44 protein-coding genes and 6 pseudogenes (1 of these 50 cut by a window edge) are annotated in these 57,671 nt (G+C 41.9%); 19 read left to right on the top strand and 31 right to left on the bottom strand.

Annotated features, from left to right (window positions below):
- Positions 1 to 251: 251 nt before the first annotated feature.
- Both NSQ61_RS16475 and NSQ61_RS16470 read left to right on the top strand, forming a co-directional pair.
- Positions 252 to 779, top strand: coding sequence for a YceI family protein (locus NSQ61_RS16475; RefSeq protein ID WP_066251402.1), 528 nt, complete (start codon positions 252 to 254; stop codon positions 777 to 779).
- 188 nt (positions 780 to 967) lie between these two features.
- On the top strand, positions 968 to 2,080 hold the full coding sequence (locus NSQ61_RS16470; protein ID WP_063389091.1) for a cobalamin-independent methionine synthase II family protein: 1,113 nt from the start codon (positions 968 to 970) through the stop codon (positions 2,078 to 2,080).
- A gap of 600 nt (positions 2,081 to 2,680) precedes the next feature.
- On the opposite strand, the gene NSQ61_RS16465 is transcribed toward NSQ61_RS16470, so the two are convergent.
- From NSQ61_RS16465 to NSQ61_RS16400, 14 genes and pseudogenes are all read right to left on the bottom strand, one after another.
- Positions 2,681 to 3,373, bottom strand: a complete 693-nt coding sequence (locus tag NSQ61_RS16465; RefSeq protein ID WP_063389093.1) for an ABC transporter ATP-binding protein — start codon at positions 3,371 to 3,373, stop codon at positions 2,681 to 2,683.
- Positions 3,366 to 4,139, bottom strand: coding sequence for an ABC transporter ATP-binding protein (locus tag NSQ61_RS16460; protein WP_117016884.1), 774 nt, complete (start codon positions 4,137 to 4,139; stop codon positions 3,366 to 3,368). Before NSQ61_RS16460 ends, NSQ61_RS16465 begins: the two co-directional genes overlap by 8 nt.
- Positions 4,140 to 4,149: 10 nt before the next feature.
- Positions 4,150 to 5,148: a branched-chain amino acid ABC transporter permease gene (locus NSQ61_RS16455; protein ID WP_340807585.1), complete on the bottom strand. Its 999-nt coding sequence runs from the start codon at positions 5,146 to 5,148 to the stop codon at positions 4,150 to 4,152.
- Positions 5,145 to 5,345, bottom strand: coding sequence for a hypothetical protein (locus NSQ61_RS16450; RefSeq protein ID WP_340807583.1), 201 nt, complete (start codon positions 5,343 to 5,345; stop codon positions 5,145 to 5,147). Before NSQ61_RS16450 ends, NSQ61_RS16455 begins: the two co-directional genes overlap by 4 nt.
- Positions 5,346 to 5,354: 9 nt before the next feature.
- The gene (locus NSQ61_RS16445; protein ID WP_340807581.1) at positions 5,355 to 6,017 is read right to left on the bottom strand and encodes a branched-chain amino acid ABC transporter permease; all 663 of its coding nucleotides are present in this window, start codon (positions 6,015 to 6,017) and stop codon (positions 5,355 to 5,357) included.
- 21 nt (positions 6,018 to 6,038) lie between these two features.
- The gene (locus tag NSQ61_RS16440; protein WP_063389097.1) at positions 6,039 to 7,247 is read right to left on the bottom strand and encodes an ABC transporter substrate-binding protein; all 1,209 of its coding nucleotides are present in this window, start codon (positions 7,245 to 7,247) and stop codon (positions 6,039 to 6,041) included.
- A 496-nt stretch (positions 7,248 to 7,743) separates the two neighbouring features.
- Positions 7,744 to 8,232: pseudogene (locus tag NSQ61_RS16435) on the bottom strand (sugar phosphate isomerase/epimerase family protein); the annotation flags it as partial.
- Between the two features lie 679 nt (positions 8,233 to 8,911).
- Positions 8,912 to 9,493, bottom strand: a complete 582-nt coding sequence (locus tag NSQ61_RS16430) for a class D sortase (protein ID WP_445659453.1) — start codon at positions 9,491 to 9,493, stop codon at positions 8,912 to 8,914.
- A gap of 383 nt (positions 9,494 to 9,876) precedes the next feature.
- Positions 9,877 to 11,244, bottom strand: coding sequence for a 2-oxo acid dehydrogenase subunit E2 (locus NSQ61_RS16425; protein WP_340807577.1), 1,368 nt, complete (start codon positions 11,242 to 11,244; stop codon positions 9,877 to 9,879).
- A gap of 29 nt (positions 11,245 to 11,273) precedes the next feature.
- Positions 11,274 to 12,293 (bottom strand): alpha-ketoacid dehydrogenase subunit beta, encoded by a 1,020-nt coding sequence (locus tag NSQ61_RS16420; protein ID WP_066251433.1) that lies wholly within the window; start codon positions 12,291 to 12,293, stop codon positions 11,274 to 11,276.
- A gap of 25 nt (positions 12,294 to 12,318) precedes the next feature.
- A complete protein-coding gene (locus tag NSQ61_RS16415) occupies positions 12,319 to 13,308 on the bottom strand; it encodes a thiamine pyrophosphate-dependent dehydrogenase E1 component subunit alpha (RefSeq protein WP_066251437.1) in 990 nt (329 codons plus the stop codon).
- A 205-nt stretch (positions 13,309 to 13,513) separates the two neighbouring features.
- Positions 13,514 to 15,442 carry a sigma-54-dependent Fis family transcriptional regulator gene (locus NSQ61_RS16410; protein ID WP_117016916.1) on the bottom strand — a complete coding sequence of 643 codons (1,929 nt, stop codon included), beginning with the start codon at positions 15,440 to 15,442 and terminating at the stop codon, positions 13,514 to 13,516.
- Between the two features lie 890 nt (positions 15,443 to 16,332).
- Positions 16,333 to 16,674 (bottom strand): IDEAL domain-containing protein, encoded by a 342-nt coding sequence (locus tag NSQ61_RS16405; RefSeq protein WP_063389111.1) that lies wholly within the window; start codon positions 16,672 to 16,674, stop codon positions 16,333 to 16,335.
- A gap of 324 nt (positions 16,675 to 16,998) precedes the next feature.
- Positions 16,999 to 18,479, bottom strand: a pseudogene (locus NSQ61_RS16400) (transposase).
- Positions 18,480 to 18,623: 144 nt separating this feature from the next.
- Between NSQ61_RS16400 and NSQ61_RS16395 the strand changes: the two are divergent.
- The 3 genes from NSQ61_RS16395 (at position 18,624) to prpF (ending at position 23,882) form a co-directional block, all read left to right on the top strand.
- Complete coding sequence (locus tag NSQ61_RS16395; RefSeq protein WP_020959278.1) at positions 18,624 to 19,490, top strand: LysR family transcriptional regulator; 867 nt, start codon at positions 18,624 to 18,626, stop codon at positions 19,488 to 19,490.
- Positions 19,491 to 19,834: 344 nt separating this feature from the next.
- The gene (gene acnA, locus NSQ61_RS16390; protein WP_340808149.1) at positions 19,835 to 22,561 is read left to right on the top strand and encodes an aconitate hydratase AcnA; all 2,727 of its coding nucleotides are present in this window, start codon (positions 19,835 to 19,837) and stop codon (positions 22,559 to 22,561) included.
- 163 nt (positions 22,562 to 22,724) lie between these two features.
- Positions 22,725 to 23,882, top strand: a complete 1,158-nt coding sequence (gene prpF / locus NSQ61_RS16385) for a 2-methylaconitate cis-trans isomerase PrpF (protein WP_301101100.1) — start codon at positions 22,725 to 22,727, stop codon at positions 23,880 to 23,882.
- A gap of 91 nt (positions 23,883 to 23,973) precedes the next feature.
- Here the strand turns inward: prpF and NSQ61_RS16380 are convergent, their stop codons facing one another.
- Positions 23,974 to 24,231: a hypothetical protein gene (locus NSQ61_RS16380; RefSeq protein ID WP_023817552.1), complete on the bottom strand. Its 258-nt coding sequence runs from the start codon at positions 24,229 to 24,231 to the stop codon at positions 23,974 to 23,976.
- 126 nt (positions 24,232 to 24,357) lie between these two features.
- Between NSQ61_RS16380 and NSQ61_RS16375 the strand changes: the two genes are divergently transcribed.
- Genes NSQ61_RS16375 through NSQ61_RS16365 form a run of 3 tightly spaced genes read left to right on the top strand, consistent with a single transcriptional unit; the run spans position 24,358 to position 26,308 of the window.
- Positions 24,358 to 24,588 (top strand): hypothetical protein, encoded by a 231-nt coding sequence (locus tag NSQ61_RS16375; protein ID WP_301101102.1) that lies wholly within the window; start codon positions 24,358 to 24,360, stop codon positions 24,586 to 24,588.
- Positions 24,588 to 25,700 (top strand): MFS transporter, encoded by a 1,113-nt coding sequence (locus NSQ61_RS16370; RefSeq protein WP_340807570.1) that lies wholly within the window; start codon positions 24,588 to 24,590, stop codon positions 25,698 to 25,700. The genes NSQ61_RS16375 and NSQ61_RS16370 overlap by 1 nt, the downstream gene beginning before the upstream one ends.
- Positions 25,697 to 26,308: an RraA family protein gene (locus NSQ61_RS16365; protein WP_020959283.1), complete on the top strand. Its 612-nt coding sequence runs from the start codon at positions 25,697 to 25,699 to the stop codon at positions 26,306 to 26,308. The genes NSQ61_RS16370 and NSQ61_RS16365 overlap by 4 nt, the downstream gene beginning before the upstream one ends.
- Before the next feature lie 119 nt (positions 26,309 to 26,427).
- On the opposite strand, the pseudogene NSQ61_RS16360 reads toward NSQ61_RS16365, so the two are convergent.
- Positions 26,428 to 27,665 (bottom strand): annotated as a pseudogene (locus NSQ61_RS16360) (IS701 family transposase).
- A 79-nt stretch (positions 27,666 to 27,744) separates the two neighbouring features.
- Positions 27,745 to 28,614, bottom strand: a complete 870-nt coding sequence (locus NSQ61_RS16355) for a LysR family transcriptional regulator (RefSeq protein WP_340734352.1) — start codon at positions 28,612 to 28,614, stop codon at positions 27,745 to 27,747.
- Positions 28,615 to 28,822: 208 nt separating this feature from the next.
- On the opposite strand from NSQ61_RS16355, the gene acnA (NSQ61_RS16350) reads away from it, so the two are divergent.
- The 6 genes and pseudogenes from acnA (NSQ61_RS16350) (at position 28,823) to NSQ61_RS16325 (ending at position 33,998) form a co-directional block, all read left to right on the top strand.
- A complete protein-coding gene (gene acnA / locus NSQ61_RS16350; protein ID WP_340734353.1) occupies positions 28,823 to 31,552 on the top strand; it encodes an aconitate hydratase AcnA in 2,730 nt (909 codons plus the stop codon).
- Positions 31,553 to 31,624: 72 nt separating this feature from the next.
- A complete protein-coding gene (locus NSQ61_RS16345; RefSeq protein ID WP_340734354.1) occupies positions 31,625 to 32,737 on the top strand; it encodes a lactonase family protein in 1,113 nt (370 codons plus the stop codon).
- A 288-nt stretch (positions 32,738 to 33,025) separates the two neighbouring features.
- Positions 33,026 to 33,145: pseudogene (locus tag NSQ61_RS20380) on the top strand (DUF6431 domain-containing protein); the annotation flags it as partial.
- Positions 33,146 to 33,243: 98 nt separating this feature from the next.
- Positions 33,244 to 33,408, top strand: coding sequence for a hypothetical protein (locus NSQ61_RS16335; RefSeq protein WP_340734355.1), 165 nt, complete (start codon positions 33,244 to 33,246; stop codon positions 33,406 to 33,408).
- Complete coding sequence (locus tag NSQ61_RS16330) at positions 33,408 to 33,698, top strand: GNAT family N-acetyltransferase (protein ID WP_340734356.1); 291 nt, start codon at positions 33,408 to 33,410, stop codon at positions 33,696 to 33,698. Before NSQ61_RS16335 ends, NSQ61_RS16330 begins: the two co-directional genes overlap by 1 nt.
- A 57-nt stretch (positions 33,699 to 33,755) precedes the next feature.
- On the top strand, positions 33,756 to 33,998 hold the full coding sequence (locus tag NSQ61_RS16325) for a hypothetical protein (protein ID WP_340734357.1): 243 nt from the start codon (positions 33,756 to 33,758) through the stop codon (positions 33,996 to 33,998).
- 260 nt (positions 33,999 to 34,258) lie between these two features.
- Here NSQ61_RS16325 and NSQ61_RS16320 read toward each other — a convergent pair whose 3' ends face one another.
- From NSQ61_RS16320 to NSQ61_RS16310, 3 genes and pseudogenes are all read right to left on the bottom strand, one after another.
- Complete coding sequence (locus NSQ61_RS16320; RefSeq protein ID WP_340734358.1) at positions 34,259 to 35,740, bottom strand: transposase; 1,482 nt, start codon at positions 35,738 to 35,740, stop codon at positions 34,259 to 34,261.
- Between the two features lie 575 nt (positions 35,741 to 36,315).
- Positions 36,316 to 37,593 (bottom strand): annotated as a pseudogene (locus NSQ61_RS16315) (IS110 family transposase).
- 102 nt (positions 37,594 to 37,695) lie between these two features.
- Positions 37,696 to 38,130, bottom strand: a complete 435-nt coding sequence (locus NSQ61_RS16310; protein ID WP_445659465.1) for a PTS sugar transporter subunit IIA — start codon at positions 38,128 to 38,130, stop codon at positions 37,696 to 37,698.
- Positions 38,131 to 38,335: 205 nt separating this feature from the next.
- On the opposite strand from NSQ61_RS16310, the gene NSQ61_RS16305 reads away from it, so the two are divergent.
- On the top strand, positions 38,336 to 39,733 hold the full coding sequence (locus tag NSQ61_RS16305) for an IS4 family transposase (protein WP_445659464.1): 1,398 nt from the start codon (positions 38,336 to 38,338) through the stop codon (positions 39,731 to 39,733).
- A gap of 210 nt (positions 39,734 to 39,943) precedes the next feature.
- The gene (locus NSQ61_RS20375) at positions 39,944 to 40,024 is read left to right on the top strand and encodes an IS3 family transposase (protein WP_445659463.1); all 81 of its coding nucleotides are present in this window, start codon (positions 39,944 to 39,946) and stop codon (positions 40,022 to 40,024) included.
- Positions 40,025 to 40,144: 120 nt separating this feature from the next.
- On the opposite strand, the gene gucD is transcribed toward NSQ61_RS20375, so the two are convergent.
- The 7 genes and pseudogenes from gucD to NSQ61_RS16270 all read right to left on the bottom strand — a co-directional run bounded on the left by gucD (position 40,145) and on the right by NSQ61_RS16270 (position 49,408).
- Positions 40,145 to 41,620 carry an alpha-ketoglutaric semialdehyde dehydrogenase GucD gene (gucD, locus tag NSQ61_RS16300; RefSeq protein ID WP_340734361.1) on the bottom strand — a complete coding sequence of 492 codons (1,476 nt, stop codon included), beginning with the start codon at positions 41,618 to 41,620 and terminating at the stop codon, positions 40,145 to 40,147.
- Between the two features lie 263 nt (positions 41,621 to 41,883).
- Positions 41,884 to 42,579, bottom strand: a complete 696-nt coding sequence (locus NSQ61_RS16295) for a FadR/GntR family transcriptional regulator (protein WP_340734362.1) — start codon at positions 42,577 to 42,579, stop codon at positions 41,884 to 41,886.
- A 428-nt stretch (positions 42,580 to 43,007) separates the two neighbouring features.
- Positions 43,008 to 43,931 (bottom strand): 5-dehydro-4-deoxyglucarate dehydratase, encoded by a 924-nt coding sequence (gene kdgD, locus NSQ61_RS16290; protein ID WP_340734363.1) that lies wholly within the window; start codon positions 43,929 to 43,931, stop codon positions 43,008 to 43,010.
- Between the two features lie 82 nt (positions 43,932 to 44,013).
- A complete protein-coding gene (garD, locus tag NSQ61_RS16285; RefSeq protein WP_340734364.1) occupies positions 44,014 to 45,543 on the bottom strand; it encodes a galactarate dehydratase in 1,530 nt (509 codons plus the stop codon).
- A 23-nt stretch (positions 45,544 to 45,566) separates the two neighbouring features.
- On the bottom strand, positions 45,567 to 46,595 hold the full coding sequence (locus tag NSQ61_RS16280) for a mannonate dehydratase (protein WP_340734365.1): 1,029 nt from the start codon (positions 46,593 to 46,595) through the stop codon (positions 45,567 to 45,569).
- 466 nt (positions 46,596 to 47,061) lie between these two features.
- Complete coding sequence (locus NSQ61_RS16275; RefSeq protein ID WP_340734448.1) at positions 47,062 to 48,417, bottom strand: MFS transporter; 1,356 nt, start codon at positions 48,415 to 48,417, stop codon at positions 47,062 to 47,064.
- Positions 48,418 to 48,529: 112 nt separating this feature from the next.
- Positions 48,530 to 49,408: pseudogene (locus NSQ61_RS16270) on the bottom strand (IS982 family transposase).
- A 722-nt stretch (positions 49,409 to 50,130) separates the two neighbouring features.
- On the opposite strand from NSQ61_RS16270, the gene NSQ61_RS16265 reads away from it, so the two are divergent.
- From NSQ61_RS16265 to NSQ61_RS16255, 3 genes are all read left to right on the top strand, one after another.
- Positions 50,131 to 51,240 (top strand): IS4 family transposase, encoded by a 1,110-nt coding sequence (locus NSQ61_RS16265; protein WP_340807568.1) that lies wholly within the window; start codon positions 50,131 to 50,133, stop codon positions 51,238 to 51,240.
- A gap of 243 nt (positions 51,241 to 51,483) precedes the next feature.
- Positions 51,484 to 53,055, top strand: coding sequence for a bifunctional metallophosphatase/5'-nucleotidase (locus tag NSQ61_RS16260; protein ID WP_340734367.1), 1,572 nt, complete (start codon positions 51,484 to 51,486; stop codon positions 53,053 to 53,055).
- Between the two features lie 163 nt (positions 53,056 to 53,218).
- Positions 53,219 to 54,421 (top strand): transposase, encoded by a 1,203-nt coding sequence (locus NSQ61_RS16255; RefSeq protein WP_340807566.1) that lies wholly within the window; start codon positions 53,219 to 53,221, stop codon positions 54,419 to 54,421.
- Positions 54,422 to 54,807: 386 nt separating this feature from the next.
- On the opposite strand, the gene NSQ61_RS16250 is transcribed toward NSQ61_RS16255, so the two are convergent.
- The 4 genes from NSQ61_RS16250 to NSQ61_RS16235 all read right to left on the bottom strand — a co-directional run.
- Entirely contained in the window at positions 54,808 to 55,257 is a 450-nt protein-coding gene (locus NSQ61_RS16250) for an SgcJ/EcaC family oxidoreductase (protein ID WP_063389118.1), read from the bottom strand.
- Positions 55,258 to 55,698: 441 nt separating this feature from the next.
- The gene (locus NSQ61_RS16245) at positions 55,699 to 56,244 is read right to left on the bottom strand and encodes a hypothetical protein (RefSeq protein ID WP_063389119.1); all 546 of its coding nucleotides are present in this window, start codon (positions 56,242 to 56,244) and stop codon (positions 55,699 to 55,701) included.
- Positions 56,245 to 56,489: 245 nt separating this feature from the next.
- Entirely contained in the window at positions 56,490 to 57,158 is a 669-nt protein-coding gene (locus NSQ61_RS16240; protein WP_235600487.1) for a GNAT family N-acetyltransferase, read from the bottom strand.
- Positions 57,124 to 57,671, bottom strand: partial view of a carbon-nitrogen hydrolase family protein gene (locus tag NSQ61_RS16235; RefSeq protein WP_063389120.1) — the 3' portion only. Its footprint extends 358 nt past the window's final position; the window shows 548 of its 906 coding nt (coding positions 359–906); its start codon lies beyond the right edge, outside the window; it ends in the stop codon at positions 57,124 to 57,126. Before NSQ61_RS16235 ends, NSQ61_RS16240 begins: the two co-directional genes overlap by 35 nt.

Here is a 57,671-nt window from a genome sequence, read left to right as displayed (position 1 = left end):
TTTCTAAAGGGTGCTTTTCGTCAATAAGGAAGCAGAGCCTTTTTCTTAATAATGACGAAATGTTTGCTCTTTTCGTTTCAAAAAAATCCCCTCTAAGTATATGGGCCTTGTCCACTGTCTACTTAAAGAATATCTTATCAAAATTGGTTCTTTTTTCTTTTACCTTGTCAAAAAATATTTATATAAAAATATTTGAATTCGAGATATTTTTCGGTTATGATAATATCAAAACAAAAGGAGGAAAATAAAAAATGGCAAATTTTCAATTAGATAAGGTGCACAGCTCTATTTCTTTCCAAGTAAAACACTTAATGGTTTCCAAAGCAAAGGGAGAATTCACTCAATTTGATGTAGAAGTTGACGGCGATGTTGATCAGCTCGAATCTGCAAAAGTAAAAGTAACAATTCAAGCTTCTTCTATTGACACAAAAAATGAAGACAGAGACAACCATCTTCGTTCCGGGGATTTTTTTGATGTCGAAAACTATCCGGTCATCACGTTTGTCAGCGAATCTATTAAAAAGGTTTCCGACGATGACTATGAAGTAACAGGAAAATTGACAATTAGAAATGTTACTAGAACCGAAACATTCAAAGTAGAATTCAACGGTCAATCGAAAAACCCGTTGGACGGAAGCATTGTCGCAGGATTTGATGTAGAAGGAAAAATCAATCGCGAAGATTATGGTTTAACATGGAACGCTGCTCTTGAAACAGGAGGATTCCTCATCGGCAAAGATGTAAAATTATTCGGCAGCTTCGAATTTGTCATTAGCTAATCTTTCGCAGGCAAGTGATTTGCCCTTTGCCGCACATGGCGGCTGAGGGCTTTTATTTTAAGAAAATGTAGCAAAAAATGTCATTCATACCTCTCTAATGAAAAATCCCCCTGCTTATAAAGTTTACTTTTCTTTTATTTTTTGTTATTATTCATAATATTTCAACCGGAGAAGGAGGAAAACAGCATATGTCCCATCAATCATTGCAACGCCACTTGCCGCCTTACCGAGCAGATCATGTAGGCAGTCTGTTAAGAACAGACCGAATTAAACAAGCCCGATTGAAAAAAGCAAATGGGGAAATAACAGCTGAGCAATTAAGAGAGGTGGAAAACGAAGAAATCACACGCATCGTCGAAAAACAAAAGGAAATTGGCCTCAAAGCGGTGACAGACGGCGAATTCCGAAGAGCTTGGTGGCACTTTGACTTCCTTGAAAATTTAGTAGGTGTGGAAGGATACGACACAGAGACCGGAATCCAATTCCATCAAAAACAAACAAAATCTCATTCTATTAAAGTTGTTGACAAACTAGATTTCAACGGCCATCCGATGCTTGAAGATTTCAAGTTTCTAAACAGCATCGCTTCCGGCCATACAGCCAAAATGACTATCCCGAGCCCGAGCATGCTTCATTTCAGAGGGACGATTGAAAAAAGCGCTTATGAAGATCAAGACGAGTTTTTCCACGATTTAGCCCAAACGTATAAAAAAGCGATTCAAGCATTTTACGATGCCGGTTGCCGTTATTTGCAGCTGGATGATACATCATGGGCATATCTTTGTTCAGAAGAGCAAAAGGAGCAAATGCGGGCCCGCGGCTTAAATCCGGATACGTTAGGACAATTGTATGCGAAAACAATTAATGAAGCTGTTGCCAATCGTCCTGATGATATGAGAATTACGATGCACATATGCCGAGGCAATTTCCGTTCCACTTGGATTTCATCCGGCGGCTATGAGCCAGTGGCGGAAATATTGTTTGAAGGCGTAAATGTGGACGGCTTCTTTTTGGAATACGACAGCGAAAGAGCCGGCGGCTTTGAACCCCTTCGCTTCGTAAACCGGTCAAATTTATCCATCGTTCTCGGCTTGATCACGTCAAAATTTGGAGAATTAGAAAATAAGGATGAAATTAAACGGCGCATTGATGAAGCATCCCGATTTGTTGATCTCAATCAGCTTTGCTTAAGCCCTCAGTGCGGTTTTGCATCAACTGAGGAAGGAAACCTGCTCACAGAGGACGAGCAATGGGCAAAACTTCGCCATGTCGTAGAAATTGCCGAAGAGGTTTGGAAATAATCGTTTACTAAAGAAATACTTACATAAGTGTGTAATGTTAAGAGCCTGTCGAACGTGAATTTCGTGCAATGAACTATCGATTAAGCGAGGCTTGCGGACAGAATGTGGCGGAATTTCGATAAAGGGCAGCAGCTTGCTTTACCTATATTGATTGGTTTCATCGTTCATTCCGAAGCAATTGCAGCATGTAAGAGTTCCAAATTGAACCTTTTTCTGCTTTGCGAAAGCTCTATTCGGGTTATGCATCAAGAATCAATATTTCTAGAAATGATACCCGTAAATTGCAGCAGCTCTGTTTTTCTTTTGGAAAATTTGATTGCAAATCGCCGACAATTTATTTTTGCAAAATAAGGTGCTGCCCGCTCATCAGTTTATTTAGGAAAATCACCGTAATGACCAGTTTCTTCCGTTCTATTATTCTGGAAAATATGTAAAAAAGGGGGGGCTAATAAGTCGATTTTACGGCTTATTAGCCCCCATTAATGTTTTAGAAACGTTGATATATCGGTGTTTATGATTTTTTGTTTTCAATGGCGATTTTACTTTCTAAGAGCCCCTTTTTCTTTTTGACAGCATCACCATCAGATGTTTCTGAGCAATTTACGAACTTAACAGCAAATATTTATGCTTTACAGCAGAGCTTAATTCGTCGGGAGAGCCTTCAAACACGATCGAGCCTTTGTTTAAAATATATATGCGGTCTGCAAGCTCAAGCGCCATCGATAAATTTTGTTCAACTAAAAGCATTGTAAGACCTTGCTTCTTTAATTCACGAATAATCCGTTTCACTTCCTGAACCATCAATGGGGACAATCCTTCTGACGGCTCGTCAAGCAGCAGTAATTTAGGATTCGTTAGCAAAGCGCGTCCAATTGAGAGCATTTGCTGCTCTCCTCCGCTCAAAGCCCCTCCCATCGATGCTTCTCTTTCTTTCAGCCTTGGAAACGTGTCATAAATTTGTTCTAATGTCCAGCCATTTTCGGCAGGCCTATAAGTGGTCATTAAATTCTCCTTTACAGTCAAATTCGGAAATATTCTTCTCCCTTGCGGAACAAGAGCAACGCCTAATTTCGAAACCTGGAAGCTCGTCTTTGATTGAATTTCCTGTTCTTCAAGCACAATTTTTCCTTTTTTTGATTGAATGATTCCCATGATAGAATGAATCGTTGTTGTTTTCCCCATTCCGTTTCTTCCCAGCAGGACGGTTACCTTGCCTTGTTCAACCGTTAACGAAACATTATGGAGGACGTGGCTGTCGCCGTAAAATGTATTTAAATCTGAAATTTTAAGCATGTGCTGCCGCTTCCTCCTTTCCAATATATATTTCGTTCACCCTCCTGTCGTTTCTCACTTCATTTGGATCGCCGTCAATGAGAATTCCTCCGTCATATAAAACGACCATTCTATCCGCCAGTCCAAATACGACCTCCAAATCATGCTCAATAATTAGAACGGTCAAGTCCTTCGGCAAATTGTGCAGCAAATCGACAATATAATCCGTTTCCGCCTGCGACATGCCGGCAGTCGGCTCATCTAATAATAAAACTTGCGGATTGATCGCAATGCCAAGCAAAATTTCGATTTGCCGTTGTTCGCCGTATGACAGCTTTTTCACTATTTCATTTGCACGCTTTTCCAATCCCCAAGTTTTGATCAATTGGTTTGCTTCCTCGAAAAGCTTCGGGTATTTTTTTTCGTTTCTCTTTTTAAACCACACGTTTTGCAAATGATGTTTCCGCTGTAAAACTAATAATAAATTGTCAAGCACCGTCAGTTCGTTCAACAAATTGTTTCGTTGAAAGGTGCGAACGATTCCGGCGTTTGTCCGTTTAAAGTTGGCAACATTCGTTATATTTTCTCCTTTATAATAAATGGACCCGCTGCTCGGCTTCAGGTCGCCGGTTAAAATGTTGAAAAAGGTCGTTTTCCCGGCTCCATTCGGACCGATAATGCCTATCCGCTCACCTTTTTTCACTTCCAATGAAACATCCTTAAGAATTTCAAGACCGCCAAAATGCATGCCGACGCGATCAATCTTCAAGATTACAGGATTCTCCATGCCCCATCCCTCAATTCTTCACATCATTGTTATACAACGCATTGGATTTTTTTCCGGAAATAGCTGACAGCTTGTTGGATTTTGAAAATGACTGAAAGAGCAATTTTCCAAGCCCGACAATTCCTTTTGGGAAAAATACGACAAACAAGATAAAGATAATCCCAATAATCATCATCCACATGGTCGTATAAGAGCTGACAATCGTTTCTAAAATGACGATAAATGCTGCTCCCAAAACGGGCCCGATCATTGTTCCGGAACCGCCGATAAGAACCATAATTAAAACAGAGCCAGACATCGTCCAATATACATCGCTAGGCGAAATGAAGCTGTTAAAGCTTGTATATAACGATCCTGCTACTCCGCCGAGCCCGCCGGCTAAAACAAATGCGGCAAGCTTATATAGTGTTGTATGATAGCCCATCGATTTCAATCTTGTTTCGTTTTCGCGAATCCCTATTAATACTTGCCCAAAAGGAGAGTGTACGATGAGGCTTAAACCGCCGTAGATCAATATAAACAAAAGCAATATCAAATAATAAAAGTAAACCGGGTTTGAAAAATCAAGTGATCCAATTAAAGGGCTTGGAATGCCTGATAATCCGTTTGAACCGCCCGTGATAGTCGTTGACTGGTGGACAAATGAATAAATCATTTGCGAAAAAGCCAATGTTAACATAAGAAAATAAAAGCCGCTCACCTTTACGCAAAAAATTCCGATGATGGCGGATGCAATGATTGCAGCCGCAAGTGAGGCGAAAAGAGTAAGGAAAAAGTTTGGAGATATCTCCCTTGCAAGAATTGCGGACATATAAGCCCCGATTCCAAAAAACGCCGCATGGCCAAGCGAAACCAGCCCGGTATATCCGACCAAAATATTTAAACTAAGAGCGAAAATAGCTAAAATTAAAATTTCAGTTACCAAATTTAAATAAAACAAAGAAAAGATAAAGGGGGAAAAGATGAGCAACATAACTGCGGCAATAAGAACGAAACCTTTTTTGTTCAATGCTTAACCACCTGCCTTCCGAGCAATCCGTTCGGTTTGACGATTAAGACGACCGCCATTAATCCGAAAACGACGAACAAGCTTAACTCAGGAACTAAAAATCGGCAAAAAGTCTCAACAATCCCAATCGTTAAGCTGGCCACAAACGTTCCAGCGATCGACCCTAAGCCCCCTATAACGAGAACAACTAATGCCAAAATAAGCGTTTAGAATTCCATGCTTGGATAAAGCCCGAGGATCGGCGCAGCAATGACTCCGCCAAAACCTGCTAAATATCCCCCTATGAAAAACACGACGGTAAAAACTAGTTGAATATTTACACCTAAAGCACATATCATCTCTTTATCGCTCAGTCCAGCGCGAATGATCGCCCCCCAGCGCGTTTTTTCTTGAATGAACCACAACAGCCCCGCTAAAATTAAACCTATTGCAATTACAGCTAAACGATAGACAGGAAAGGCTTGATTAAATAAGGTTACCGTACCTGATAAACTTTGAGGCAAAGGGATCGATAAAACATCCGATCCCCATATCGCCGCTGTCATATCATGAATGACATACGCAAGCCCAAATGTTAACAATACTTGTGACAGGTGCCCTAGCTGATAAGTTGGCCGCAATAAGATCATTTCAATAATGAGAGAGCAAACAGCTACTGCTAAAGGTGCAATGATTAAGGCAAGCCAAAAATTTTGTCCAGAATGGACGGTAATCGAATATGAGACATAAGCTCCTATCATATACAACGATCCATGCGCCAAGTTCAATACTCCTAAAATGCCAAAGACGAGCGACAATCCGCATGTAATGACGAAGAGCAAAAGCCCGTATGAAATGCTGTTTACTAGCTGCGCCCCGATAATATCCATGATTATCACCTCTTTTTTTATCTATTTTCCTGGATCTCTCACCTCTTCAATAATTTCGATCACTTCGTTTTCCGTCTGTCCATTCACAAGCTTGGTTTCAATGATATACATGTTTTGAATAACGTGGTGGGTCTCCTTGTCAAACTTAATCGGGCCTCTCGGGCTTATGAATTCAACATTAGAAATCGCTTCTACCACTTTATCTGGATCTGAGGCGTCGCCGTCAAGCGTTGTCAGCGCTTCTGCAATAATTTTGGCAGCATCATAGCCTTCCAATGCTTCAATGGTCGGGCGTTCATTATATTTCTTTTCAAAAGCCTCTTTAAACTGTCTATTTTCTTCTGTTTTTATACTATAATCCCAGAAAATAGAGGAAATTGTTCCAACTCCTGCGTTTCCTTGTGATTTCCGCACGTCCTCTGAAACAAGCCAGCCGGAACCAATTAATTTCTTATCTTCTTTTAACCCGAATTGATCGTATTGCTGAACAAATCTCACCGCATCACTTCCTGCGAAAAATGCATATACTGCTTCAGCCTTTGCATTTTTAATCGTGGTCAAATAAGAGGAATAATCATTGTTTCCGAGAGGCGGGTAAACTTCACCGACAATTTTTCCTCCTGCGGCAGTATAAGCTTCTTTAAACGCTTCAGATACTTCCCGTCCAAACGCATAATCTGCTGCTGCAATGTACATTGTCTTTCCTACGTTATGAAACGCCCATTCTCCTAATGAATTGCCAATCTGCCACGAGGAAAAAGAAGAACGCCAAATATAGTCACTTCGTTTGCTTCTCGTTAAATCATTTCCTCCCGCATGCGAAACAAGGAACGGAATTTTTTTCTTATCCACTTCATCGCGAATGGCATAGGCTACCGCCGTGCTTACCGTTCCTGTTAAAATGTCCACTTTATCTTGATCAATCAATTTTCTCGCTTTCCTTAATGCTACTTGCGGATCAGCTTCACTGTCTTCTTTAATAATTTCGATTTTTTTGGATCCAATTTTCCAATCAATGCTGTCAAAATACAGCTCCATACCTTTGTGCAAATGCTTTCCAAGTGAAGCATAAACCCCCGAATCTGGAAGCAGCACACCAATTTTTATTGTTCCTCCGCTTTTGCTCCCGCCTTCTTCTTTTTTCGATGTTGACTGAATCGCGCTGTTGCCACAAGCCGATAAAACGGCTAAGAAAACAACCAGCATAATCAAAAATAACTTCTTTTTCATCAAAATCCCCCCGTACTTGTCAAGTAAAACGCTTTCAAAATTCGCCTCCCGTTTTTAAAACGCTTTCATTTTCCTGGGTATCTTTTCTCCTCCCTTTTCCTCCGGAACTAATATTTCAAATATTATAATATATCTGAATTTTTAAAATTTCAATATTTTTTATTCATTTCGTCAAAAAAACATATAGTTAATGAAATCTATGATCGTCGCAGAAAACGCTGGAAATTCTTGTTTTTCTCATCATTCAATCTTCATTTTTTCTTTAATAACGAAAATTTTATTATTTATTTTTTTTACACTCGTCATACAAACAAATGGCTTAATGAATAAATTTTATTCGTAATTGTTTAAGAAAGACAGATGATTATCCTAAGCTTTTATTTGCAGAGGACTTTCCGCAAAAAAATAAGCATTAAAAGTGATGCCCATCGTAACCCAAATAAAAAAACCTAGGGACTCTTAAAATTCCCTAGGGATTGCCTTTACAATATGACTGTTATGCCCACCACATTTCAGCAACTTCTTCTTTAAAAAGAATTTGCTTTAATAAGCTTACTGCCTTTCCTAATCCTTCATCAATGGATGCCAGCATATCCTCATGTTCAATTGAAAGAACATAATCATATCCGGCAGCACGCAAGGCACTTACAATATCCTTCCACACTTTTTCACCTTGGCCATAGCCAACCGACCGAAATGTCCATGATCGGTCCAAAATTTTACTGTAATGCTTTGTATCTAAAACGCCATTCACTTGTATATTTGCTTGATCCAAATAAGTATCTTTAGCGTGTACATGAAATATGGCATTTTCACGTCCTAATTTTTTTATTGCTTCAACAGGATCAATGCCTTGCCAAATGAGATGGCTTGGATCAAAATTCGCTCCAATACTTGGCCCTACATTTTCTCTTAACTTTAATAAAGTTTCAGGATTGTAAACAATAAAACCTGGGTGCATTTCAAAAGCAATTTTATAAAATCCCGTTTGAACGTACAGCTCCCCCGCCGACAACTAGATGATTATAAAGCAATACTTTTTCTACTTTTTTAAAAATTAATTGTTTGTAAAACTTTATTAGCGTTAAAAGGGAAAAAAGGTTTTTAGAATAAAAAACAAATTGTTATATATTCCGAGGCGGCATTTTAAATGATTGACAAAGTCAATTCTTCAAACTACGCAACACATTGTATCCGATGGCAAATATCCAATCACAGCAATAACTGAACCATTGGGTGCCAATAGAAAAAAACCGGGTTTCTGGTCATAACAGGTAATCCAATATTATTCATCCAGACAGTTTAGCAGTCTTTTTTTCAGCAAAATGCAGATGTAAAGTGTAAAATATACTGCCAATTGCAAGAGACATCCAGCATACATGCACGTGTACAGTAATGAAATATTGAAAAACAAAACTCGAACAACTCTCCGATCAAAAATTAGAATTTTTTATTTATGAATGCCTATTGGATCTTACTATGAAATAATTTGAAATCGACATCGCCTTAATCTGCAATTAAAGCCCCAAATTTATCATTCAATTACCGCTCATTTAACTTCATTCAAATGCTAAATGAACAGTTACGGATAGACGGCTGAATGACTTTATTAAAAAAAAAGAACCCTTGATGCTTTATAAGCAAGGGCTCGTTTTTCCACTGAATTATGCCGGTACCGCATAAATAATATATCGCTGTGGCGCATTTCCAATATAACCGAACGGATAGCATGTTGTTAACGTTAAAACTTCGTTTGGAGCAGTAGATCGGATCACTGTTCGATCATCGGCATCAACAATCTCTGTTTCTTGAATTAAATATGTGAAACGACCATACTCCATTTCAACAATGAGTTCATCTCCAATTTTTAAATCGCCAACATTGCGAAAAACTGTATCCCGATGTCCTGATAAAACGATTTGGTCGTTTTGCCCAGAAAAAGCAGTGCCTCTGTAATGACCGACGCCTTTCTCCAATTCGTCTTCATCCGTCCCCTCAACGATCGGCAATTGTGCTTTAAGTTTCGGGATGTGCAAAATGCCAATCACCTCGTCCATTTTCGGTTGAAAGTCGCTTGGTACAACTTCGCTTCTCTCCTTTTTCTTTAGACCTTCTGCACCAACAAGCTGATGGGCTTCCTTCAATGCCTCATTTTGTGCGCTGTGCATTGACCATAACTTCCATCCGCCATATGCGACACAAAACAAACCACAGCCAATAAACAAAATGGGCAGCCAATTTTTCACATGCATCCTCTTCCTTTAATTGAGACTGTTGTTAATTATTTTACCATAAAAAGTCGAGAAGACATCCGCTTCATTTTGCGGAGAAAACCAAAAAATAAAATAATCGGACCCCAGCTACTGTTCTTAGGGAAACCTGTTAAAGCAGCCCATAAAAATGCTAGGCGTCGGTCTGTTTTCAATTGATCTGAAATAAGTAAAAAAGTAAGAACGTCTCAAGGGCAGAATTTAAAATTGTTGTGAAGGACAAAGGGGCTTGTCTATAAGACTTTTTCGGCTTATAGACGTGCCCCTTTAAAAACGTTGATATTTGATGTTTTTTGTTTTCAATGGAGATTTGACTGTCTGAACAGCCCCAATATTGTCTATATTTCTTCAAACCCACATTAATTGACAAAAATGAAATTTGGCTCGTTCAAATATTTTTTTAGCTCGTTCAATGCTTTTTGTGCCAACACTCCGTCCATAATCCGGTGATCATAACTGAGCGATAACGCCATCATGGATGCAATTTCAATCGAATCATCGACCACAACAGTTTTTTTCTCGATTCGGCCGATGCCAAGAATACACGATTGCGGATGGTTGACAATCGGTGTAAACCATGCGCCGCCAGCTGATCCGATATTCGATATCGTACATGTAGAGCCTGTCATTTCATCCGCTTGAATGGAACCATCTCTTGCCTTTAGGGTAAGCTCGTGAATTTCTTTAGCAATTTGAAATAATGTTTTTTGGTCTGCATGCCGTATGACCGGCACGACAAGACCGCGGTCTGTATCAGCAGCAAAACCGATATGGTATTGTTTCTTCAAAATGATTTCTTCACGTTCTTCATGAAAGGAAGCGTTTAATTGCGGATACTTTTTCAAAACGATCGTCAACGCTTTCACAACATAAGCTAAATAGGTGAGTTTGATTGCTTCCTCTTCCGCAAACGATTTTATGCTTTGTCGATGCTGAACAAGCTTAGTAACATTCGCTTCATCAAAATGTGTTACATGCGGAATCGTCTTTTTCGAATGAACCATTGAACGTGCAATGAATTTGCGAATGTTTGAAAGCGGAATATATTCATCTTGTACCGAATTGGTCTTTGTTTCTTCCTTCTGATTTTTTTGCTGACTTTCCATCTCAGGCTGCTGATTTTTGCGCCTATTGATCACGGCCTCAATATCTTCTTTTAATATTTTGCCGTTTGGACCCGATGGAATTACCTCTTCAAGATTCACTTGATGTTCTCTTGCAAATTTGCGCACGGATGGAGCGGCCACTATGAATGAAGAATTTGTTTGCTTCTCTTTTTCCCGCTTCTTGTACTCGTTGCGAATATCTTCTTCCGTTACTTTCCCGTTTAAACCAGTCGGCTCCACAAGCCGCCAATCCACCCCTAGTTCTTTCGCTAATTTCTTCACTCGCGGCGTCGCCCTTTTCTCGACCTTTTGCTCCGTTGCTATTTGTTCTTCCGGTCTTTCATTCGTTTCTTCTTGTTTTATGTCTGGCTGCCCGTCGCGTTCAGCTGTTTCAATTGTTGCAAGCACTTCGCCGACAGATGCTGTATCTCCTCTTTTTTTACGGATTTCCTTCACGATTCCGCTTGCAGGTGCATGCAGCTCCGATACCGCCTTTTCCGTTTGAACTTCAACAAGTATGTCATTTTGCTCCACCTCATCCCCTTCAGACACATGCCAAAATGCAATTAAGCTCTCATTATATTCTTCCGACAATTGCGGCAATTTAATTTCAATAATCATGTTGGCCTCCTGTGAAAGAAATGGTAGATTTATTCATTAACGAGTTTTATAGCTTCTTGATAAATTTTTTCTGCATTCGGTAAAACAAACTGTTCAAGCGGGCGGCTGAAAGGAATCGGCACATCTGGTACAGCCAATCGTTTGACCGGAGCTTCTAAGTCATACAAGCCTTCCTCTGCAGCTATGGCAGCAATCTCCGCCGTCATGCCGTATGATAAATAATCTTCATCTACTACAAGTAATCGATGAGTCTTTTTAATGGATTGCAGGATTGTTTCACGATCTAACGGGACAAGTGAACGCAAATCGATGACTTCTGCTTCAATTCCTTCTTGCTCCAGCTTTTTGGCAGCCTCCAGCGCATGATGAGTCGTCATTTGAATCCCTACAATTGTTATATCTTTCCCTTCCCTAACAACGTTTGCTTTTCCTAACGGCACCGTGTAGGCTTCTTCCGGAACATGACCGACTGATGCGTCTAATTGATCCATCCATCCTAAACCTTGCAATGTTTTATGGAACATAAAGACTACTGGATTATCATCCCGAATGGCTGAAATCATCATCCCTTTTAAATCATATGGAGTGGATGGAGCCACCACTTTCATTCCCGGCAAATGCGCAAACGTTGCATACAAAGTTTGAGAGTGCTGAGCAGCATCACTGTACCCTCCGCCAACAGCGGTCATCAGCACAATCGGCAGCTTCACTCGACCGCCCGACATATAAGGGATTTTTGCCATATGGTTATAAATTTGATCCATGCAAACGCCAAAGAAATCGACAAACATCAATTCAACGATCGGCCGCATTCCTTCGGCTGCTGCGCCAATGGCCGCTCCAATAAATGCAGTTTCAGATATCGGGGTATCAATCACTCGATCTGATCCAAATTGTTGAAATAATCCTTCTGTCGATCCGAAGATTCCCCCGTAAACTCCGACATCCTCCCCCATGACAAACACGTTTGGATCCCGCTCCATCTCCAATTTAATCGCTTCCGCCATGGCTTTATTTCCCGTTAATAAGCGCGTTTTTGTTCCTTGCACAGCTTATAACCCCTTTCCTGTTTATTTACGAAACGTATAAATCTTTTAAAGCATCTTCCGGATTCGGATAATTGCTGCTGCGTGCAAATTGATAAGCAGCGTCTACTTCCTGTTTTGCTTTATTTTCAATGATGTCAAGATCGTTTTCCGCTATGTTTTGTTCAGAGATTAATAGATTTCGAAGGCGGACGATCGGATCTTTATCCCGAAGAAGCGACACTTCATTTTTATCTCTATACAACTCCGGATCCCCTTGGAAATGTCCCAAGTAACGATATGTTTCAATTTCAATAATCGATGGACCTTCGCCTCGTCTGGCGCGTTCCACTGCTTCTTTTGATACTTCGTACATGCTGATCGGATCGTTGTCTTTGACGTAATATCCTTTAATGCCATATGCAGCTGCACGAACATCGTTAGATGCTACAGATGTCGATGCTGTTTTCGGAACAGAAATTCCGTACTGATTATTTTCAATCACCACAATAAGAGGTAAATTCCAAAGTGCTGCCATATTTAATGACTCATGGAAAGCTCCTTGATTGGCAGCTCCCTCTCCAATAAATGAAACCGCAACCCAGTCTTTCCCTTTTTTCTTAGCAGCTAAAGCTGCTCCAAGAGCGTGTGGGATTCCTGCTCCAACAATTCCTCCGCAGGAAAACTTGACATCCGGATCAAACAAATGCATATGTCCTCCCTTGCCTTTGCCAAGCCCGGTTTCTTTTCCGAAAATTTCAGCCGTCATTTTATTTAGGTCAACGCCTTTCGCGATGGCATGATGATGAGGCCTGTGCGGCGACGTAACCGTATCTTCTTTTTTCAAATGAACACATATGCCGACGGCTGCCGGTTCTTGCCCTGTTGCCAAATGCATCTCGCCAGGAACAGGACCCGCCCCAATATTGAAAACCGGATTTTTCCCTTCAGTATAAGCTTCTGCCATTTTGTCTTCGTAATAACGGATTTTGTACATGTTTTCATACATCCATAAAAGATCATTTTTAGAAATTGCCAATGTATTCTCTCCCTTCTACCAAAATAGAAAACGGTTTCAAATAGTTAAATGCAAAAATTGTGCCAAACTACATTTTTTGTGATTGATATATTTAGTTTCATTGAAAATGAATAAGATTTTTTATGCTACACAAAAAACGTCCCGTTTTGGGACGCTTTTTAGAGACACAATGATACAATTTGATACGAAATGAAACAAAATGATATTAATAAGGGATTTGAAATCTTTGCATTTGCCGATAAAAAGTGCTTCGTGATATCCCTAAATATTGCGCAGCTTTTGTGATGTTGCCGTTATATAGACGTAAAGCTTGCAAGATCGACTGCTTTTTCATTTCATCTCGATGAATAAACACCGTTTCCGATTTTGGCTTGGAGTCCGTTTTTATAATTTCCTCAGGCAAATCTTTAATAGTTAAAACAGGCTTCGTCAATTTGTTTAAAGTTCTTTCTACTATATTTTGCAATTCTCTAATGTTTCCCGGCCAATGATAATGTATTAACGCTTGAAAAAAATCCGGTTTGATTTCAGGAAAAGGCTTATTTAACTTTTCACAATTTTTTTCAATAAAATGATGAACAAGGAGCGGTATGTCTTCTTTTCTTTCTCGCAATGACGGCAAAGTGATCGGCATGACATTAAGCCGGAAAAACAAATCCTCCCGAAAGCTGCCTTTTTCGACCTCTTCCCGAAGATTTTTGTTCGTCGCTGCGATGATGCGAACATCAACAGGCAAAACTTTATGCCCGCCGATTCGCACCACTTCCTTTTCTTGTATGACTCGTAAAAGCAATACTTGCATTTCCAAAGACATTTCTCCAATCTCATCTAAAAAAAGCGTACCGCCATCGGCAAGCTCAAATTTTCCTGCACTTCCCCCTTTTTTCGCTCCGGTAAAAGCACCGTCCGCATAACCAAACAGTTCGCTTCCTAATAAATCTCGAGGAATTCCGCCGCAATTGATGGCTATAAAAGGCTTATGCTTTCTGTCACTTTCATTATGGATCGCTTGTGCAAACATTTCTTTTCCCGTACCGCTTTCTCCTAAAATTAATACATTTGAGTCCGTTTTTGCTGCTAGCTTCGCTTCGTTTACTTTTTGGAGAAACTGGGGATGCTTCCCGATCATATCAGAAAAAGTGATTTTCGCCTGATTGCCTGATAAATGATTAATAAATTGTCTTATCTTTTGAATCTCTTTTATAATCATCATTGAACCGATCCATTGGCTGTCTTTATAAATGGGGAGTTTATCAACTAGAACATGAAAAACTTTGTTTGACTGTTTTATTTTTAAGTGCAGTTCATGATTTTGAAGATGTCGAGGGCGATTGGAAATAATCGATTTGTTGCTAAAAACTTCGCTGATCTTTTTCCCTTCCAGGCAAGAATGATTCAATTGAAGCAGCTTTTTTAATTGATCATTCACTTTAATAATGAGCCCTTCCGTATCGAAAATGAGGATGCTCTCTTTCATATTATTGGTAGTCGCTTCAAGAAATCTTTGCATCATAATGTTTTTTTCTGTCTTTTCAATCAGCTCCAGCTGGTACTCAATCGCTTTCACTGCTGACACTACCATTCCTAAAGTATGTGGATGCACTTTTTCATATGGGCCTGAAACATTTAATACGCCGATTATCTTTCCTTTTGAATCGTGAATGGGCGCAGCCGAGCATGTCCATGCCTGGCAAATTTCCGAATAATGCTCCTCAGCATATATTTGTACAGGTTGATTGATCACAATCGAAGTGCCGATTGCATTCGTTCCCATTGCTTGTTCACTCCAATCAGCACCTTCCACAAATTGAATATCAGCTGCCATCTTTAACGTATCAGCGTCGCCAATTGATTTTAACAACTGTCCCTTTTCGTTGCAAAGAATCACTAAAAAACCCGAGCCCTTTACGATTGAATACAATCCTTCCATAAACGGAACCGAACATTCAATTAAAGGCTTGTAATGGTCTATCTCGATTTTTTTCATTTGACCGTATCGTTGAAAAGGATCAACATTCATTTCTTTGGAACGAATCCATGAATCCTTTACAATGGGAGATAATTTTTCGTCGAGCTTATTTTCAAAAATAAAGCGCTTCCAACATTGTTTGACATACTCTCTTTTCTTCATCATAAAACACCTCCTTCAATTGTTGATTAAAGCTTTTCGTCCAATCGCATCACATGCCAGCTTACAATGTTTATCGAATTTTTCTAATATTCTCCTATATTGTAGCATTACAAAAAAGCTGTGAGAACTAGCGATCCACTGAATGAAGCTCCTTTTATTTTTGAAACTTTTTAAACCAAAAATGCTGGAAACCCCTTTTACTTTTTCAATCATGAGAAATTGGGGCGCCCTTCTTTTGATATCCCGAAAATACAGAAATTTACAGTTGTCGATCGTACTGGACGCATCGACAAAATTGGTCATAAAAAAAACCGATTCCAAAAGATTGGAATCAGTCTTTCTTGCTGCTGCACGGAAGGCCAAATCATTCTCTTTTTTCCGTTATGCATATGTTTGGAAATTGTATTACCAGTTATTAACTTGATCGAATGGTGATTTGGCAAAGCCTTGTTCTTTCTAAATGAAACGGCTTCATGGCATTTAAACGGTAATTCTTAATGTTTAAAATCAGTGATTTTTTAGTATGCTTCAAAAAAAGACGAAACGACGTTCCAACGATCACTTTGAAAAATGCCGCCGGTTCTTCTGCATATGTAAGCAGAACTCCCTATTGTGAACAAATATTGATCAGTATGATGATGTTTTTCAAACGTCTTCCTTCATTACATAACAACTGAATTGAGCTGATAAAAAATATATACAATGTAGGAATGTGGGCAGCTATAAAAGAATAAAGGTTTTTGGCAATGGGAAAGAAGTATAATATATTGAAATAATAAAATGCTCTATATTCTGGGAGGATAACATAAAGTTATAACGGGGGAACGTGAATCGTATTAAAACGATCATAAAAATTATTGTGAAAAAATTATCATCGGAGCTGTCCTATTCATTTATATTATGTTTTCTTTCTCCTTTTCTTTCGTTAATTGTTTTAATTTGTTGGACAGCTCCATAAACCAATTTTCATCTTTTGTTAACAAGGCTAAATCAATTAATGCTTTAATCTGCTCTTCATTTTCTATTGGAGATACGGGCAATTTTTTTACCCAATGATTTAATGTTTCAACTGTTTTACCAACGACGATTTCATTGTCACAAGCCATAACTTTTACTCTTATAATCTTTTGTGATGAATCTATCGTTTCAACATAACCGTAAATAAATTCGCCGCTTTTTGTTTTTCCTTTTACCCAATCCCCTACTTTCACTGGCAACTGATTGATTCCTTCCATTTTATACACCACCACTTGCAGTATTATAGAGATCTGTTTTGAAATACTAAATATCTATGTTGTTAACAGAAATTATTACATGATAATAAAGGGAACGCAAACAATTTAACTTTGAGAATTATATCTTTTTTTATATGAATCATTTACGAAAGAAATATTTAATTACTCAACTTTCGCACACAGATATTGTCAGACATCCCTTGATGTAATTAGGTAAAGACGCAATCCATTCTTGTACTTTACTTTTAAATAATTCCATGTTCAAACAAACATTAGCTTCTGCTAATGTTTGGAAGATCGCTAATAATTGATTCAACGCACTCTCTAGAAGGCCGGTGAATTAATGGGGCATGGACTTCCCTCATGTCGAATTTTGGAGGCCATTCTCCCCGCCATTTGGCGCCAAAGGACGGAATTTGGAGCAGGAAGTCCTGCTCCAAATTCCGTTTTTGCGCACGCCAAAGAGCCGGTCCCCCTCGTTTTTTTCGAAACCGGCACAATCGCTTCAGATTTTGCACGACGGCGGTCAACAGCGCCTGTTCTTCCATGGCGTAAAGACCCCGGCTTCGGGGCCCGGTCCAGCCCATGACATTCCTTCCCTACGGCGAACACATGCTCACAACGCGTGCGAAGGGCTTGAATGGATCGATAGCCGCCCTGTTGCTGAATGAGCCTCGCTTGATTGCAAATCTGAACGTCTCGGACTTTCGCCCGGCGCTTTGCTTCCTGAGCGGGATTCTTCGCCCGGCGCTTCCAGGTTGGAATCTCCTCCATCTCCTTGCGGCGCAGCGACACGAGCGGTGTGATGCCTTGAACGAAGAGCGCTTCCAGATACTCGGTAGTGCCATACGCTTTGTCCGCGGACAAGGTCCGAATCGTGATCGACGGATGGCGAAACCGAATCGAGGCCAGCTGCTCCAAACTCGTCTCCCGCTCCGCCGTTCCGGTGGCCACGCCGCTTTTCGAGATAAAATGACGCGCGACTGGACATCGATGACGTCGTGCACCAGATACCGAGGATACGCTTCCTGTCCTTTGCCTTTCTTGTACAACCGGGCATCCGGATCCGTCACGTTTCGATGGGTTTGGTTGGAAAACTTGATTCCACGGAAGTTTCCCCGTTCTTCGGCATGGACGCGTTCCCCTGATTTTGGAGACGGAGAAGGCGGGTCGTCATCGGGATCCCGGTCCGCATCCGGGGACTCGGTCTGTTCATCTTCCCGGGCGGTGCGGGCCAGGTAGTCTTCCAACGTCTCCACCGGAGCGAGCTTGACCTCCCGCAAGCTGTGGATCGAAGCATTCGCCCGCACTTGAGTGCCGTCAGCCGCCGCATGCACATCCGGCGAGACCAGCCCCGCCGCGATGCATTGATCCACCACGTAGGTCATCAGCCGGTCAAAGATTCCATGTTGGCGCCAGCGTTTCCGCGTTTTGACGAGCGTTGTTCGATCCGGAAGCGCAGGATGATAAGGATCCGGATGAAGCACGGATTCAAAGTCGAGACCGCAAAACCACAAGTATCCGGCATGCATGGGGAGGATCTCATACAACTCCCGCTCGGAGTGATCAAACAAATACGAGAGCAGCATCAGGCGAAGCAGCCGTTCCGGATCCGCCGCCGGGCGAACCGTTTTTTCCGTGTACAGGGGAGCCACCCAATCGTGAATGACGGAAAAGTCAACTGCTTCGTTGATTTGGCGCAGGATAAGGTGTGCGGGAACCAGGTCCTCCATGTCGATGACTTGAAACAGCCGAGGCTGAGTCGAAGGGTTTTTGGGGGCTTTCATCATCCATTCACGCTCCATTCCAACGATTTTTCTTCCTTTTTCGACACAAGCCACCTAAATCCCTGCCTCGGGGTGTACTTTTTCACCGGCCTTCTAAATAAAATAATGGTATGATTGACGGAGACGGATAGAAACAACAATCTGTTCTTGGAGAGTGGTACTATGGAAGAACGAGATTGGGAACTTTTGCAAACCTTATTTAAATATAAAAACATCACGAAAGCCGCCCAAGAGCTGTTTATTTCCCAGCCAACGATTTCGAAGCGGCTTCGCGAGATTGAGCAGCATTTTGGCGTGACCATCGTGCAAAGGGGGAGAAGAGGAGTGCAATTTACCCCTGAAGGAGAGTATTTGGCGAAGAGCGCAGAACAAATGTTGCGTCATTTGCGCAAGATTAGAGAACATGTCAAGGATATGAATACAGCTGTCGTAGAGGGAACGCTGCGGCTAGGCGTTTCGAATTACTTTGCCAAGTATCAGCTTCCGCGAGTATTAAAACGTTTTAAAGATGAACATCCGCATGTTGAATTCCAAGTGCAAACAGGTTGGAGCCGGGAAGTGTTTCAATGGGTGTACAATCAGGATGTACATATTGGATTTGTTCGGGGAGACTATCAATGGGCGGGCAAAAAGCATCTCTTATTTGAAGAAACGCTTTGCGTTGCTTATAGGGAAGAATTCGACCTTGGCGATCTTCCTCGCTTGCCAAGAATTGACTATCGCACGGAGTCTTTATTTAAAGGCATCATTGATAACTGGTGGGCTGAACATTTCGAACAGCCCCCGTACGTTGGGATGACGGTCGACCGAGTGGATACTTGCAAGGAAATGGTGATTCATGGTCTTGGATATGCGATCGTCCCCCGCCGGATCCTTCATGATGCGCCGCACTTGTACAAGCTCGATCTCACAGGTCGGGAAGGAACGCCGATCCTCCGGAAAACGTGGATGATTTATCATGAAGAAGTGTTGGCACTCAAAATCGCTAAGCTGTTTGTGGATTTAGTGGAACATTTGGACGACTGGTGAAACACGTTCACCTTTGCGCAGTGCAGTCCTTTTGAATATGGGAAAGTGGGAAGGCCCTTGCTAGGGCGTTTTTTCTTAACTTCATCGTCTCCCCGTCATCATTGCTCCTTTACGGCCGCACTATGGGAAAACCGTTAGTGCGGTTGGCCCCCGCCACGGTGTTTTGCGTTGAGATATCCTCCACGTGACGAACCTTCTCTGTGACCGTGTGTGGTCTCTTGTTGTTAGGTATTCCATTTCATCATGGTTAACCATCAAAAAACGATATTTTTATTATAGATTATCCCAGCTTATAATCGAATTGAAAGTTGCATGAATGGAATGAAAGGGGAGGGAAACCGTTGATCGCAGAACATGATATTTTTCGAACGCGTTCCTTTTTTACGGTCAATGGCAAGAGGTATACCTATTATCGTCTGATGGGTCTGGAAGAATTAGGGGTTGGGAAAGTTTCTCGGCTTCCTTATTCGATTAAAGTTTTATTGGAATCGGTGCTCCGCCAATACGATGGGGTGGCAATCAAAAAAGAACATATTGAGAATTTGGCAAAATGGGGAACCGACGAGTGGAAAAGAGAGATTGATGTTCCTTTTAAGCCTGCGCGAATCGTTTTGCAGGATTTTACGGGTGTTCCGGTTGTTGTTGATCTCGCGTCTTTGCGCCAAGCCATGGCGGATATGGGCGGAAGCCCGGAGATGATCAACCCGGAAATCCCTGTTGACCTTGTCATCGATCATGCCGAACAAGTAGAGAAGTTCGGAACGCCGGATGCATTGAAATATAATGTCGAACGAGGATTTGAGCTCAACTATGAGCGGTACAAATTTTTTAAATGGGCGTCCAACTCTTTCAAGAAGTTTCGCGTCGTGCCGCCTTCGACCGCTATCATTCATCAAGCCAATGTAGAATATCTTGCTTCGGTTGTACAGTCAACGGAAGAAAATGGCGAATATCTCGCCTTCCCTGATACTTGTTTTGGAGCCGACTCACATACACCAATGGTGAATGGGATCGGGGTCGTTGGATGGGGAGTCGGAGGCATTGAGGCAGAAGCGGCGATGCTCGGGCAACCTTCGTACTTTCCAGCCCCAGAGGTAATTGGGATTCGTCTAAAAGGCAAATTGCCTGCTGGCGCAACCGGGACAGATCTTGCTCTTTATGTTACACATCTGCTTCGCAAGAAACACGTTGTCGGAAAATTTGTGGAATTCTTCGGGGAAGGGGTCACAAATTTATCTGTGGCCGATCGGGCGACGGTCGCCAATATGTCGCCAGAAAATGGAGCAACCATCTCCTTCTTCCCTGTAGATCAGGAAACATTGAACTTTTTGCGTCTAACCGGACGAACGGAGGAACAAGTACAGCTTGTAGAGGCTTATTGCAAGGCGAATGGGCTGTTTTTTACACCGGATGCTGAGGAGCCGATGTATACGGAAGTGATCGAATTGGATCTTTCTACCATTGAATCGTATGTCGCTGGTCCGAAGCGTCCACAGGACTTGATCCGATTATCTGAGGTGAAAGAGGCTTTTCGAAAGTCCTTAACGAACACATTGGGGAATCACGGATATGGCCTCAGCGAAGAGGAGATAGACAAACAATGTTCTGTCGCCTTCCACGACGGCCAAACGTATCCGTTAAAAACAGGCTCCATTGTGCTTGCGGCCATTACGAGCTGCACAAACACTTCCAATCCGTATGTCATGATTGGCGCTGGTCTGTTGGCAAAAAAGGCCGTAGAAAGAGGGCTATCCGTTCCGCCGTTTGTCAAAACGAGCCTTGCTCCTGGATCGAAGGTCGTTACCCAATATTTGCGGAAGGCCGGGCTGCTTCCTTATCTCGAAAAACTCGGATTCTATCTTGTCGGCTATGGCTGTACAACATGTGTAGGGAATTCAGGCCCTCTTCCTGACGAAGTGGCGGAGGCGATCACGCAGAACGATTTGATTGTTTGTGGAGTGTTATCCGGCAATCGCAATTTTGAAGGACGCATTCATCCGCTCATTAAAGCGAACTTTTTAGCTTCCCCTCCTCTCGTTGTTGCGTATGCTATTGCCGGAAGTGTGGACATCAATCTTCAAAACGAGCCTCTCGGAACAGACAAAGAGGGAATGGCTGTTTACTTGCAAGACATATGGCCAACCCATTCGGAAATCGAAAAGGTAATAGCTGAAACCATTACAGTAGATTTATATGAACAGCAAAACAAAAGCATGTTCAGCGGGAATGAAGCATGGAATCAATTGCAGACGGGCAAAGGATTGCTTTATGAATGGGAGGAAGATTCGACATTTCTTCGCAACCCGCCCTTTTTCCAAAATATGTCCAAAGAGGCTAGGCCAATCGAATCGCTGAACGGGTTGCGGGTGCTTGTCAAACTTGGTGATTCCGTTACGACCGATCACATCTCTCCGGCTGGGGGGACGATTCCGCCTAATAGTGTGGCAGGAAAATACTTGTTGTCGCAAGGGGTAAAGCCGGGGGATTTAAGCTCCTATGGCTCCCGCCGCGGCAATCATGAAGTAATGATGCGCGGTGCCTTTTCCAATATCCGTTTGAGAAACGAAGTAGCGCCGGGAACAGAGGGCGGCGTAACAACATATTTCCCAACCGGGGAAGTCATGTCCATTTACGATGCGGCTATGAAATATCAACAAGATGGAACGGGATTATTGGTGATCGCCGGGATGGATTACGGCATGGGCAGTTCCCGGGACTGGGCGGCGAAAGCGACTGCGCTGCTTGGCGTCAAAGCGGTTTTGGCGCAGAGCTTCGAGCGCATCCACCGCAGCAACTTGGCATTGATGGGTGTGCTTCCTCTTCAATTCCAAGAGGGAGAAAATGCTGATACCCTTGGCTTAACTGGGCGCGAACGATATGATATCCATATTGACAATCACATCCGCCCCCGCCAACTTGTAACGGTGATCGCCACTGATGAATACGGCTGCCGGAAGGTGTTTGACGTGATCGTCCGTTTCGACAGCGAGATAGAGATTGATTATTACCGCCATGGTGGTGTATTGCCAATGGTTCTTCGTAAGAAAGTGAACTACTCCCCCTTAGCTTGAAGCGGGAGCCGATCCGTTTGTGAAAAGAAAAGGCTGAAAGGCTGACATCGGCTGTTGCACTGTTTCAGGAAGCATCGTGCCGGTGGGGCGGGGAAGGCAGGCCGCTATTTAGGATGCCGCCTCCGCGCCTTTCAGTCGCATAAAGTTGGAAGGAGAGAACGAAGTGAAGCAGTGGGGAAAACAAATCAAAATCCCTGCCGTTTATATGCGAGGCGGAACGAGTAAGGGAATTTTTTTTCTGAAAGAAGATTTGCCCTCTGATCCGTCGAAACGTGACAAACTATTGTTGCGTGTGATGGGAAGTCCGGATCCGTATGGGCAGCAAATCGATGGCATGGGTGCGGCGACGTCAAGCACGAGCAAGGTGGTCATCATCAGCAAAAGCAACCGGCCCGGATGTGATGTTGATTATTTATTCGGCCAAGTAGCCATAGGGCAGCCACTCATTGATTGGAGTGGGAACTGCGGGAATCTTACAGCGGCGGTTGGTCCTTTTGCGATTGATCACGGGCTCGTCGATGCTCCTAAGGATGGGGTGGCCACTGTCCATATTTGGCAGGAGAACATTGGAAAGGAAATCATCGCCCATGTCCCGATGAAGGATGGAGAAGTGCAAGAGCTTGGCGATTTCGTGCTAGACGGAGTAGCCTTTCCAGCGTCGGAAATCAAGCTGGAATTCCTTGATCCTGGCGGGGAGGGAGGGGTTCTGCCAACCGGAAATCCCATCGACATCCTTCACGTTCCGGGAATAGGAGAAGTGGAGGCAACTCTAATCAATGCCGGAAATCCTTCTGTCTTTATTTCTGCATCGTCAATGGGATTAACGGGAACAGAATTGCAACAAGATATTAACGGCAATCCGGATTTGTTGGCGCGGTTGGAATGGATCCGCGCTCACGGGGCTGTCGCTATGGGGGTGGCAGACGACATCGAGTACGCCATGGCGAAACGCCAGCATACACCGAAAATTGCCTTTTTGGCTGAGCCAGCAAGCTATACTGCATCGAGCGGCAAAGTGGTGCGCCGGGAAGAGATTGACCTGTTGGCGCGCATTTTGTCGATGGGGAAACTGCATCATGCCATGACAGGCACAGGTGCGGTGGCGATGGCTGCGGCGGCGGCGATCCCGGGAACGATCGTGAGCAACATTTTAGGACGCACAGTATCCGAGATTCGCATCGGGCATCCGTCGGGCATTGTAAGAGTAGGAGCTGCAGTCGAACGACATCATCATAGTTGGATGGTAAAAAAAGTGGTGATGAGCCGCAGTGCCCGGCGATTGATGGAAGGGTTTGTCCTTGTACCTAATATCATCGATTAATCACCCAGTTTTATGTTTTGGGCCTCTTTCTCCTTTTTGGCTGCAGGTATGGCCGAGAAAGAGGCCTGTATTCGGTAAGTTGCTGATCTTCTTATAGTTCATCATGAAAAACATGGCATCTTTGAATGATTGAATGTATTCCACTTTGCCCTGGCCATCCTCGTTGTCTGTCATACATTCGAAATTCGAATACCGCGTCATGAACGAAAACTATTTCTTCTACCATGCTACTTTTCGCTAAGATGGAAGTAATAAAAGAAAACGTCCATGGGCGTTGTTTTTGGTTCAGATGGGTCGCCAGCTCTGGTAAACGCTTTCCTGTGACGTTTTGCTTGCCATTTTTGCTCATGGATCAATCCTGTTTCGCAGCAGGTTGAAAAGGAAGGGGGGGATAACACTAAGGATACGTGTTGATCAATTTTTATGCCATTTTCGGAAAACGATTTCAATGACAATTGGAGGAGGCTGAATATGAATGAATGATACGGGCGCTGTGTTGGAAAAGCAAACGATGCGCAAGGTGACAATGCGGATCATTCCTTTTACATTTTTGTTGTACATTATTTCCTACTTGGATCGGGCAAATATCGGGTATGCTGCTTTACAAATGAATAAGGATTTAGCCCTTTCAGCTGAAGTGTTTGGAATTGTCTCCGGTATTTTTTTATTGGTTATTTCCTTTTCGAAGTGCCAAGTAATATATTGATGATGAAGTTTGGCGCCCGAGTATGGATTGCAAGAATTCTTATTACTTGGGGGATCGTCTCGGTATTGACAGGATTTGCTCAAAATGAGGTTCATCTATACATCTTAAGATTTTTGCTTGGAGTAGCGGAGGCAGGATTTTTCCCTGGGATTATTTTATATTTCACCTATTGGTTTCGATCGAAAGAGCAGGCTACCACCGTAGCGTTATTTACTGCTGCTATCCCCGTTTCGTATATTATTGGCGCACCGCTGAGTACTTGGATTATGGATCATATTCAATGGTGGGGAATTCAAGGCTGGAGATGGATGCTTATTTTGGAAGGGGCCCCCGCAGTGATCATGGGAATTGTCACTTATTTCTATTTGACTGAACGCCCCGAGAATGCCAAATGGCTGACGGACGAGGAAAAGAGCTGGCTCATATCTTCATTAAAAGAAGAGAGAGAGTCAAGGAAGAATGTAAAGCATCTCAGCACCTTAAAAGCCCTGGCAGATCCGAAAGTGTTGTTTCTCTCTGTCATTTATTTCGTTTATCAGACAGGGAGCCTTGGTGTGGGATATTGGATGCCGCAGATTATTAAAGGGTTTTCTGGCAAATTGACTAATACGGAAGTTGGCTTAATTGGAATGATTCCTTACATTATCGCTACGATCGGCATGATTGTTTGGTCGCGTCGTTCGGATCGTACGGGAGAAAGACAACTGCATTCGGCGATTCCGCTTCTAGTGGCCGGACTCGGGTTGGTGAGCGCAGGGATCACGAAAAATCCTTATTTCGCCCTTCTATTCATATCGATTTCTTTGGCCGGTATGTATAGTTTTAAATCTCCGTTTTGGGCTTTGCCTTCGTTATTTTTAACGCAGTCGAGCGCTGCTGTCGCTATTGCCGCGATTAACTCCGTCGGAAACCTAGGGGGATTTGTCGGACCGTATGCGATTGGTGCCTTGAAAGATGCTACAGGGAGCACGGAAGCAGGTTTGGTATTTTTAAGTGTGCTCTTATTTATCTCATTTATCATGGTTTTGTTGATGCGCCTTGAAAAAAGGCAAGGTTTTTCTAAACATCAGGCTTCACAATCCAATCAGCTAAAAGGGGAAGTGGTGAAATGAATATAATCAGTCAGTTTGAAATGATACCGACCACCTGTATTTCTGATGTGATGCAAGGTCTCAATAATCTTGATTCGCAGATCAAGCCTTTGAAGGAAAATGATCGCGTGGCAGGAAGAGCGTTTACAGTGAAAATGCCCGTAGGGGACAATCTTGTTTTCTTGAAGGCGCTGAAGGAAGCGCCGCCGGGAAGTGTCCTTGTGGTAGACGCCAAAGGGGACACCTATCGGGCCATCGCAGGAGATTTTTTAGTTGGCGTAGCACAAATGTTAGGAATAAAAGGGATTGTTGCCCACGGGGTGATACGGGACATTGAGGGGATTAGAAAATTGAATATTCCTGTTTTCTGCCTCGGAACGACTGTGGCAGCTAGTGGAAAGGCTGGTATGGGGGAAATCAATGTCCCTGTCTCTTGCGGTGGGGTGACGGTGCATCCGGGTGATATGATCGTCGGTGATGCTGATGGAGTTGTTGTTGTACCACAAATGCGGGAACAGGAAATTTTACAAAAGGCATTAGAAAAACTGCAAATGGATCTCGACAGAGCAAAACGGGTATCCAGCAGGGAGGAAGCGCTTCGGTATTTGGAAAATGTCTTGAATAAATAAAAAGGAACGGGGAACGGGGCAGATGCCGCCGTTCCTTTTATTATTTTTATCTTTATACTGTAGATGAACATTTTTCATTACAATAATTTCCATACTTTAAGAGACAAACAGAGTACCCCTTAGGAGAAATGGAGCTGTTTTTTGATCACATCAATGGGAATCTCTTGCTTCGCGGCGTCATAAATGAACTCGACGACGCTGTGGCCTTTCCGCGATCGAAGAAGCTCCAATCCAGCGGAAAGGGTTTGTCGGGATTCGGCGATGCTGTACACAGAGGTCAAGAGCACCACCGCCCAATACCGTTTCACCGCCCGAATGTGGCGAACGCGGTATCCATCCAGCTTCAGCTGGTCTTTCGCCTGCCGGAAAAAGTACTCGATCGTCCAACGCTCGGCATCGTAACGCAAGATGTCTTCGTCCCCGAGCTCCCGATCGGTGCTCAAGACAACATGGAGATGTTCCGGTGTCATCGGCTGATCCGCCTTCCAAGCCAGCAACACCACCGCGTCATCGAGGCCATGGATCGCCCCCTCATAGCGATACACGCGGTAACGCTCCTGCCCCACCGTGACGAGGCGGGTGTCTTTGGACTCGATATAGCGGGCAAACTGCTTGGCTTGGACTGCGACGCCTTTCGGGTAGAGAATCCGGTTCGTCTTGAGCATCGCGATGACATGGAATCCCTTTTTCAGACAGGCTTCGATGAGCGTTTGGGACGGATACCACGAATCCATGAGCACATACACCGGCTGAGTCAGCTTCCCCTTGATCGAGGAAAGCATCTCCATCGCCAGATCGATTTTGCTTCTTCCGGCCTTCTGGTCATACAAGCGGAACGCGAACGGAAACGCCTGCGTGAAGGTGTGCACCATCAGCCAAACGAGCGAATGCCCCCAGACCGATTGATGATCCTTGTGCGAGTAGTGCCAGTCGCACCCTTGCATGGCGTGCGTTCCCCGTGACGAAGGCTTCGTTTTTTGGCAAATCGTATCATCAATCGAAAGGAAAAGGGGCTGATTCTTCCGTTTGGTGAGGCGTTCGACCCGGTCAAGGATCCACGCTTGAAGCTTCTCAAGCAGCCTTTCCTCATCCCAAGGGCTTTTCGTGAAAAAGTGACGGAGCGTCGTTCGATGATTCGGATGAAAACTCCAGTGATGGACATCGTTCAACGTTCCCGAGAATCCCTTGGTGGTCAAGGCATCGACGATAGGAATGAGATGCTTGATGACCAGTTTCGAAAGTTGCAACATCAACCCCAACGTGAAGAAAAACTTGTCGATTTCTTGGTGATGTGCTCATCAATTCATGAGACATGAACCTCCTTGTGGGTAGTTGGTAGCACATCTATTCTAACCAAGGAGTCCGGTTCATGTCTCCTTTTTTGTTTGATTGTCAATTTATGTTAGCGAATTTGCTCATCTACAGTTATATTATTTTTATAAGGAATATATATCAAGCTGTTTGACTACATCAACAAAGGCGTTCACGACATTTAATGTTAAAGAGTCTTGATGGTACATCATCCATGTTTTTTGGGTGAGAGGGCGCCCTTTTTTATCTGTCAGGCAGATTTTATGAAGCCCTTTCACATTTTCCAAAAATAGTGAAGGCATAATCGCGTATCCTAATCCATTGGTCACCATTTCTTTGCATGTGTCCCCTTGATCGACGACCATAGCGATATACGGAAGATGTATATATCGCTCCGCCCACCAGTTATCCACTAACTGCCTATATAAGACGTCTGTTTTATAATCAATTCTTGGCAGTTGGGGGAGTTGTTCTAAATCTACCTCTTGCTTAGAGGCAACACAGATGTTTTCCTCAAACAGCAAGTGTTTTTGATCAGGCCAGTTGTATTCCCCACGAATAAAAGCCACATGGACTTCCTGGCTATATAATAAAGCAAAAATATCTCGACTGTAGCCGGTTTTCACTTGGAATTCGACTTGAGGGTACTGATCTTTAAAATATTTGAGCAGAGCAGGGAGTTTGTATTTGCTAATGAAGTTCGATACACCAAGGCGCAACGTTCCCGCTACTTGATGATGGAAATTCTTTAAATTTTCTTTTATCACGCGAAGACGATGCAACATATCTTCAGCGCACTTGGCGAGGTATTCTCCTTCCGGCGTAAATTGCACTCCTTTGAATCCGCGATTCACAATTTTGACTTCCAACTCTTTTTCAATTTGTTGCAGGCGTTTTGTTAGTGTTGGTTGCGAAATAAATAGTCGTTGGGCGGTTTTCGTAATACTTTTCTCCTTATAAAGGGTATGCAAAATCATCCAATCGCGGTCTTCCATAATGATTACTCACCTCTATATCCATTCCTTGTTGTTATTTTAATCTACCTGCTATCTTTCTTTTTGGCAAGACCGTGGCGCCCAAAATGCACCAAGAGCGTTGCACATATAAAATTTTCATACCTGCTCATAACAAATTGATATTTCTTTCGCTTTTCAGTTTTGTAATAAAATGAAATCAACCAAAGAGAAAGGGGGGCTATCGGTAATGGAAGACAAAGTGCTCAAAAGCATACGGAGAACGAAATCTCATTTTTCTTTACGTGGAAAAACCTACTCTTTCTATCGCATCAACACGCTCGAAGAGGATGGAGCCGGAAACGTTTCCCGACTGCCTTATTCCATCAAAGTGTTGTTGGAAGCGGCTGTACGTGAATTTGATGGTTCCGCGATCACTGCAGAGCATATCGCCATGTTAGCGAATTGGGGAAAAAAGCGCGAGACAACCCGGGAAGTGCCTTTTAAGCCGTCTAGGATTCTTATGCATGATACGACCGGACTACCAGCATTAGTGGATTTAGCAGCCATGCGCGACACAATGGCACAGATGGGAGGAGATGTTCGTAAAATCAACCCTCTTATTCCTGTGGACCTTGTCGTAGATCATTCGGTGACAGTTGATTATTTTGGAAAGCCGGACGCCGTCAACTTAAATGAACAACTCAACTTCAACCGAAATATGGAACGCTTTCGCTTTTTGCGTTGGGCGCAAAAAGCCTTCGCTAATTTTCGCGTTGTTCCACCCTCGAGCGGCATTATGCATCAAGTGAATATGGAGTTTCTATCATCGGTTATTTCCTTAAAAAAGAATGGCAATGAAACGGTAATTTTTCCAGACTCGCTGATTGGAACCGATTCCCATACAACGATGGTTAACGCATTGGGAATTGTAGCGTGGGGAGTAGGCGGAATCGAAGCAGAGGCGGCTATATTAGGGCAGCCTGTGTACTTCGTCATGCCAGAAGTCGTTGGCCTGAAACTCACGGGTTCACTTTCTGAGGGAGTGACAGCGACCGATTTGGCTTTGACCATTACCAATCTTCTTCGGCAAAAAGGGGTTGTTGGTAAGTTTGTGGAATTTTTCGGTTCAGGAGTTCAAACGCTGAGTGTGGCTGATCGCGCGACCATTGCGAATATGGCGCCTGAGTATGGAGCCACGATGGGCTATTTCCCTTTCGACAGGGAAACGATAAACTACTTGCGGCTGATGGGTCACGATGAGGAACAAATAGACCTCGTGGAAACGTATTACCGAATCCAAGGCATGTATAAGCAAGAAGAAAGCCCGGAACCATGCTATTCCGAAATCATTGAACTGGATTTATCGACCGTTGTTCCCTGTCTGGCAGGGCCTAAGCGCCCGCAGGATCGCATTGAATTAGGACAGATGAAGAAACGTTACAAAGAGATGATTCAAGTCCCATTGCCGCAAGGCGGTTATGGACCCGCGGAGAAGGATTGGCAAAAATCAGTGGTCATTACGCATGAAGATGGGACACAGTCAGTTTTGCAAAACGGTTCGATTGTTTTAGCAGCAATCACAAGTTGTACGAATACATCCAATCCCACGTTATTGGTGGCGGCTGGACTTGTGGCCAGAAATGCCGTTAAGAAAGGACTTCGGACGCCGCCGTATGTGAAAACGTCTCTAAGCCCGGGCTCGCGGGTGGTCACAGATTACTTGCAGAGGGCAGGGTTGCTGTCCTACTTAGAAGAGTTAGGATTCTATATCGTAGCTTACGGGTGTGCGACATGTATTGGCAACTCGGGGCCGCTTCTCCCAGAGGTCAGTAAGGCCATCGACGATCACGAACTGACTGTAGCTAGTGTGTTGTCAGGAAACCGCAATTTTGAAGGGCGTATACATCCACAAGTGAAATTAAACTATTTGGCATCGCCTCCGCTTGTTGTTGCTTATGCCTTGGCGGGTACGGTCAATATCGATTTGACGACAGAACCGATCGGATATAATAAAAATCACCAACCGGTATATTTAAAAGAGCTTTGGCCGTCTTCAGCTGAAATCCAGCAAGTGTTGCAGCAATCACTTCAACCTGAATTGTTCCGTAAACGGTATGAGGTCGTATACGAAGCAAATGAGCAATGGAATCGTATTGATATTTCTGAAGGATTGCTGTATCAATGGGACGAACGTTCTTGTTACATCCGCAAACCTCCGTTCTTGGAACGCTTCCGTTGGGATGTAAAAGAAATGGGAGACATAAAAGAAGCTCGTGTCCTTGTGCTGTTAGGGGATGTCGTCACGACGGATCATCTCTCCCCCTCGGGGGTCATTCCCCCCAACAGTCCTGCTGGGCTGTATTTGCAAAGTTGCGGAGTAGAACCGAAAGATTTTAACTCCTATCCGTCGCGCAGAGGCAATCATCATGTCATGGTAAGGGGGGCGCTGGCCAATGTGCTGAATCTTATGGTTCCAGAAGCGGGGCGAGGGATGACAAAAAATTGGTTAACGGGAGAAATCATGTCTATTTATGATGCAGCGATGAAATATAAGGAAAAGGACATCCCGTTGCTGATTATAGCGGGCAAAGAATATGGCACAGGAAGCTCGAGGGATTGGGCGGCAAAAGGGACGTATCTTTTAGGAGTCAAAGCCGTCATTGCCGAGAGTTTTGAAAGAATCCACCGCAGCAATCTAGTTGGCATGGGAGTGTTGCCTTTGCAGTTTGTCGATGGCATAAACGCTTCCTCTCTCGGGATCACAGGAGCAGAAACGTTCAGAACGATCGGGTTGGACAAAGGAGTCAAACCAGGGCAAAAGATCAAGGTAGAGGGGATTCGGGAAGACGGAACCTGCTTTGAGTTTGACGTGATTGTCCGTCTTGATAACCCCATAGAAGTGGAATACTATCGCAATGGCGGGATTATGCAAACCGTCATGCGCCGACTTGCACAAGTCCATTCGGAAATTCGCTGAAAACCGCTCAGTAAAAAAGAGGCTAGTTTGATACATTTTTAGTGCGCCGGGGGTAAGGGGGCAGAAAAAACTATGGCAATCAAAAAAAATGAAAATAAAACAAATGCAAAACTAATTGCTTATGTTGGCTGTCGTACATCATGGCAACGCAATGCCCGTGGAAAAGGAATCAACGTTTACCGGGTTGATCCTGTGACGGGCGAGTGGATACATGTGCAGCTTGTTCCAGGGCTTGTCAATCCATCGTTTTTAGCTCTTGATGCTACCCAACGTTTCCTATATACGGTCCATGGCGATTGCAGCGAAGTGAGCGCGTTCCGAATTGACCAAGAGACAGGTGAACTGACATTCATTAATTATCAATCAACTGGCGGAAAAAACCCTGTTCATCTCGTTATTGATCCAACGAACCGATTTCTTATTGTCGCTAACTATATCTCTGGAACGTTGTCCGTCTTGCCTATTCATAGCGACGGTTCTTTAGGGGAGATTCGTCATTTGGTTCCCCTTCCCTATGCCCCTCAATTTAATGCAACGCATCTATATGAAAAACAGGGGATTTCTCATCCCCACCATACGGTATTTGATCCGACGGGGCGTTTCCTCGTTGTTCCCGATTTAGGGCTTAATCGGATCATTTTGTTTACACTGAATACCGAAACAGGCGAACTGACTTCAAGACATTTGCCTTTTGGAACAACGCAGGAAGGGGCCGGACCGCGGCACATCTCTTTCCATCCAGTCTTGCCGTATGCGTATGTTGTGAATGAGCTTGATTCTACTGTCACGGTATATGCGTTTGAAAAAGAAAATGGACGGCTAACGATGAAACAAACGATACCGACCGTTCCTAGCCATGTTAATGGAAATACGGCGGCAGAAATCGCTGTCTCACCGTGCGGGTGTTTCGTATACGCGTCAAACAGGGGGCATAATAGCATCGCCATTTTTGCGGTGGATCAACAAACAGGTGAACTTTCCCCTATTGGCTGGGAGTCTACCAAAGGTGCGACTCCCCGATTTTTCACGTTTGATCCATTCGGAACGTTCCTGTACGTTGCGAATGAGGACAGCGATACGATCGTGGCCTTTAAAGTGGATGGCAAAACCGGCGAACTACAGCCTACCGGCTGGATTTTGGAAACAGAAAGCCCGGTATGTATTGTTTTCTCTTCCTTAAGGTGAGGAGCAAATGTTCTTACGCGTATAAAGCAGGAAAGAAGCGCGAACCACAAAACGGTTCGCGCTTTTGTCATGGACATGGATCAAGCGGGGGAGATGCCTTACTCGTCGCTTCGCTGCTACGATCCAGAGCGGACTGTAAATTATCACTTTATTTCGGAACAAAAGAGCCATTTTTTTGCACATTCTTTCAGAAAGCCCTCTCCCCTTTTCTGAAGGAATGTGCTAAATTTTTTGTGAATTGTTTCGGACGAAGATTTCCATTCGTTTCAAGGAGAAGGGGGAGGAAGTGTGATCCAGTTTCACGACTTTGGCATTGACATTCAAACGTATACGGATCGTGGGAAGGGGAACGATTTTCCTGACGTGAGCCAATGCCCCCACTGTCCATCCCGTCGCGACCTCTCCAAAGCATTGCGGGTGTTGCCAAGTGAGTATATGGAGGGCTTCTCTTCGTATGTAAAATCAGAAAGATGAATCATTAAGGCTCTGGTGAGGTGATAGGCGTGATGATTAGTGAGATGAAAGAAGAAGATCTTGAAAGGGTAGTAGAGATAGTGGCTGCAAATAATCCAACACTTGCTGATTTGGCGCGGCGCGATATCTCAGAGGGGCATCGTAAAGAAACGGCTCGTTTTTTGTTGCAGAAGAGAACAGACATGTGGTGGGAGTAATGGGCTATGGGAAGGATCGGTGGGGTGTGCAAGACATTTATTGGGCAATATGGCTATTTGTAGATCCCATATGGCAACGACGAGGAATTGCCACTAAGTTATATGGTCATATTGAGGAAGAACTTCGGCGTTTGGGCTGTCGAAAGGTTTATCTCGATGTAGGGAACGAGTCAGAACACGAGGCGGCGATTGCCTTCCACAAAGCTAATGGTTTTGTTCTTGAAGGCTACCTACGGGACTATTGGAGCGATGGTGAGGATTTTCTGATTTTCGCAAAGCGTCTGTCTTAGCGAAAACATAGAAGGAGACATCGAGGGAGTTTATCAGGAATAGGAGTGCCTAATGGTATGGCTTACCTGAACCGCTATTACTGGTTTCTATGGGTTGCTCAGGCTGTCAGTTCTGTTGGTGACAGCATCGCAAGTTTATTCATGGGATGGATCGTATACAATATGATCGGTGTTTTCTGCAAAGAAAAAATACAGAGTTTCGCAACGAAAAGTGCAGAGAATTACAACTTGACATGGAGCCTCTGGGGGCGTGATGAAAAAGCCAGGAAGCCAGCAATATCAAGGGCTGGCTATGCCTAAAAAGGCTATCACGCCCCCCTCTCCATGTAAAGTTGGCCTAAGCCAAATTCTCTGCAGATCTCTGCATTTTTATTTTGCAATAAACAATGATCGGTTCACAAGTGGCTATGGGAAACCTCTATATTGCATTTGTGATCCCAGAGATAGTAGTTCGAATACTCGGTTCTCCTCTTGTTGATCGGGTTGACCGGAGATATTTGATGTTTTGTATGGACTTCGTGCGGTTTGTAGCCTTTGCTACCCTAACATCTATAGTTTTGTTAGAAGGCCGGTGAATTAATGGGGCATAGACTTCCCACATGTCGAATTTTGGAGGCCATTCTCCTCGCCATTTGGCGCCAAAGGATGGGAAGACGAGCAGGACTTCCTGCTCCCAATTCCGGTTTTGCGCACGCCAAAGAGCCGGTCCCCCCTCGTTTTTTTCGAAACCGGCACAATCGCTTCAGATTTTGCACGACGGCGGTCAACAGCGCCTGTTCTTCCATGGCGTAAAGGCCCCGGCTTCGGGCCCGGTCCAGCCCGTGACATTCCTTCCCTTCGGCGAACACATGCTCACAACGCGTGCGAAGGGCTTGAATGGATCGATAGCCGCCCTGTTGCTGAATGAGCCTCGCTTGATTGCGAATCTGAACGTCTCGGACTTTCGCCTGGCGCTTTGCTTCCTGAGCGGGATCCTTCGCCCGGCGCTTCCAGGTTGGAATCTCCTCCATCTCCTTGCGGCGCAACGGCACGAGCGGTGTGATGCCTTGAACGAAGAGCGCTTCCAGATACTCGGTGGTGCCATACGCTTTGTCCGCAGACAAGGTCCGAATCGTAATCGACGGGTGGCGAAACTGAATCGAAGCCAGCTGCTCCAAACTCGTCTCCCGTTCCGCCGTTCCAGTGGCGAGGCTGGCCCGTCTGGATAAAATCACGCGCGACTGGACATCGATGACGTCGTGCACCAGATACCGAGGATACGCTTCCTGTCCTTTGCTTTTCTTGTACAACCGGGCATCCGGATCCGTCACGTTTCGATGGGTTTGGTTGGAAAACCTGGTTACACGGAAGTTTCCTCGTTCTTCGGCATGGACGCGTTCCCCTGATTTTGGAGACGGAGAGGGTGGGTCGTCATCGGGATCCCGGTCCGCATCTGGGGACTCGGTCTGTTCATCTTCCCGGGCGGTGCGGGCCAGATAGTCTTCCAACGTCTCCACCGGAGCGAGCTTGATCTCCCGCAAGCTGTGGATCGAGGCATTCGCCCGCACTTGGGTGCCGTCAGCCGCCGCATGCACATCCGGCGAGACCAGCCCCGCCGCGATGCATTGATCCACCACGTAGGTCATCAGCCGGTCAAAGATTCCATGTTGGCGCCAGCGTTTCCGCGTTTTGACGAGCGTTGTTCGATCCGGAAGCGCAGGATGATGAGGATCCGGATGAAGCACGGATTCAAAGTCGAGACCGCAAAACCACAAGTATCCGGCATGCATGGGGAGGATCTCATACAACTCCCGCTCGGAGTGATCAAACAAATACGAGAGCAGCATCAGGCGAAGCAGCCGTTCCGGATCCGCCGCCGGGCGAACCGTTTTTTCCGTGTACAGGGGAGCCACCCAATCGTGAATGACGGAAAAGTCAACCGCTTCGTTGATTTGGCGCAGGATATGGTGTGCGGGAACCAGGTCCTCCATGTCGATGACTTGAAACAGCCGAGGCTGAGTCGAAGGGTTTTTGGGGGCTTTCATCATCCATTCACGCTCCATTCCAACGATTTTTCTTCCTTTTTCGACACAAGCCACCTAAATCCCTGACTCAGGGTGTACTTTTTCACCGGCCTTATAGAAAAACCCCCCTAAGGTAAAACAGATTTTTTATATTTTAATCTGTCTACCTTATGGGGAGCATATCATTATGAGACAGCCCTCCATTCCAAATTTTGTGCATGATCTTAATATACCGTCTCCTCTATAAATGTTGATATATCAACGGTTGTAGCCGTTTCAGGGGTGGCAAAAAAATGTTTTTCGACAAAGTTTCTAACATTATTTCTTAAATATGTGTATATCTTACATTGACTGGGTACGCTTTGCGGCCACTACTGGTTAAATTTGGTTGTAGTGGGGGAAGCGTATGGGATGCACCGTGGATCTCTGCATCGCTGATGATGACGAACCCTCCCATGTCTCTGGGCATCCTTGTGCCTACATTCCTTCGTTCGGTCTAGTCATCAGGCAGAGGCCGGCTAAGCTCCTTTAGGGACTCAAGGTCGAATGGATGATATCGCGCCAGCTTCTCCGTGTCATCCTTGTTGTCTAGGGAATCGTAAGGCATGCAGGCATCAAGCCGCCGTTTCGAGACAAAAGATGTCCTGCATCATTTGCTTCGCATCGAACGCTTGGTGCTTCGTACACACAGCGTGCAGTACCTTCAGTAATTTCCCACATAGCACCACAATGGATTGCTTCTTGCGCAACGGATGATCGGGCCGTGTCGTGTAATATTCATGTAACTGTCGAAACGCTTCGTTGTGGCGAATTATCGGCATCATCACGCGGAAGAGGAGGGCGCGCAACCGCCTTCTTCCACGCTTCGAGATCCGTTTTTGCCCTTTGTGTTGGCCGGAGGAGTTTTCCCGTAAGGTCAGTCCCGCAAGTTTCAATAATTGGCGCGGATCCTGATAGTGGGAAAAACTCCCGATCTCTGATAACAATTCTACGATGGTCGCATCGCCTAAGCCCGGAACGGTCTTCAACTATTCGTACTCGACCGATGTCTGTACGAGTTCAATCAGCTGTTCTGTCAATGCCTCGATCTCTTTTTCCAGCTGGCGATATCGGCGGACAAGTGTGGCGATTTCGATACGGGCCATCTGTTGTCCTTCCGTTACGCCAATGGAGTGTTGGGCCAGTTCCATCAACTTCTTCACTTTCGGCTTTTGTGGCGATTGTAATCCCTCGCTTTGCCGATAAAGGGTGAAAACCTCTTCGATCTCTTTCCCTGCTAAATCCGACGGAAACGGCGTCTGTTCCAGCGTAGCGAGCGCCATTTTCCCAAACGACGGAAAGACTTGCGTAAATTCCGGAAAATACCGATCGAGCCAGCGAATCATCTGATTTCGAACCGCCCCCTGCTCTTCCACGAGTTTGGATCGAAACGTCGCCCCTGTGCGCAGTTCGGCCTCCATCCCTTTCAGAATACGCGGATAGCTGAATCGGCCGTCTTTCACTAACCGGGCAATGACGAGTGCGTCTTTCGCATCATGTTTGGTTGGAAGATTGTCGTCTAGCTCTTTGGAGCGCTTCACGTGCATCGGGTTTGTCATCACGAGAGGAATGCCCTTCTCGTCAAGAAAGTAAGCGAGATTGAGCCAATAATGTCCCGTTGGCTCGATGCCAACGATCACTTCCGTTTTTTCAAATTCCTCCATCGCTTTCACGATACACTGGTACAACCATTCCAACCCTTCTCTGGATTGCGGAACGGGAAACGATTTTTTTAGCACTCTCCCTCGCTCATCCACAAAGCAGGCATAATGCTTCTTTTTTGCGATATCTATGCCAACAACGAGCGTTTGATCGGTGACTTGATTAATCTTCTTGTTTGAGATAGAATTCATGTATAGTCCTCCTTGGTATCCAAATTAGGGGTCAATTCATCCGATTGACACCCCCGAATCATACCAAGAGGGCTTTTTTTATTCAAGTCCCCGAAAAAACTTCTAACAGGAATGCTCCTTTAAAACTTGTATAAATTGTTCATATGATTTCGTTTTTAACAAATTCTGAACCATTGAGCTATTGTCAATTAATCTTACCAACAAACCGTACATGTCCTGCAAATTTTCCTTACTGTTCTTTTTCACACATAACATACAGACCAATTGAACAGGCTTATCCTTCCATTGAATTGGCTTATCTAGTGTGCATACAGCAATAAATGTTTGATTCGTTTTTGGAACGATAGGATGCGGAACAGCCACTAAATTCCCAAAAGATGTAGGTGCCACTTTTTCTCTTTCGAATATTGCTTCTAAAAAAGTATTATCTACTAAGCCTTTTTCAAGCAATGCAGTGTGGAAAAACGTTAAAACTTCTTCATACGAATGAAAATTCTTTCTTAAAAACATTAGATCTTTTCGAAAATAAGTATTAATTGGGGGCTGATTATCAATAATTAATTTTTCTATTTGTTTTAAATCACTTTCTCAACTTTCGCAGTCGAAAAACACTAGTAAACACTTGATATGACTGAAAGAATTCACAACATTATATCTAAAAATGAACAAAAAAACATCCCTTTTTGGTAAAATATAGTCACCACAACCATAACCAAAGAAAGGGATGTTTTCTGTGGCTTCTATTTTACCAAATTCTCAACAAAAAAACGAGACTGATTCATATATTTCACGGTTTTTCAAAGAAAATAAACTAGGTACATTGTTAAATAAGGCAAATATTAAAAAGGAAGATGGAATTTCCCCATTGTTACTTTTTCAGTTTATTTTCTCTCTCGTTTTACATGGCAAGAACCTATATCGGACGCTTGATTCCAACCGCATACAGGATGCACCCAAAAAAGATACTGTCTATCGCTTACTCAATAATCCAACATACAATTGGAGAAAATTCCTTACTCTGTTGAGCAAAAATGTGATTGTAACCAAATTGTTGCATTTAGTCTCAAATGATCGGGAGCGTGTCCTTATTTTTGATGACTCTTTATACAGCCGCGCACGTAGTAAGGCTGTCGAGCTTTTGTCACTTGTGCATGATCATACGACTGGCCAGTTTATCAGGGGGTTTCGTATGCTAACTCTTGGGTGGTCAGATGGGAATACTTTCATTCCACTAGCGTTTTCATTGCTTAGTTCCGCGAAAAAGAAAAATCGTTTTCAAGAAATCAATTCAGACATTGACAAGCGTACAGTCGGTTATAAGCGACGCAAGGAGGCACTGAAAAAGTCCACGGAAGCAATGTTCGATCTTTTAGATGAAGTAAATCCATTACAACTTTGTACTAAGACATTGCTTTTTGATAGTTGGTTTGCGTTTCCCAAGGTGATAAAACGTGTTGTTTCTGAATATCCCCTTCATGTTATTTGTATGCTCAAAAGTATGCACCGCGTATATTACACGTATCAAGGTGAGGAGTATACTCTGAATCAACTATATAAGAAAGTTCGAAAAAAACGTGGACGTGCTAAGATTCTTGCTTCCATTGTTGTAAGTCTAGGACCGGATGACAAAGGTAAGGATATACAAGCTCGGATAGTTTTTGTGCGTGACCGAAACCGATCAAAAAACTGGTTAGCCCTTCTATCAACTAATATTGAGCTTCCAGACGAAGAAGTTGTTCGACTTTATGGGAAACGTTGGGATATCGAGTGCTTTTTCAAAGTGACCAAATCCCACCTACGTTTAGCAAAAGAATTCCAATCCCGCAGTTATGATGCGATGGTAGCCCATACCACGATTGTTTTCGCACGTTATATCATGCTTGCTTTAAGTTCGCGGGAAGAAGAGGTTCCAAAAACGATAGGACAGCTCTTCTATTTGTGCTGCGATGAAATGGAGGACATCCGTTTTGCGCAAGCTCTTATACTGGTTTTGGATTTGTTGAAATCTACTCTTTCCAATGAACCAACTCTTTCAGAAGAAAAGGTCCAATCTATAGTTGATGAGCTATTTAATAATTTACCACATTTTCTAAAGAAGGCTTTTCTTAGTAACGAAGAAAAAAAGGCAAATGCGGCATAATCAACTTAGTCTGCATTCAAATATATCAAGGGTTTAGAGCAATTTTAAGGGTGCGAAAGTTGAGTTAACTAAATAATACTTCAAGTCCCGGCCTTCAAAAAGGTGGGGGGCTATTTGACGTTTACGTATAAAGAATCATTATTACACAATAAGTAAATATAGGGATTGGCAAGTGGTACATTTTTAATTGCCATTTGATACATTTCCTACTTGCCAAAAACACGAATCAAGACAAAATTAAAAGGCATGAGTCCGGTTCAATACCGAACTCATACCCAAATCATTGTCTAAATTTCCGTGTCTAACTTTTTTGGTTCAGTTCAGTTATAGTTACAGATAGATAGGCTCTCTTTTTCTGATATTCCATTACATTAATTTTCAATAATTTAGGAATGCGACAAACAGACACTTTTAACTTTTAATAAGAACAGTTTTAATTGATGTAAAGAATTCAATGGCAGCTCGTCCTTGTTCTCTTGAGTGTGAACTAGATTGCTTCATTCCTCCGAAAGGAGCCTGTAGCTCTACGCCTGCACTCTCTTCATTAATGCGAACTAATCCCGCTTCAATTTCATTTATGAATGATAGGGCGTTTCCTATATTTTGGGTAAAGATAGAGGCGCTAAGGCCAAATGGAGTATCATTTGCTAAATTTAATGCTTCTTCCAACGTATCCACCTTAATTAAAGCTAATACAGGCCCAAATATTTCTTCTCGAGCAATTGTCATATTAGGAGAGACATTTTCAAAGATAGTTGGTTGCACATAAAATCCATTTTTAAATTCCCCATCTTCTAAACGATTACCACCGTACAGTAAAGTGGCACCTTCCTCGATTCCTTTGTGTATGTAATACAGAACTGTTTCAAACTGTTTTTCGCTAGCACAAGGACCCATCCATGTATCATTATTTAATCCATTGCCTATTGTTATTTGTTTTATTCTCGATAATAGTTTTTCTTTGAATTCATCATATACATTACTATGAACGAACACTCGGCTTGTTGCTGTACATTTTTGTCCAGTGGAGCGCAGTCCTCCACTAACAGTTGCTTCCACAGCCTGGTCAAGATCAGCATCATCCAATACAATTACAGGGTTTTTGCCTCCCATTTCAAGCTGATATTTAGCTCCCCGTGCCACTGCTTTTTGAGCAATTGTTCTTCCAACTTCATTTGAACCAGTAAAGGTAATTGCATTAATATCTGGATGTTCGGCTATAGCATTTCCTACTACCGATCCTCTGCCGGTTACCATATTAACAACACCAGCTGGCAAACCAGCTTGATCTAAACATTCAACAATTTTAGCAGCAGTCACTGCTGTTTCTTGAGCCGGTTTGAATACAACCGTATTTCCATATATAATGGCAGGGGCAATTTTCCAAATAGGAATGGCTACAGGAAAATTCCATGGAGTGATAACCCCGACAACACCAAGTGGTACACGGGTTGTAAACATAAGCGCTTCGCTGTCTGAAGAAGGAATAACATCACCAATCTTTCTCATTCCTTCTCCCGCATAGTAACGAAGGATTGCAATTCCTCTCTGTACCTCTCCTTTTGACTCAGGGAATGTCTTTCCCATTTCCCGTGTCATTGTTTCTGCGATTTCATCCATTCTTTTTTCCAGTTCACTAGCAGCCTTATAAAGACATTCCCCTCTTTTAACACTAGATAGTCTTCTCCAATTAACTTGCGCTTTCTTAGCCGCTTCTACGGCTTTATTTACATCTTCTTCATTGGATTGTTGAACATATCCTACTATTTCATTTTTATTGGCTGGGTTGATGCTTTTATCAACTTTTTTTGTGGATGAGTGAACCCATTTGCCATCTATATAATTGAGATATGTTTGTTTTTTAGTTTTAACTTCCGATACCGCCATGTTAAGATCCCCCTTGTCACTTGAAAATGCGAATATAGAGCCATGCCTTAATCTCGAAAAATGGCTTGACTCGTTTATTGCAATAAGAAATTTTGTAGAAAATACAACCATTTACAGTAAATAATTTCGAAAAGGGGTTTATTTCCTTTCATATGCTTAAGCATTTTAAAATCAGATTCAAACATTTTAATACGTTCGCCTAAACAATAAAGTAATGACTCACATGAAAAGTTCCCCTAATTGAATATTTAATATTACATATATTACTCATTTTCATAATCAGCTAAAATCTTATTGCGCACAAAACTTAAGTGCCTGTACATCTGTTTGAAAGCTTCTACTGGGTCTCTATTTTTAAGCGCTTCGTAAATTGCAAGATGATGTTCGATTGTAATATCTGGCTCTCTATATTTAATCAAACTGTCTGTTTTTTCATGTGTGATGAGTAAGGAAATAATCATTCCTTCAACAATAGGGTTATTAGCACTCAATGCAATGATTCGATGAAATTCTTTATCTAAAAATCCATAGTTACTATCAGCATGTTCTCTGATTTGATCAATGGTATCTTTTAATTTTTTTAACTGCTGATCCGTTATTTTTTCAGCAACAATCGTCACCAATCCGAGCTCTAATGTCATACGAGCTTCAATGATGGCTGGAACATTATTAATTGACACAGCAAGCATCGCCTTAAAAGGATCACTTCCCACTTTATCATTAATATATGTTCCCCCACGTGGCTTCCTTGTTATAATGTCTAGTGTCTCAAGGGATCTTAGAGCTTCTCTCAGAACAGGTCTACTTACTTCTAATTGTTCCATTAATTCTATCTCAGATGGTAATCTATCTCCTGGTTTCAACTTACCACTTACTAGAAGCTGTATCAATTGATCTAAAACTTGTTGCGACAAAGTACTCCTGCGTACCGAACTTACAGCGTATTTTAGTTCACTCATTTAATCTCCCTCCCTCTATAAAAATATCGATTTTCTCGTTTTTCTTTGAATCTCTTCAATTTTCGCAAGGATGCATCCAGAATGGATAGATCTTGAATATATTTAAACTTTTCGATACAACAGCTCTGGAGGAAAATACCCTACGATCCCATTTCTCGGAAATAGGGGAGGGCGTTCCTATGATCGCACCAGTTGGATCTTCACCTTTCTCATGGCGGTGTACCCTCCCATATCTCACGAATTCCTTCGTTCAACCTATCCATGAGATGGAGGTCGGACATACACTTTGTTTAGAAAAACAAAGGCACAGACATTTGATTAGATACCAAGCATTCTTTATTAAAAAAGTTTCTCCAAGTACAAAGACAATAAAGGTAAATAAGACAGGAAGTATAGAAACAAATCCTGCTTCAAGAATAGTTTCCTAATTAAACCTTTACATCATTTGGATATTTTTCTAATGCTTTTTTGATTATGTGTTCGAGCTCTTCATAATGTTCTTTCTCCACTGGTGTAACTGGCGGTCTTACATTAGTACCTACTGGTAAACCTACTATTTCCATGCCTGCTTTAATAAGTGCTACTGCATATCCTTTTTTCTTTTTTCTAATTCTATGAATAGGAAGAATTACATTTTCGTAGATTTCACGCCCTTCTGCCTTGTTTCCGTTTAACAGCGCATGATAGTATTTGATAGAAATATGCGGAATATAGTTAGAAATAGCAGATGAATAAGACTTAAAGCCAAGATTAAGATAAGCTGCCATTGTTACTTCTGCTAAGGGCATTCCATTAATCCATTCGAGGCGATCGCCTATGGCATGCGTAAGTTCCGCATTCAACTCAATATTACCTATTCCATCTTTGAAACCCACTAGTTGTGGTAATTCGCATAATTTTTGAAGCGTTTCGACCTCTAACATACAATTGCCTCTGTTATATACGATAGCGTTTAAGTCTGTACTATTAATAATGGTGTTTAAGTAAGCATATAAACCGTCTTGGGAAGGGTCTATGAGATAAGGAGGAAAGATTAAATATCCATTGGCTCCTAACTCTTGCGAAATTCTTGCCTGTTCCAAAGCCTGTTTAATATTTCCTCCAACCCCTGTATAAAGAGGAACTTTTCCCTTCGTTCTCTCTAAAGCAACTCTCACAATCTCCTTATATTCATCATTACTAACTGATTGTAGTTCTCCGGCTCCGCAAACGACAAATATTGATGATAACCCGGATTTAATTAAGAAATCGATATTTGCCCTTAGACCATCAAGATCTATGTTGCCTCTAGAATCCATTGGCGTCACTGGGAATCCCATAATCCCCCTAGGGGATTTTCTTAATTTATCCATAAGTAAGTTCCGCCTTTCTTTAATTATATACTTAAGTCAATAATATTGTAAGACAATTGTATATGTTTTTAATATTTTTTGTTTATGTTACTGGAGATGGATTAAATAAAACTAAATCATTATAAATTTTCCATTTATCGGCCCATGCCTTTTTTGTTCCGCTTGCTACTTCTATAATTTCTTTAAAAATCTCCCAACCAACTTCTTCAATTGTTGCTTCTCCAGTAGCGATTTTTCCGGCATCGATATCAATCAGATCAGGCCATTGTTCGCGTAGTTCGCTTCGAGTAGATACTTTGATTACCGGAACCATTGATAATCCATAAGGTGTGCCTCTTCCTGTTGTGAAAACTTGCAAATGTATTCCTGATGCTAATTGAAGAGTTCCGCAAACAAAATCACTGGCAGGTGTAGCTGCGAAAATAAGTCCTTTTTTTCTTACTCTTTCCCCCGGAGCTAATACATCTACAATTGGTGTGCTTCCGGATTTGATAATGGAACCAAGTGACTTTTCTACAACATTTGTTAATCCACCACGTTTATTTCCTGGAGACGGATTAGCGCTACGATCGGCTTCCCCTCTTCTTAAGTAATTATCATACCATTCCATTTCTCTGATTAGCGCTTTTCCTACTTCTTCATTAATTACACGTGGTGCCAACAGATGCACCGCATCTCTCACTTCAGTAACTTCCGAAAATAATACAGTTGCTCCTGATTTAATTAGGAGATCAACAGCATAACCTAGAGCCGGATTAGCAGTTACCCCGGAGAAGGCATCACTTCCACCACATTGTACACCTATAACCAATTCTGAAACAGGTATTTTCTCTCTCTTTCTTTCGTTTAGTTTTTTTAACTTTTTTTCGGCCATTTCCATAATGGAATTAATCATATTCATAAATCCATTTTCATTTTGTAAAATGAGGATGTTGTCATTAATGCCATTGTTTAAACGATCGGGAGATAATTTTTCACATCCTAATCCGATAATCATCAGTTCCCCACCGAAATTAGGATGTCTCGCTAAGTTTTGAAGAGTACGAATCGGGATTACTGCATCAGGTGCATTGATTGCCACACCACAGCCGTAAGCATGATTTATGGCAATAACATCATCAACATTAGGGAATAGAGGCAAAAGTTCCTCCTTTATTTTCTTTACAGCAACATTTAAAACACCAGCTACACATTGAACACTTGTAGTAATCCCCAGAATATTTTTGGTGCCTACTGTACCATCTTCGTTGCGAAATCCTAAAAAAATGAATTCCTCCTCTAACGGAAGAACTTCTTTAACCTTATTAGAAAAGGTTAAAGAAGTTAGTTTTGGAGGAGTCGGCATAAGCACTAATGATTCCTTTACCCAACTCCCTTTTTTTATTGTAGTTTTGGCATAACCGATAACTTCTCCATATCTTACAATTTCTTCACCTTCATAAATGTCGCGAAGGGCAACTTTATGCCCTTGCGGTATTCGCTCGATTAATTTTAAGCCACAAGGAAATTCAGTGCCTTCATCCAATCCGCCACTATTTACAATAATAGCCGTATTGTCATCCGGATGTACCTGTATGTACAATGGTGGGCGATTATTTCTATAAACTTTCAAAATTACTCCCCCTTCAGTATTGATTATTTATATATTGGTTTTCCTTCAAATTCATACATTGCTGCTATTAAGGCCTTTACATATCCTATGGAATAAGCAAATCCTATGCTGGAAGTCTTCCAACCGATATTGGAATACTTCCATCTGTCGTCGTAGTCCGGTTCATCTCCGGTCAAAATTGGAACATGGTCGGGATTGATACATCCTTGATAACCAACCTTCCTAAGTTCAAGAAATATTCTGAACATATTTAAATCACCATCATCTAATAATGCTTCTTCAAATGCCCCTTCGGTTGGTAAACTTCCTCTTACATTACGAAGATGAACCAAAAATATTCTTCCTTTTCGTCCAAAGTAGTTGATTTCATCAAGAACTAAAGATGACCCTCCTGCTTCAGCTCTTGTTCCAACACAATAAACAAACCCTACATTTTTATTTGGAAAATCGTCAATAATTCTGTGTAGTCCTAATCCACCAAAAGGTGAATCTGGATGTGGCGTATCCGAAGGATGTATTGCTATTCTGACATTATTTTCTTGAGCTATAGGGACCAGCTCTCTATAAGCGATTTGGAAAGATTTCCACCAGTCTTGAAGTTCTTCAAATGTAGGTTTTTGCCGTTTTTCTGTCATAAGGCCGATACTTTCTCCTCGCGCAATAGCTCCTCCACGTTGAACTGCTTTATATTTTCTAGAAAGACCTTCAAATACATCACCTTCAAAACGTTGCCGTACAAGTGTTATCCCTGCTTCCGCAAAAACTTTAACCGCATTACATGAATTTTCTAGTTCCTTTTCACTTCCAGGACGGTTTTTCATAAAATTCTCTGTAATGTTAGGAAGAGTTACCCGATTAATATCCATTCCCCATGAGCGGATTCTCTTTTTTAGTTTTAACAGCTTATCTAAGTCAGGATATCCTTGTTCTTTAACCCCTTCGAAGGAATTTCCATTACCAAAGTCAATGCAATCTACACCAAGCTGACACAATTGTTTCAAATCGAGATCAGTTAAATTGGTAGTATTGACTGTAACTGAAACTTGAAACATTTTATCACCTCATAAATTGATTTATTATTTATGGAGTTGGATATAAAAAATAAATCACATACGAATTAAGCTAAATATAGCTATTTTCTATTTTTTGCTCGATTGTAAATAAAAAATCGCAAAGTTAAACCTGATTATCCAATTAGTTTCCTTTATTGTTTATTTGTAAGTTATTTATATTGTAAGACAAAATGAATATTTAGTCAATTTATAAATTTATAAATAATCAATTAAAATTTTTATTTTGCGGGAAAATTAAATATTAAGATCTATCTTTATGAGATAGTAGGAAATCCATGAAATGATTAATAGTAGGTCACTAGTTCCACCTACATGAGCGGCTTCCATTCCTTATTTCAATATGCTCTATAAAGGTCTCCGGCAGCTATAAATAAGATGGAGCATGATATGGACATCTATGCTCCATTAAGATTTTTATATTTACTTGATAGCATGTGCATTCTAATCATGCTTTTTTTAGTTCCACACGTTTGATTTCACCAACAATAACAAGGTAGCTGAATATAGCTACTAGTGCATTCACTCCTACAAAGATAAGTGCTCCGTTGAAAGATCCAGTTCCTTCAACAATATAACCTATTATAATCGGTGTTGTAATTCCTGAAATATTGCCGAATGTATTGAATAAACCACCACTTAACCCCGCTAACTCCTTCGGCGAGGTATCGGACATTACAGCCCATCCTAATGCGCCAAATCCTTTTCCGAAAAAAGCAAGAGCCATTACAACAATAACAATCCAATTCATATCTACATAGTTAGCAATAATCAAACTCATAGACATAAACATCCCAAGAACGATAGGAACTTTTCTTGCTACTGTCAAAGAATAGCCTTTTCTTAGCAAATAGTCAGAGAAAATACCACCTAAAATTCCTCCTGCAAATCCACAAATTGCCGGAAGAGAGGCAACAAACCCTGCTTTAAGAATAGACATATGGCGTTCCTGAACTAAATATACTGGGAACCAAGTTGAAAAGAAGTAAGTAAGTGTATTAATACAGAATTGAGCTATATAAATCCCAATCATCATACGGTTTTTTAATAGTTGTTTCAGATAAACTAATTTTGGTTTTTCATCACTTTTGTTGCTATTCTTATTTTTGTCCATGTCAATTAGAGCTCCACCTTGCTCGATATATTCTAACTCTGCTTGGTTTACACGGGGATGATCTTTAGGATTGTGAATCACTTTCATCCAAACAAAAGACAAAATAATTCCTAAAACACCCATAAATGCGAAGTTATATGGCCAGCCAAAAGAACTTGTGATCCAACCTAAAATAGGTGCAAAAATAACTGTTGCAAAATACTGAGCGGAATTAAAGCAAGCGGCAGCTGTTCCGCGTTCTTGAGATGGAAACCAAGCCGCTACTATTCGACTGTTCGCAGGGAATGATGGTGCTTCAGATAGTCCCACAAGAAAACGCAAGACAAATAAAAGCACAACAGCAGCACCAGCACTAACAAAACCAACAAACCCTTGAAGCAAAGTGAAAAGTGACCAAAAAAAGATGCTAAAAGCATAGACAATTTTAGAACCATAGCGATCCAAAAACCATCCTCCAGGAATCTGCCCAATAACATAAGCCCAAGCAAAGGCCGAAAAAATATACCCCATTGAGACAGCGCTTAAGCCTAGTTCTTTCTGTATAGCTGATCCTGCTATAGAAATAGTTGAGCGATCAGCATAGTTGACAGAAGTGACTAAAAACAGCATGGCAACAATGAACCAGCGAACTTGGCTTCTTTTTGATTTTGTCTGTACGACGGCTTCTTTTTTTGTGTTTGTTTCTAACATATTTATTCCTCCTTCTTTTTTAGCATTAGTATTGTCAGCCATATCACGATGATTTGAACATTTAATAATTACAACATCTAACATTGAGGCTACCCGTGGTGCTAGTTGAACTTTAACGCTCAACTAGCCCAAGAATGACGAGTGAATAAGCTAGTAAAATGCCATCCAAAGCTGATTCAAATCCAGAAACAGAGTTGGCTCGAATCTCTCTGATCCGGTACTGATCAATGAGAACTGAAAACACGGTTTCCATGACTTTGCGCTTTCGTTTCATTCATCGTTTCCATGCTTTCGATTGATGGATTTTCTGTTTTTTCCGAACGGGCGTCCAAAAAGTGATCTTGTATTCATCATACAGTTTCTTTTGCAAGTCTTGGCTCACCTATCCTTTGTCACCAAATGTATACGGATGAGGAAGTTGGGCCATCACGGTTTCCGCAGCTGTCCGGTCGTGACAGGATGCTTCGGTGACGACATATCCCATCGGAAGCGCTTGGTCAGTGATCTGGAGATGAAGCTTAAACCCATAGTAAGCCATCTTTTTGGATGCACAATACCCGATATCTGCGATTCCTTAAAACCGTTTGACGCGATACATTCGTGCGTGGTGGCAGAGTTCAATAGGTAAGCTATCCACTACCGCATAAGCGTGATGTTGCCCACGTTTGGCTAGTTGATATCGTATCCATTTGACGGCAAAGCCAAGATTTCGACAACGACGGTTATATCGAGAGCGTTCAGGAAATAAATCTTTCGAAAATAAGTTTCCGATCACAAATCGGTGCCAAGCTCGTTCGGATGTAAAACCTAACAACTTTCCAAGAACATGGACGGCGATGATGACTTCATCTTCTTGCTTCAACAAATGGCGATTTCGGCGTTGTAAATACATCTGAATCAAAGACAATTGTCCAGATACAAAGAACAAAATCGCTACATATTGTTTTTGAATTTTCGCTCCGTCTGTTGTAAAGTGAAAGTGCTCTTGCATGTGACTTCTCCTTTTAAATGTTTGGTAGCACTTTCATTTTAAAGGAGATCCTTCATGCAAGGGCTATTTTTATGCTTGTTTGATTTTATCTAGCACCACGGGTATTGAGTCTATATTTTTCATTGCTTCGACTATTTCAATATATAATAACTACTAACTCTAGATAAGTTCTGTTTATTAATAGGGTCAGTAAATTGCTAATATTCAAACATTTTTCATACAGAACATGAAGTAATCGCTTACAAAAATCTTTTTGTTGGTTTATAAACGATATTTGTTGTATGCAATATGGATAATTAATCTTGATATTATGATCTAATTTACTTCTTCTCTATTTACACCTCCTCATTCACATTGATAAGTTAAATCACCAATTATAATTTAGGTAATAACGATTTTTAAATTTAAATTTGTCTTGTCTTAGGCCTCCCCTCTTTTTATTGTTTGTTTGTAAGTTTTTTATATTGTAAGACAAAATAAATATTTAGTCAATTTAGAAATTTAAAAACTCAACTTTCGCAGAGTAATATCTTATTGCAACTCTTGGTATGACTGTTTTATATCGTCTTTCATTATTTCTCTTGTTTTTTATTGATTTTATGTCACTAGCGTTGCATTAATTTAATTCGAAAATTCTGAATTGAAAAAAGTCCATAAAAAAATCCTTTATAATGGATGGTACAGGTGGTCCCTGTCCAAATCCAATATAAAGGATGAAGTCTATGGACAAGGATACACTATTTTCTTCATTTGGTAAATGGGGCACTCCTCTCAATTCTGTTAAATTTACACAAAGAATTGAAGAGATGAAACAAGATAAATATACGAAAAAATTAACCACAAAAGCGTATTTACTTTTGTTTTTGCATGCTCAACTTCAACAACGAGAAGGACTGCGCGCCATCGCCGATGATGCGTTACTGGATGATTTTCAGCGAGAATTAGGATTGACATCTATTAGTGCTTCACAACTTTCTCGAAAACATCGCCAAGTAAAACCCGAATTGCTCGCAGAAATCTTTCTGGATTTAGTGAATCAAATCCGCCAGATGTCCACGAATTCCTCCAGTCAGGTGAGTGGCTTAAAAATCGTGGATTCTACGACCATTTCACTGAATCTGAAAAAATATCAATGGGCTACGTTTCGCAAAACGAAGTCGGGAATTAAGGTTCATTTACGACTGGTGTTTGTCAATGAAGATACGGTTTATCCGGAAAAAATGGTCATGACCCCAGCAGGGAACAATGATCGAACACAAATGGAACAACTGATCGACGAAACAGATGCCATGTACGTGTTTGATCGTGGTTATGTAGACTACGAAAAGTTCGATTATTACTGTGATAAAGGCCTCTTTTTCGCCTCCCGTCTGAAAAAGAATGCCTATGTTCGATTTCTTGAATCGTTCTCTGTCCCATCCAATTCCTCTATTTTATCTGATTCGATGGTGGTCATTGGGACACCACAAAAACGAACGGAAAATGTCTTTCGATTAATCGAAACATTCGATTCGGACGGGAATCGAATTCGAATCATTACGAACCGATTCGACCTAGATCCAGAAGAACTTGGTGATATCTATCGTTCTCGATGGGCCATTGAACTATTTTTTAAGTGGATTAAGCAACGTTTAACACTCAAACATCTTTATGGAACGAGTCCAGAAGCTGTAGAAAATCAGGTTTACTTAGCTCTGATTTCTTACTGTTTACTCATTCTTATTCAACTTGAAATGAAATCGAAACATTCCCTCACCCAGATTTATCGTTGGCTTCGCGTTTTTCTTTGGAAACCAAGTACCGTGTGGGTGGAACGAATTCAACGGGAATGAGTTGAAAAAAGTCGGCGAAGCGCGGTAGCCATGTAACAACAAAACAAATACATTTATTACCAAATGGATAGTGATCACCTTTAGTTGGTTACTGCCTTGTTTTTCGTTTATCATAAAACATTTTATTCAGAAAATTCTGCATAAAATGTTTTTATTTTTTATGCAACGCTACTGCTTTTCATTCAATTATCTATTTTATTTTTACAACGATTTGTTATGATGAAAAAAAGAAGGAGGAAAATAATGGAGAAAGAAACTGCGATTCATCTGCTTGTAACCAGCGATCTTCACGGCTACATTTACCCGACCAATTACAGAGACAAAGAAGAACAAAATTTCGGACTGGCTAAAATAGCCACGATTATAAAAGAAAAAAGAAAAAAAGGCTATGTACTTTTACTTGATAATGGAGACTTGATTCAAGGAAGCCCGTTGACTTATTACCATGCAAAAAACAGGCCCGACAGTGAAAATCCGATGATTCAAGTTATGAATGATCTCCAATATGATGCATGCGTATTGGGAAATCATGAATTTAATTATGGACGAAGTTATTTACAAAAGGCGATTGATCAATCAGCTTTTCCTTGGCTGTCCGCTAATATCTTGAAGCAAACAACAGGAGAGCCCGCTTTTGGAACACCTTATCTCGTCAAGGTATTGGACGGAGTCAAAATTGCTGTACTTGGTATAACCACTCATTTCATCCCTAATTGGGAAGAGCCGCGAAATATTGAGGGACTTGTTTTCAAAGATGCATTGCAAACGGCTAAATTATGGGTGAGCGATATTCGCCAAAAAGAAAAACCAGATGTGATGATCGTCTCATATCATGGGGGATTTGAAAGAGATCTACAAACTGGAGAGCCTATAGAACAGCTGACAGGAGAAAACCAAGCATACCAAATGTGCCAAGAACTAGAGGGTGTTGATATTTTAATCACAGGCCATCAGCACCGCCCACTCGCAGATAAACTAAACGGCATCACAATCATTCAGCCAGGCCATAAGGGGCAATTTTTGGGTGAAGTGACGATGAAAGTTAGACAAAAGGCAAATGGAAACAGCCCCGCAATCGTTAGTCATTCCAACTTAATCAAAATTGATGAAAAAATGGAAGCGAATCAAGATGTTTTGGCATTGATATCCGATATTGAACAAGAAACGCAAAAATGGCTGGATCAGCCGATCGGAACCGTTATTGGTGACATGACCGTATCTGATCCATTGAAGACCCGATTACAAGACAATCCTTTTATAGAATTTATCAATAAGGTGCAAATGGAAACAGCCAAAGTTGATATTTCTGCCACTGCCTTATTCAATAATGACTTGCCTGGATTCAAACAACATGTTACAATGCGCGATATTGTTTCCAATTATATTTATCCGAACACATTAACTGTCATCCGCATCAGCGGCCAAGATATTAAAGATGCTTTAGAGCAAAGCGCCAAGTATTTTACGGTTCAAAACGGAACAATTTCTGTCAATCCCGCTTTCTTATATCCTAAACCGCAGCATTACAATTATGATATGTGGGAAGGAATTGAATACGAATTAAAAATCTCTAATCCAGTTGGCCAACGAGTTGTGAAGCTAAATTATCACGGCAGCCCATTGGAGCTTGACAAAGAATATGATGTCGTCATGAACAGCTACCGCGCAGGTGGAACAGGCAATTTTGATATGTTTAAAGAAAAACCGATCGTTAAAAATATCCCCATCGACATGACCGAACTCATTGCCAACTACATATTAGAGCACAAAACTATCATCGCAGCTTGCAATCATAATTGGAGGGTAGTTTTATAGTAGTAAAAGCATTTTCCGATTTGCCCGCTTTTTATTTGAGCATTTTGCACATTTTTCAACCCAAGAGCCATAAGGTTTTCTAAAGCATAAAAAAGGACTTCACCCCTTATTTGTAGAATTTTGAAGTGACCAAACCACAAAAATCCACAAGGAGGAAGTCACTTTGTATATTCTACAAGAAAGTCTATTTTCCTTTGAAGAATTGCAAATTTTAGAGTCAAAAGAGAAATTACCGATCCTTTTTAGTGTTCTAGATTTGCGTCCTTATGCTAAACAATTGAAAAGTTCTTCACCCCAAGGGGCTGAAGGACATTCCAAAGAAGGGATATTAAGGGCTCTTATCGCTGCCCCATTAGAAGGTATTGATACTTTTACTTCTCTTCACAATCGATTGAAAAATGACCTGCGTTTTCGTTACCAATGTGGTTTAGATATTAGCAGGCCTGCACCATCCATCTCTACTCTTAGCCGAGTATTTTCTTCACTAACCAAAACTGGACTCGTGAAAAGAATCTTTCAAGATCTCGTCCAGTTAGCTCAAGAGGAAGGAGTAATTGATGGAAACCATCAGGCTATCGACAGTGCCGCCATTGATGCTTACGAAAAGAAGCAGCCTAAGAAGCGAAGTGAACAAACAGGCAACGCCAATTGGGGGGCAAAGTTTGATTCCTTCGGTAATAAAATGACTTGGTTTGGCTATAAGATGCATCTTTCCGTTGACACCAAAAGTGAATTACCAATGGCGATTGAAGTAACCCCTGCTCATATCAACGATGGGGATGTCGCACCACAATTAATTGAACAAGTAAAGAGTTGTACAAACTCTAAAATTGATTTCCTGATAATGGATGGTGGGTACGACCAGCTTAAAAACTACGAATCCGCCAAGAACATCGGGGCTCAAGCTATTATTCCACTCAATTTGCGTAATGAAAAGGAGCCTCCCGAAGGAATTGCCTCCAATGGAACCCCACGCTGTTCTATGGGGTACGAAATGACTTATTGGGGAGCCAATAAGGACCAGCTCAAATTCAGATGTCCACACGCAACCGGAAAAGTGGATTGCCCATTAGGAATGGCAGCCTGTTCATCTTCCAACTATGGAATGGTAGTAAAAATTAACGTGAATAAGGATCTTCGCCGGTACTCTAATCCACACCGCGATTCCAAACGTTGGAAAGAACTTTACAATGAGCGAACCAGTGTAGAACGGTGCAATTCAAGAATGAAAAGTTATCTTACAGCGAACTCCCTGCATGTGTGGGGAATCGATAAAGTAAAAACTCATATTTACTTGAACGCCATCGTATTACTGGTTTCAGCTCTCGCAATGGCAAAAGAGAGTAAAAAGCAACAAACCGCTTAAAAAATTTTTAAAGCGAAAAATTCTGCAAGTATGCCCAAAAAAGGACAAACAGAATATTTGTAAACCAAAGATACAAAATACCCCAATTTATTTGGGTTTCTTTTAAAACTCTTTTTAATAAAAATCTAATTTTGCAAAATGCTCATTTAAAACAAATGCCACTAATAGGTATCAAAGTATACTTGTCCAAATATCACAAAGGCTTACAGCAACAAAAAGTCATTAATAACAAATTTGATATCAACGATGATTATATAAAAATGATTTTTTCGTTATGAAAATGTGAAGCGTTTTATTCGCACACATCAAAAAAGAAGATTTAGGATTTTCCTAATCTTCTTTTTGCATGAAAGTATATTTCACCATTCCCCTGAACAGGACATGGATTATTTAAGCAGCTGTCTTAACTCTTCGGTCATTTGTTCAACCAATTCAGGTCTGCCATGAAACTGAGCTGGAGTATTTTGAAAAAGTTGAATACGCCAAATTCCTTCCGTTTTCACTGCAACAAGTGTATGATGAGTGTTCACATCAGGATTTAAATCGGACTGGCCGTGAGGAACCATACCGGCAATCGCTCGTAAAATAGCGATATCAGGAGCTAGAAACCGGACATTTTTCACTTTGCTGACAAATTTAGCTGTCTGGTGGTGTTCAAAGACGGACTGGAGATGTGCGAATATTTCATCGCGTCCAATCGACTGACTGCCATCGAAACCAATGCTTTCGCCATCCTTAGTAAACAGATCCGTCATTCCGCTAGCAGTTCGATTGTTCCACGCATTAATTAGTTGCTGGTACAGCTCTTGAACTTCATTTATTTGAGAATTTTCCATCGTTTATCACTCCGAAATGTAATTCTTTGTTCTATGATAGCCAATCAACTGAAAAATTTTTTTTATAAAATGTTGCCGATTTAATATTTACGTGCAGTTTTTTCTTTTGAAACCTCTGCTTTGAAACGCTGAGACGAATGATCAAAAGCATTTTTTATAGAAGCTTGACAGCGTATAATACTTCAAAATGAAAATTTTCTTCTTTTTTCACTTCAAACGGCATTTATTTGATGTGCAATCACTTTAAAAGGGCATTATTTTTCCTTCTGTTATTGTAAGAATATGTTTGTTCTTCAATTAATCTGTTGGAAATGAATGCCTGCGACAGTCTGCAAATACCTTCCGATCCTCTAAAGCCACTACATAATCAGCAAACAATCATTCTTGCAATCATATTGCCATTCATTTACTGGGAGTGTTGCTACTGACGGCTCTTTTTTTCTATTTCCATACTGCTGCATATTTTTTTTGATATTTCGGATCTTCTTCCTTTTCAATTAAATCGAAGGCAAGCTGCTTGATCGCTTCATCCTGCACTTTATCATACAAGTTTCGCAGCCCTTGAATAATATCGAACCGAATAAGTGTCGCATGTTTTTCGTCAACACAGTTGTCAAACCGAGCTGCCAAATGACGGATAACCATCTCTTTTTGCTTTTCCCCAGCTAAACCAATCCTCCAAATAGCCTGCAAACTATGTCTGGCAGTTACAAACTTTTTATCATAGGTTACTTCCCAAACTTGAGGAAAATCCTCCAACATTCGCTGTTCGGGATCGCTGATCGCTAAGCGGCTTAAAAACTGAGCAGCACGCGAGCGCTTATGAGGGTCTTTACTTGTCAGCTCTTCCTTCAGCTGATCCCATACTTCATACGCCCAATCGACTTCTTCTTCAGTGATCTTCATAATGCTGCTGTACGCTTCGTACTGCGCATTTTTATCACTTGACTGCAATTCCGCAAAATAATGCTTCGTTCGTTCATCCACTATTTATCGCCCCAGTCATGCCTTATTATGTTTGATTTTACCTTAGGCAAAAGTGAATAGGCAATGGCTGCAATATGTAAATACCGAACGATCATATCGGAGGTACAGATCCAAAAAGCCGAAGTTTGATATGGAAACTGGCTCATATTCCATGTGAAAGCAAGTTTAAAATATTAGTAGAGCGAGCATGAAAAAAAGCCGCTGTATCACCAATAATTGGCGTTCAAGCAGCTTTTTTCAATTACTTATTTAAACGGATTTTTCCATTCCATTAGAACAGCATAGTTACGGGATTCCTCATCCTCCAAATAATTAGCCACAATTCCAAGAGGCGTCCGTCCGCAACGGAGAAGGAATGAAATAACCGGGTCTTTTAAATTTCCGCTGACGACAGCATCGACATATTGTTCAGCTGACATCTCATCCGCATATTTATAATATCCCGGCATTCTGCCGCCGCCGAGCAAGCGATCCAATCCTTTATGGACAACTACTTCGTACATTGATTGCATAAGCCATTTTCCTAAATCCAGCTTTCTGTGGGACGGACGGATGCAAATATCCACAATATATAAAGTGTTGCCATTCGGATCATGGTTACGGATATAGCCGTTGTCCGTTATCTCTTCCCAAGTATGATCAGGATGGGCGGGATCAAAATTCACGATTAAAGATGTCATCGATCCTGCTAACGTTCCTTCTACCTCAACACATAAAGCGCCTTCCTGAAACAATGTCACGTGATTCGTTAATTGCTCTTTATTCCACCAAAGTTCTGATGGAAAAGGCGGCGGAAAGCTTTCCTTTTGAATTTCAATTAATTCATCAAAATCTGCTTCATTATAATTCCTTATCACCACTTCGACATTGCGACCTTGATTATTCAGATAAAATCTCTTTCTGTAACGGCTCATCTCCATTCCCCTTTCGTCCATGAACACTTAAATCAGGATACAAATCAAAGCGGCGGTCTCTCCAAGTGGTGACAGATCCGTTTTCTCTCACTTTGTATAAGAGAGATAAATCAAGATCCGCCGTAATAATCATATCGTGGTTTATTTCCCCCTCCATCAAGATCCCGTTTTTCGGAAATGGGATGTCGTTCGGAGTAATGACCGCTGCCTGGCCAAAATTTGCCCTCATAAAATCAACGGTAGGAAGCGAACCTACTGTCCCTGTTGTCACCACATAGATTTGATTTTCAATCGTTCTGGCGTGGCTTGTATACCGCACTCGTTGAAATCCGTGGCGGTCATCTGTACAAGACGGACAGAACACAACGTCAGCTCCCATTCCTCGTACAATTCGAACGATTTCTGGAAATTCGATATCATAACAAGTCAACATGGCAATTTTTCCTTTTTCGGTCTCAAATATTTGAACCGTTTCTCCGGGAGTCAGATGCCATTCTTTCACTTCCGTCGGCG

This window comes from Aeribacillus sp. FSL K6-1121 (genome assembly GCF_038003725.1).
Classification (GTDB): domain Bacteria; phylum Bacillota; class Bacilli; order Bacillales; family Aeribacillaceae; genus Aeribacillus; species Aeribacillus composti.
The sequence above is the reverse complement of the archived record's forward strand: the minus strand, read 5'-3'. Positions and strand labels throughout refer to the sequence as shown.

What these genes read in the sequence shown, in the direction of transcription:
- NSQ61_RS16275 (WP_340734448.1), bottom strand. Translation starts at nt 48,417, where the DNA reads ATGTTAGAAACAAACACAAAAAAAGAAGCCGTCGTACAGACAAAATCA.
- NSQ61_RS16445 (WP_340807581.1), bottom strand. Translation starts at nt 6,017, where the DNA reads ATGGATATTATCGGGGCGCAGCTAGTAAACAGCATTTCATACGGGCTT.
- NSQ61_RS16470 (WP_063389091.1), top strand. Translation starts at nt 968, where the DNA reads ATGTCCCATCAATCATTGCAACGCCACTTGCCGCCTTACCGAGCAGAT.
- NSQ61_RS16240 (WP_235600487.1), bottom strand. Translation starts at nt 57,158, where the DNA reads ATGAGCCGTTACAGAAAGAGATTTTATCTGAATAATCAAGGTCGCAAT.
- NSQ61_RS16330 (WP_340734356.1), top strand. Translation starts at nt 33,408, where the DNA reads ATGGGCTATGGGAAGGATCGGTGGGGTGTGCAAGACATTTATTGGGCA.
- NSQ61_RS16425 (WP_340807577.1), bottom strand. Translation starts at nt 11,244, where the DNA reads ATGATTATTGAAATTAAATTGCCGCAATTGTCGGAAGAATATAATGAG.
- NSQ61_RS16295 (WP_340734362.1), bottom strand. Translation starts at nt 42,579, where the DNA reads ATGAGTGAACTAAAATACGCTGTAAGTTCGGTACGCAGGAGTACTTTG.
- NSQ61_RS16355 (WP_340734352.1), bottom strand. Translation starts at nt 28,614, where the DNA reads ATGGAAGACCGCGATTGGATGATTTTGCATACCCTTTATAAGGAGAAA.
- NSQ61_RS16345 (WP_340734354.1), top strand. Translation starts at nt 31,625, where the DNA reads ATGGCAATCAAAAAAAATGAAAATAAAACAAATGCAAAACTAATTGCT.
- NSQ61_RS16410 (WP_117016916.1), bottom strand. Translation starts at nt 15,442, where the DNA reads ATGATGAAGAAAAGAGAGTATGTCAAACAATGTTGGAAGCGCTTTATT.
- acnA (WP_340734353.1), top strand. Translation starts at nt 28,823, where the DNA reads ATGGAAGACAAAGTGCTCAAAAGCATACGGAGAACGAAATCTCATTTT.
- NSQ61_RS16370 (WP_340807570.1), top strand. Translation starts at nt 24,588, where the DNA reads ATGATGAAGTTTGGCGCCCGAGTATGGATTGCAAGAATTCTTATTACT.
- NSQ61_RS16405 (WP_063389111.1), bottom strand. Translation starts at nt 16,674, where the DNA reads ATGGAAGGAATCAATCAGTTGCCAGTGAAAGTAGGGGATTGGGTAAAA.
- NSQ61_RS16395 (WP_020959278.1), top strand. Translation starts at nt 18,624, where the DNA reads ATGGAAGAACGAGATTGGGAACTTTTGCAAACCTTATTTAAATATAAA.
- NSQ61_RS16475 (WP_066251402.1), top strand. Translation starts at nt 252, where the DNA reads ATGGCAAATTTTCAATTAGATAAGGTGCACAGCTCTATTTCTTTCCAA.
- NSQ61_RS16365 (WP_020959283.1), top strand. Translation starts at nt 25,697, where the DNA reads ATGAATATAATCAGTCAGTTTGAAATGATACCGACCACCTGTATTTCT.
- NSQ61_RS16250 (WP_063389118.1), bottom strand. Translation starts at nt 55,257, where the DNA reads ATGGAAAATTCTCAAATAAATGAAGTTCAAGAGCTGTACCAGCAACTA.
- NSQ61_RS16335 (WP_340734355.1), top strand. Translation starts at nt 33,244, where the DNA reads ATGATTAGTGAGATGAAAGAAGAAGATCTTGAAAGGGTAGTAGAGATA.
- NSQ61_RS16280 (WP_340734365.1), bottom strand. Translation starts at nt 46,595, where the DNA reads ATGTTTCAAGTTTCAGTTACAGTCAATACTACCAATTTAACTGATCTC.
- NSQ61_RS16380 (WP_023817552.1), bottom strand. Translation starts at nt 24,231, where the DNA reads ATGAGCAAAAATGGCAAGCAAAACGTCACAGGAAAGCGTTTACCAGAG.
- NSQ61_RS16260 (WP_340734367.1), top strand. Translation starts at nt 51,484, where the DNA reads ATGGAGAAAGAAACTGCGATTCATCTGCTTGTAACCAGCGATCTTCAC.
- NSQ61_RS16265 (WP_340807568.1), top strand. Translation starts at nt 50,131, where the DNA reads ATGGACAAGGATACACTATTTTCTTCATTTGGTAAATGGGGCACTCCT.
- NSQ61_RS16320 (WP_340734358.1), bottom strand. Translation starts at nt 35,740, where the DNA reads ATGGAGCGTGAATGGATGATGAAAGCCCCCAAAAACCCTTCGACTCAG.
- gucD (WP_340734361.1), bottom strand. Translation starts at nt 41,620, where the DNA reads ATGGCGGTATCGGAAGTTAAAACTAAAAAACAAACATATCTCAATTAT.
- NSQ61_RS16440 (WP_063389097.1), bottom strand. Translation starts at nt 7,247, where the DNA reads ATGAAAAAGAAGTTATTTTTGATTATGCTGGTTGTTTTCTTAGCCGTT.
- kdgD (WP_340734363.1), bottom strand. Translation starts at nt 43,931, where the DNA reads ATGGATAAATTAAGAAAATCCCCTAGGGGGATTATGGGATTCCCAGTG.
- NSQ61_RS16460 (WP_117016884.1), bottom strand. Translation starts at nt 4,139, where the DNA reads ATGGAGAATCCTGTAATCTTGAAGATTGATCGCGTCGGCATGCATTTT.
- NSQ61_RS16375 (WP_301101102.1), top strand. Translation starts at nt 24,358, where the DNA reads ATGAATGATACGGGCGCTGTGTTGGAAAAGCAAACGATGCGCAAGGTG.
- NSQ61_RS16465 (WP_063389093.1), bottom strand. Translation starts at nt 3,373, where the DNA reads ATGCTTAAAATTTCAGATTTAAATACATTTTACGGCGACAGCCACGTC.
- NSQ61_RS16325 (WP_340734357.1), top strand. Translation starts at nt 33,756, where the DNA reads ATGGCTTACCTGAACCGCTATTACTGGTTTCTATGGGTTGCTCAGGCT.